This is a genomic window from Verrucomicrobiota bacterium, assembly GCA_027622555.1.
Taxonomy (GTDB): Bacteria; Verrucomicrobiota; Verrucomicrobiia; order Opitutales; family UBA2995; genus UBA2995.
In genome coordinates, this window is record JAQBYJ010000027.1 from 1 (window position 1) to 57,671 (window position 57,671).

At 47.1% G+C, this 57,671-nt stretch carries 50 protein-coding genes and 2 pseudogenes (1 of these 52 running past the window's edge); 34 read left to right on the forward strand and 18 right to left on the reverse strand.

Annotation, left to right across the window (positions count from 1 at the left end; all coding sequences use genetic code 11):
* Positions 1 to 595, forward strand: a 595-nt coding sequence (locus O3C43_09145) for a hypothetical protein (GenBank protein MDA1066655.1), incomplete at its 5' end; no start/stop codon positions are given.
* Between the two features lie 18 nt (positions 596 to 613).
* On the opposite strand, the gene O3C43_09150 is transcribed toward O3C43_09145, so the two are convergent.
* The 5 genes and pseudogenes from O3C43_09150 to O3C43_09170 form a co-directional block, all read right to left on the reverse strand.
* Positions 614 to 3,553 (reverse strand): GDSL-type esterase/lipase family protein, encoded by a 2,940-nt coding sequence (locus O3C43_09150; GenBank protein ID MDA1066656.1) that lies wholly within the window; start codon positions 3,551 to 3,553, stop codon positions 614 to 616.
* Between the two features lie 136 nt (positions 3,554 to 3,689).
* Positions 3,690 to 3,839: pseudogene (locus O3C43_09155) on the reverse strand (MFS transporter).
* A 55-nt stretch (positions 3,840 to 3,894) separates the two neighbouring features.
* Positions 3,895 to 5,241 (reverse strand): PQQ-binding-like beta-propeller repeat protein, encoded by a 1,347-nt coding sequence (locus O3C43_09160; protein ID MDA1066657.1) that lies wholly within the window; start codon positions 5,239 to 5,241, stop codon positions 3,895 to 3,897.
* Between the two features lie 145 nt (positions 5,242 to 5,386).
* Entirely contained in the window at positions 5,387 to 6,334 is a 948-nt protein-coding gene (locus O3C43_09165; GenBank protein ID MDA1066658.1) for a DUF4350 domain-containing protein, read from the reverse strand.
* A gap of 4 nt (positions 6,335 to 6,338) precedes the next feature.
* Positions 6,339 to 7,571 carry a sialidase family protein gene (locus O3C43_09170; protein MDA1066659.1) on the reverse strand — a complete coding sequence of 411 codons (1,233 nt, stop codon included), beginning with the start codon at positions 7,569 to 7,571 and terminating at the stop codon, positions 6,339 to 6,341.
* Between the two features lie 270 nt (positions 7,572 to 7,841).
* On the opposite strand from O3C43_09170, the gene O3C43_09175 reads away from it, so the two are divergent.
* From O3C43_09175 to O3C43_09190, 4 genes are all read left to right on the forward strand, one after another.
* Complete coding sequence (locus tag O3C43_09175; protein MDA1066660.1) at positions 7,842 to 9,587, forward strand: CehA/McbA family metallohydrolase; 1,746 nt, start codon at positions 7,842 to 7,844, stop codon at positions 9,585 to 9,587.
* A gap of 84 nt (positions 9,588 to 9,671) precedes the next feature.
* Positions 9,672 to 10,106 carry a VOC family protein gene (locus O3C43_09180; protein MDA1066661.1) on the forward strand — a complete coding sequence of 145 codons (435 nt, stop codon included), beginning with the start codon at positions 9,672 to 9,674 and terminating at the stop codon, positions 10,104 to 10,106.
* A 205-nt stretch (positions 10,107 to 10,311) separates the two neighbouring features.
* Positions 10,312 to 13,872 (forward strand): Ig-like domain-containing protein, encoded by a 3,561-nt coding sequence (locus O3C43_09185; protein ID MDA1066662.1) that lies wholly within the window; start codon positions 10,312 to 10,314, stop codon positions 13,870 to 13,872.
* A complete protein-coding gene (locus O3C43_09190; GenBank protein ID MDA1066663.1) occupies positions 13,869 to 16,490 on the forward strand; it encodes an Ig-like domain-containing protein in 2,622 nt (873 codons plus the stop codon). The genes O3C43_09185 and O3C43_09190 overlap by 4 nt, the downstream gene beginning before the upstream one ends.
* A 117-nt stretch (positions 16,491 to 16,607) precedes the next feature.
* Here O3C43_09190 and O3C43_09195 read toward each other — a convergent pair whose 3' ends face one another.
* Positions 16,608 to 17,945: a starvation-sensing protein RspA gene (locus O3C43_09195; GenBank protein ID MDA1066664.1), complete on the reverse strand. Its 1,338-nt coding sequence runs from the start codon at positions 17,943 to 17,945 to the stop codon at positions 16,608 to 16,610.
* A gap of 195 nt (positions 17,946 to 18,140) precedes the next feature.
* Here O3C43_09195 and idi point away from each other — a divergent pair, with 195 nt between their 5' ends.
* Positions 18,141 to 18,728, forward strand: coding sequence for an isopentenyl-diphosphate Delta-isomerase (idi, locus tag O3C43_09200; GenBank protein MDA1066665.1), 588 nt, complete (start codon positions 18,141 to 18,143; stop codon positions 18,726 to 18,728).
* 31 nt (positions 18,729 to 18,759) lie between these two features.
* Positions 18,760 to 19,299, forward strand: a complete 540-nt coding sequence (locus O3C43_09205; protein ID MDA1066666.1) for a dihydrofolate reductase family protein — start codon at positions 18,760 to 18,762, stop codon at positions 19,297 to 19,299.
* Here the strand turns inward: O3C43_09205 and O3C43_09210 are convergent.
* From O3C43_09210 to O3C43_09225, 4 genes are all read right to left on the reverse strand, one after another.
* A complete protein-coding gene (locus O3C43_09210) occupies positions 19,278 to 20,447 on the reverse strand; it encodes a serine hydrolase (protein ID MDA1066667.1) in 1,170 nt (389 codons plus the stop codon). The two genes, O3C43_09205 and O3C43_09210, sit on opposite strands and share 22 nt — an antisense overlap.
* A gap of 107 nt (positions 20,448 to 20,554) precedes the next feature.
* Positions 20,555 to 21,145 carry a PepSY-associated TM helix domain-containing protein gene (locus tag O3C43_09215; GenBank protein MDA1066668.1) on the reverse strand — a complete coding sequence of 197 codons (591 nt, stop codon included), beginning with the start codon at positions 21,143 to 21,145 and terminating at the stop codon, positions 20,555 to 20,557.
* Positions 21,146 to 21,165: 20 nt separating this feature from the next.
* Entirely contained in the window at positions 21,166 to 21,768 is a 603-nt protein-coding gene (locus O3C43_09220; protein MDA1066669.1) for a hypothetical protein, read from the reverse strand.
* A gap of 41 nt (positions 21,769 to 21,809) precedes the next feature.
* A complete protein-coding gene (locus tag O3C43_09225) occupies positions 21,810 to 22,247 on the reverse strand; it encodes a DUF5069 domain-containing protein (protein ID MDA1066670.1) in 438 nt (145 codons plus the stop codon).
* A gap of 358 nt (positions 22,248 to 22,605) precedes the next feature.
* On the opposite strand from O3C43_09225, the gene O3C43_09230 reads away from it, so the two are divergent.
* From O3C43_09230 to O3C43_09250, 5 genes are read left to right on the forward strand one after another with little or no spacing between them, the layout of a single operon-like run.
* The gene (locus O3C43_09230) at positions 22,606 to 23,511 is read left to right on the forward strand and encodes an alpha/beta hydrolase (GenBank protein MDA1066671.1); all 906 of its coding nucleotides are present in this window, start codon (positions 22,606 to 22,608) and stop codon (positions 23,509 to 23,511) included.
* Between the two features lie 46 nt (positions 23,512 to 23,557).
* Entirely contained in the window at positions 23,558 to 24,901 is a 1,344-nt protein-coding gene (gene pcaB, locus O3C43_09235; GenBank protein ID MDA1066672.1) for a 3-carboxy-cis,cis-muconate cycloisomerase, read from the forward strand.
* Between the two features lie 2 nt (positions 24,902 to 24,903).
* The gene (locus tag O3C43_09240) at positions 24,904 to 25,215 is read left to right on the forward strand and encodes a hypothetical protein (GenBank protein MDA1066673.1); all 312 of its coding nucleotides are present in this window, start codon (positions 24,904 to 24,906) and stop codon (positions 25,213 to 25,215) included.
* Positions 25,212 to 25,607: a 4-carboxymuconolactone decarboxylase gene (gene pcaC / locus O3C43_09245; protein ID MDA1066674.1), complete on the forward strand. Its 396-nt coding sequence runs from the start codon at positions 25,212 to 25,214 to the stop codon at positions 25,605 to 25,607. Before O3C43_09240 ends, pcaC begins: the two co-directional genes overlap by 4 nt.
* Before the next feature lie 38 nt (positions 25,608 to 25,645).
* Positions 25,646 to 26,992, forward strand: coding sequence for a 3-oxoacid CoA-transferase (locus O3C43_09250; protein MDA1066675.1), 1,347 nt, complete (start codon positions 25,646 to 25,648; stop codon positions 26,990 to 26,992).
* Positions 26,993 to 26,995: 3 nt separating this feature from the next.
* Here O3C43_09250 and pobA read toward each other — a convergent pair whose 3' ends face one another.
* From pobA to O3C43_09270, 4 genes are read right to left on the reverse strand one after another with little or no spacing between them, the layout of a single operon-like run.
* Positions 26,996 to 28,180, reverse strand: a complete 1,185-nt coding sequence (gene pobA, locus O3C43_09255) for a 4-hydroxybenzoate 3-monooxygenase (protein MDA1066676.1) — start codon at positions 28,178 to 28,180, stop codon at positions 26,996 to 26,998.
* A gap of 16 nt (positions 28,181 to 28,196) precedes the next feature.
* On the reverse strand, positions 28,197 to 28,778 hold the full coding sequence (pcaG, locus tag O3C43_09260; GenBank protein ID MDA1066677.1) for a protocatechuate 3,4-dioxygenase subunit alpha: 582 nt from the start codon (positions 28,776 to 28,778) through the stop codon (positions 28,197 to 28,199).
* Position 28,779: 1 nt separating this feature from the next.
* Positions 28,780 to 29,478 (reverse strand): protocatechuate 3,4-dioxygenase subunit beta, encoded by a 699-nt coding sequence (pcaH, locus tag O3C43_09265; protein MDA1066678.1) that lies wholly within the window; start codon positions 29,476 to 29,478, stop codon positions 28,780 to 28,782.
* 45 nt (positions 29,479 to 29,523) lie between these two features.
* Positions 29,524 to 29,994, reverse strand: a complete 471-nt coding sequence (locus O3C43_09270) for a MarR family transcriptional regulator (GenBank protein MDA1066679.1) — start codon at positions 29,992 to 29,994, stop codon at positions 29,524 to 29,526.
* Positions 29,995 to 30,250: 256 nt separating this feature from the next.
* On the opposite strand from O3C43_09270, the gene O3C43_09275 reads away from it, so the two are divergent.
* From O3C43_09275 to O3C43_09295, 5 genes are all read left to right on the forward strand, one after another.
* A complete protein-coding gene (locus tag O3C43_09275) occupies positions 30,251 to 32,797 on the forward strand; it encodes a sodium/solute symporter (GenBank protein ID MDA1066680.1) in 2,547 nt (848 codons plus the stop codon).
* 13 nt (positions 32,798 to 32,810) lie between these two features.
* Positions 32,811 to 33,080, forward strand: coding sequence for a hypothetical protein (locus tag O3C43_09280; GenBank protein ID MDA1066681.1), 270 nt, complete (start codon positions 32,811 to 32,813; stop codon positions 33,078 to 33,080).
* Positions 33,077 to 33,511 (forward strand): PIN domain-containing protein, encoded by a 435-nt coding sequence (locus O3C43_09285; protein MDA1066682.1) that lies wholly within the window; start codon positions 33,077 to 33,079, stop codon positions 33,509 to 33,511. Before O3C43_09280 ends, O3C43_09285 begins: the two co-directional genes overlap by 4 nt.
* 90 nt (positions 33,512 to 33,601) lie before the next feature.
* Positions 33,602 to 35,005, forward strand: coding sequence for a sulfatase (locus O3C43_09290; protein ID MDA1066683.1), 1,404 nt, complete (start codon positions 33,602 to 33,604; stop codon positions 35,003 to 35,005).
* 100 nt (positions 35,006 to 35,105) lie between these two features.
* Positions 35,106 to 36,008 (forward strand): ROK family protein, encoded by a 903-nt coding sequence (locus O3C43_09295; GenBank protein MDA1066684.1) that lies wholly within the window; start codon positions 35,106 to 35,108, stop codon positions 36,006 to 36,008.
* Positions 36,009 to 36,122: 114 nt separating this feature from the next.
* On the opposite strand, the gene O3C43_09300 is transcribed toward O3C43_09295, so the two are convergent.
* Together O3C43_09300 and O3C43_09305 are read right to left on the reverse strand one after the other, a co-directional pair.
* A complete protein-coding gene (locus O3C43_09300; protein MDA1066685.1) occupies positions 36,123 to 36,524 on the reverse strand; it encodes a type II toxin-antitoxin system VapC family toxin in 402 nt (133 codons plus the stop codon).
* Positions 36,521 to 36,787: a hypothetical protein gene (locus tag O3C43_09305; GenBank protein ID MDA1066686.1), complete on the reverse strand. Its 267-nt coding sequence runs from the start codon at positions 36,785 to 36,787 to the stop codon at positions 36,521 to 36,523. The genes O3C43_09300 and O3C43_09305 overlap by 4 nt, the downstream gene beginning before the upstream one ends.
* Positions 36,788 to 36,976: 189 nt before the next feature.
* On the opposite strand from O3C43_09305, the gene O3C43_09310 reads away from it, so the two are divergent.
* The 5 genes from O3C43_09310 to O3C43_09330 all read left to right on the forward strand — a co-directional run bounded on the left by O3C43_09310 (position 36,977) and on the right by O3C43_09330 (position 43,821).
* Positions 36,977 to 38,446 (forward strand): sulfatase, encoded by a 1,470-nt coding sequence (locus O3C43_09310; GenBank protein MDA1066687.1) that lies wholly within the window; start codon positions 36,977 to 36,979, stop codon positions 38,444 to 38,446.
* A 140-nt stretch (positions 38,447 to 38,586) separates the two neighbouring features.
* The gene (locus O3C43_09315) at positions 38,587 to 39,990 is read left to right on the forward strand and encodes a sulfatase (protein MDA1066688.1); all 1,404 of its coding nucleotides are present in this window, start codon (positions 38,587 to 38,589) and stop codon (positions 39,988 to 39,990) included.
* A gap of 107 nt (positions 39,991 to 40,097) precedes the next feature.
* Positions 40,098 to 41,216 (forward strand): sialidase family protein, encoded by a 1,119-nt coding sequence (locus O3C43_09320; GenBank protein ID MDA1066689.1) that lies wholly within the window; start codon positions 40,098 to 40,100, stop codon positions 41,214 to 41,216.
* Between the two features lie 77 nt (positions 41,217 to 41,293).
* On the forward strand, positions 41,294 to 42,766 hold the full coding sequence (locus O3C43_09325; protein ID MDA1066690.1) for a sulfatase: 1,473 nt from the start codon (positions 41,294 to 41,296) through the stop codon (positions 42,764 to 42,766).
* 77 nt (positions 42,767 to 42,843) lie between these two features.
* The gene (locus O3C43_09330; GenBank protein MDA1066691.1) at positions 42,844 to 43,821 is read left to right on the forward strand and encodes a Gfo/Idh/MocA family oxidoreductase; all 978 of its coding nucleotides are present in this window, start codon (positions 42,844 to 42,846) and stop codon (positions 43,819 to 43,821) included.
* Positions 43,822 to 43,866: 45 nt separating this feature from the next.
* Here the strand turns inward: O3C43_09330 and O3C43_09335 are convergent, their stop codons facing one another.
* Positions 43,867 to 44,376 (reverse strand): hypothetical protein, encoded by a 510-nt coding sequence (locus O3C43_09335; protein ID MDA1066692.1) that lies wholly within the window; start codon positions 44,374 to 44,376, stop codon positions 43,867 to 43,869.
* A gap of 217 nt (positions 44,377 to 44,593) precedes the next feature.
* Here O3C43_09335 and O3C43_09340 point away from each other — a divergent pair, with 217 nt between their 5' ends.
* The 5 genes from O3C43_09340 to O3C43_09360 all read left to right on the forward strand — a co-directional run bounded on the left by O3C43_09340 (position 44,594) and on the right by O3C43_09360 (position 49,070).
* Entirely contained in the window at positions 44,594 to 44,911 is a 318-nt protein-coding gene (locus O3C43_09340) for a hypothetical protein (GenBank protein MDA1066693.1), read from the forward strand.
* An 85-nt stretch (positions 44,912 to 44,996) separates the two neighbouring features.
* On the forward strand, positions 44,997 to 46,073 hold the full coding sequence (locus tag O3C43_09345) for a hypothetical protein (GenBank protein ID MDA1066694.1): 1,077 nt from the start codon (positions 44,997 to 44,999) through the stop codon (positions 46,071 to 46,073).
* A gap of 72 nt (positions 46,074 to 46,145) precedes the next feature.
* Positions 46,146 to 47,270 (forward strand): sugar phosphate isomerase/epimerase, encoded by a 1,125-nt coding sequence (locus tag O3C43_09350; GenBank protein MDA1066695.1) that lies wholly within the window; start codon positions 46,146 to 46,148, stop codon positions 47,268 to 47,270.
* 79 nt (positions 47,271 to 47,349) lie between these two features.
* A complete protein-coding gene (locus O3C43_09355; GenBank protein MDA1066696.1) occupies positions 47,350 to 48,111 on the forward strand; it encodes an SDR family NAD(P)-dependent oxidoreductase in 762 nt (253 codons plus the stop codon).
* Positions 48,112 to 48,176: 65 nt separating this feature from the next.
* A complete protein-coding gene (locus O3C43_09360) occupies positions 48,177 to 49,070 on the forward strand; it encodes an amidohydrolase family protein (protein MDA1066697.1) in 894 nt (297 codons plus the stop codon).
* A gap of 23 nt (positions 49,071 to 49,093) precedes the next feature.
* Here the strand turns inward: O3C43_09360 and O3C43_09365 are convergent, their stop codons facing one another.
* Positions 49,094 to 50,503, reverse strand: coding sequence for a sulfatase-like hydrolase/transferase (locus tag O3C43_09365; protein ID MDA1066698.1), 1,410 nt, complete (start codon positions 50,501 to 50,503; stop codon positions 49,094 to 49,096).
* Positions 50,504 to 50,748: 245 nt separating this feature from the next.
* Here O3C43_09365 and O3C43_09370 point away from each other — a divergent pair, with 245 nt between their 5' ends.
* The 7 genes and pseudogenes from O3C43_09370 to O3C43_09400 all read left to right on the forward strand — a co-directional run.
* On the forward strand, positions 50,749 to 51,198 hold the full coding sequence (locus O3C43_09370; protein ID MDA1066699.1) for an SgcJ/EcaC family oxidoreductase: 450 nt from the start codon (positions 50,749 to 50,751) through the stop codon (positions 51,196 to 51,198).
* A 21-nt stretch (positions 51,199 to 51,219) separates the two neighbouring features.
* Positions 51,220 to 53,121, forward strand: coding sequence for an asparagine synthase (glutamine-hydrolyzing) (gene asnB / locus O3C43_09375; GenBank protein ID MDA1066700.1), 1,902 nt, complete (start codon positions 51,220 to 51,222; stop codon positions 53,119 to 53,121).
* Positions 53,122 to 53,205: 84 nt separating this feature from the next.
* Complete coding sequence (locus O3C43_09380; protein ID MDA1066701.1) at positions 53,206 to 53,937, forward strand: ribonuclease activity regulator RraA; 732 nt, start codon at positions 53,206 to 53,208, stop codon at positions 53,935 to 53,937.
* A 144-nt stretch (positions 53,938 to 54,081) separates the two neighbouring features.
* Positions 54,082 to 54,402 (forward strand): annotated as a pseudogene (gene gpt, locus O3C43_09385) (xanthine phosphoribosyltransferase).
* Between the two features lie 1,334 nt (positions 54,403 to 55,736).
* Positions 55,737 to 56,249, forward strand: a complete 513-nt coding sequence (locus O3C43_09390; GenBank protein ID MDA1066702.1) for a sigma-70 family RNA polymerase sigma factor — start codon at positions 55,737 to 55,739, stop codon at positions 56,247 to 56,249.
* Positions 56,239 to 56,886: a hypothetical protein gene (locus O3C43_09395; protein MDA1066703.1), complete on the forward strand. Its 648-nt coding sequence runs from the start codon at positions 56,239 to 56,241 to the stop codon at positions 56,884 to 56,886. Before O3C43_09390 ends, O3C43_09395 begins: the two co-directional genes overlap by 11 nt.
* Positions 56,887 to 57,064: 178 nt before the next feature.
* Positions 57,065 to 57,671: the 5' portion of a ThuA domain-containing protein gene (locus O3C43_09400; GenBank protein MDA1066704.1), read on the forward strand. Its footprint extends 248 nt past the window's final position; only the first 607 of its 855 coding nucleotides appear in the window; it begins with the start codon at positions 57,065 to 57,067; the stop codon falls past the right edge of the window.

Here is a 57,671-nt window from a genome sequence, read left to right on the forward strand (position 1 = left end):
CATGACTCAAACATGGCGCAATCTCAGAAGCCTGTCTATACGAAACTTTATGTGTTACATGGTACTAGTGTCCCTTTTAAATAAATATTCATGCATGGGATGCCACATCATTGATGGGAAAGGGATTGGAATAACTGGTCCGGCGATAAACCGATTTGAACTAGGAAATCATCTATTGAAACGACTCGGATCGAAGGAGTATGCCGAACAATTAGACAAAGTGGATCAACTCACAATCGAACCGTTCATAAGCCAATCGCAGTCAAGAAACACTATTCGTAACGCCTCAGGAAAAGTAAAAGTCAGGCAATGGCTAATTCACCGTTTAAAGGAACCACGCTTTGATCAGAAAGAAAGTCTCATGCCCAATATGAGCATCACGGACAAGGATGCCGAAATCCTGGCGGATTGGTTATTACCAGACTTGTCCCATCGATTTTCCCATAAGCTCAAAGAAAACGTGAAAGAAATGTTACCTCGACCAGGTAAAAAATATTTTCTTATCTCCTTCGTTCTTGGATGCATCGCCGGAGCGATTTTGCTCACTCTTTTCTCACGAATATTCAGAAAACGAAAACTCAGGCGATCCGAATAAACAAGTAGAGGATCCAAACTATTTAGTAACAACCATGATGCCTCGCATGAGCAAATGGTGACCAGGAAAGGTACAAACAAACTCATAAGTTCCTCGTTTCTTGGGCGCGGAAAAAACGAGGGTTTCCTCCTCACCGTAATTAACCAACCCGCTGGCGATAATAATCCGGTCATCCTCAGGTACAAAGTTCCTGGCGAAACTTTCGGTACCCAAATCGAGTGCGGCAGTCGCAATAGCATCCGCGGATTCAGGCTCAACAAAAACGATATTATGAGGCATAAAATCAGGGTTGGAGAATGTTAGCTCGATCTTTTTCCCCGCTTTTACGCTAAATTCCGTAAAGTCGTATTGCATCTTTTCGACCACTGTTGCGATGCGGATTCTGAGTAATGAATCCGTCTCCGAAATAATACCGGATTTCTGCATAACCGCCTCTGGATTTTCAACGACGACCGCCTGCATACTTCCGGTCGGGCTCATATGGTACCAAAAGTGATAAACCGTCTTGGCCGCATTGCGAGCGTGTGCTTCGGGCGATTGGAGTAAGCTCGTCAGCAATGAATGATCGCGAACATCGTGGCGCTGGTGCAACCAAAGTGCCTCCAGCAAATGGTGAGCATCTTCCCCTTTGGTTGGATCAAATTTCTTCATCCATTGTTTGCAAGCTGCCACGACCGCTTCAGAATTGCGGGAACTGAGTTCTATGCGCGTGCGGTAGCGGATTCCATTGACGGGATGTTCAAGGTTTTGCATCAGTTGCTCCAAAGAGGCTCCCACAATATCAACCGGCTCCTGTAATGGACGGTCCTTGACAGTCATGCGGTAAATGCGACCCCGTTCATGGTCGCGATTGGGGTCGCGCACATTGTGCTGCATATGCCCGATTATAACGTTGTGCCAGTCCGCAATATAGAGCGCGCCATCAGCGCCAAACTCAATATCGGAAGGACGGAAATTTTTATCGGAACTAACAAGCAGGTCTTCCGCTTCGTTTCCCCAAACCTCGCCGTGGTTAAGCATCAAGGTAACTTCCTTAGCCTTGTCACGTTTTCCTTGAATCGTAGTAACCGTGGCACCGATACGATCCAGATTGTAGCGTTTGATCCCGAGAAATCCGATAGCATTGCATATTAAAAAATCGTTTTGCATATCCTCTGGAAAATGCGTGCTCGAAAGAATGCCACTTGCCGGAACGGGCCGAACAGTATTAGTCAATAGTTGCTGCATTTTGAAACCCTGCACGTCAGGAACAACCTGAAATGCCCGACCGCCCGTGCCATCCGTTGCATAATGGTAGCCCCAATAATCGAAACTGATGCCATGCGGATTTGGACGGTTGGGAGCATGGAAATTGACCGTGAATCGACGAGGATCAAAACGAAACATACCGGCCTCGCCAGTATACAACGCATTCCCGTAAGGGTTCTCAATATTGTTCACCAGGAAAATACCGCTCTGCCAATAGAGCCCCCCGTCCGGTCCAAAAACAAATGCATTCGCCGCGTGGTGAGTATCTGCAGAACCGATACCGTGCAGCATAACGATGCGGACATCCGCCACGTCGTCTCCATCGGTATCTTTCAGAAACAGAATATCCGGTTGCGAGGCAACGAGCACACCTCCGTTCCAAAATTCAAACCCGGTTGGATTCTGTACCTTCGCAAAAGTAATCGCCTTATCGGCGACTCCATCACCATCCTCGTCGGGAAATATGAGCAAAGCGTCGTCCATGGAGGTAAGTGGCTCCCACTTCGGATAATTTTTCCAAACGGCAGCCCAGAGTCTTCCTCTGGGATCGACCGCCATTTGCACAGGATTCACCAACTCTGGAAACATCTTTTCATCCGCAAAAAGATTCACTTCAAAACCATCAGGAACCGTAAGTTTCTCCAGGCCTTCTGCCCCGCTGAGGTATCCCAAAGAACCTTCTTTTGCGGCATTGGAACTTTTGCTCCCGCCACCCACGTTGGAGATAACGCTCACAGGAGAAGGGACGTTGCTATCGTCTACCTTAATATCATGACCTTTGGCTCGTGCCCAAATCTGCTTGTCCCGGTTTGCTGTCATTACATCAAACATGACCAATTCATTTTGAAGAACCTCACGATTAGTCTGATTGTTCACAAAGGTGAGGGTTGACCTTCCGCCCCAAACGTCGTTGCCATCGGTGGCACGATAGCGGTTAAACCAGTGATGGCTCTTATCCAGAACGGACTCACGCAGTGTTTCCAAATCCGCATTTGCATTTACGTTCTTTCCCGTCAGCTCCTTGACAATGACCTCCGCAACAAGCCGGTTACCCTCTTCGGTCAGATGGATTCCGTTAATGGTAAGCGCTTCATCGGTTTTCTTATACAATTCCTCAGAAGCTGAAAATAGATCGATATAAACCACATTCTTTAGTGTCGCGACTTTCTCGATGGATTTGGAATACAATGAGAGTCGACGGTTGTTCTCCTTCCCGTCAGGTAAATTACGATCTTCTAAATCCTCATGCGCAATGGGCGAAAACAACACCAGACGAGGTTCAGATCGGCCATTGGGCTTGAGATTGCGATACCGATCGATCGCTTCAGTGAGGTCCTTTTCAAACGCTGCCAGCCCATCGTTTCCAGCAAACGACTCATTGTATCCGAACAGGATGAACAGTACATCCGTTTCGCACAATTTAAGGTATTCTTCCTCCGGAGTAAATCCCTTGCTGCGAGGACGCTTTTTAATCGTATCGCCAGGAAAGGCCATATTACGAAACACGAGTTCATGGTCCGCAAACTCACTGTGAAGCAGTGTTTCCATCCACCCGTCGTGCTGCATGCGTTCAGCCAGGGAATTGCCGACAATACTTATATGGTCACCTTTCCCGAATTGAAAATTAGCACCTATCGCATTTCCAGATAGACCGACAACGGCGAGCAGGAGACCTAGCCTCACTATTTTTGGAACATAAGAATTCATCATAGTCATGAGTAATGGTTGAGCTTGATAGTTCAGTCAGTGTATTAGCTCTGCAAGGAAGATTGAAAATCAGTCCTGATTCAATTGAGAACTTTGGAAACTTTCCGGAAACTCAAAGTGGCTATAAGTCCCATGGCGGCAAATATGACAACATGGCAACAACCCCGATAACGGCAAAGGCCGAGCCTAGCTGCAGATTGGTTAACTCAAACACATCGAGAAAGGTGGGTCTAAAAATACGGGTTAGAACAAACGGTAGAATAAAAATGCATTCACCGGATATGACCAAGCCAACATCACGACAGACCGTTTGAAAGTAATGCCGGTCGTTTTTGACTCTTCCGTCATTCACCAATGGCAAGCAGGGAGTGCTGAGTTCTGAAATATAATGTTCCTTGTGCGATAGCGGGTGTCGCCAGGCAATTGTCACCCAGATCATTGATGGAGATTTCATCGTAAGCATCTCCCACCTTCAACACCCAGACTTTTCCAAATTCGCTGGTAACATAAATATGATTTCCATCAGACACGGGAGACGCGGTGAAGCCATTATCCTTTAGCCGCTCACTGAACAGAATCTCGCCGTCAATTGGATTAAAGCAGGTCAATGCTCCTCGATCATCGCAGCCATACAAATGGTCACCGATCAAAATAGGTGTCTGCATGTAATTGCCTCTACGATGATGTACCCAGGAAATGGCTTCGTTCGTGTCTTCGATGGTAGGTGGCGTGATATCTCCTTTCGCAGTTAGCTGGATTCCTCGCATGGGTCTAAAAACTCCATGAGCACTGGTGAAGTAGGCCATACCATCTCCAAGGATAGGAGTCGGGACCGGAATATCCCCTCCTCCATCCAATTTCCAAATCTCGTCGCCGGATTCAAAATCATACGCACCGGTATGGTGCCAGCCATTGACCAGGATTTGCATCCGTCCTTGGACTTCAACTACTGTCGGCGTGCTCCAAGTCGGCACATCACTTCGAGGCGTACGCCATACTTCCTCTCCCGATTCCAAATCGAATACCGCCAAAAAAGCCCCTTCCTGTACATCGCATTGAACAACCACTTTTCCGTCATGAATAACAGGAGAACTGGCAAATCCCCACTGGGCGGTTTTCACCTTAAAGTAACCGGCATCCATAGAGCCCAGGTCTTTTTTCCAAACCAGATCCCCGTCCATATCGAAACAGAAGAGTCCTTCGGAACCCAAATAAGCAACAATGTGTTCGCCATCCGTCGCGGGCGTGGAATTGCAGTGTGTTCCTTTGGTATGTCGTACACTTCTCGGAATACCTTCATGCCCCAACTTATCGAAAATGACCTGTCCCGTTTTCCGGTCGATTGCAAGCAAGCGCCATTGGTGTAATCCCTGATCTTCAGCCGCAGCAATATCTCCATACAATCCGATCTTCAACTCTGCTTCTCCAGGGCCCACCGCTGTAGTTACATAGATGCGTTCTCCCCAGATAATCGGCGCAGAATGAGCAAGCCCTGAAACCGGTGTTTGCCACAAAACATTCTGGCCGGATTCAACATTCCATTCAGTGGGCGTCGGTTTGCGCAAATCCAACCCATTGGCCTGATATCCCCGAAATTGTGGCCAATTGTTTTCCGACGTTTGTTGAGCATTTCCGCATCCCCAAAAAATAAGGATAACTAGAGGAAAAATAAAAAATAATAAGTGTTTCATCCTTTCAATCGATATCACTACAAATTCGAACGTTACGAGTGAAATTTAAGGTATATCGGCGCTTTCGGCGAAATCGCCCTACCCAAAACAGACAGGTAGGGACCGATCGCCGAGCGGTTCGAAGAACAAATGAAAAAGCAGAAAATCACTGTGGCATCCCTTCCAAGTCACTTAGCCAATGCATGATATTAAGCGCCATTTGAAAATTTTGTGGGGCATCTGGGGATGCCATGCCCATTGGCCGGCGTTGTGGTCCCGCCCGCTGTGCAGTGAACGAGGCGGCTTCACCAAATACTGCGATACGCCCCTCTCCGACTTTCATTATGGCCCCTTGCGACCAGCCTGATATATCTACCTCTTTGGTACCACTAACAAACTTCCAGGCTTCCTTCGGTTCTTTTGAAACTGATTTCTTGGGGAAAACAAGGACCTCAATGGCTTCCTCTGGAGCTTGAAAAGCAGAACCAGTAAAAGTAACCATCTTAGTTATGCGTTCACTTTTGCTTCTTCCTTGGGTAACAGCGCAATCTATCAATCCCGAACCCGGTTTGTATTCATCTGGCTTAGAACCAAGACTATTTCCCAGATAAGCAAATCCGTTGCTGAATTTAAACCCAAACGCTTCAGCCAACTTTCCAGCTCCGCCGGGAAAGGGCATGTGGTCGGCAATAAGAAACAACGACCCTCCTTCTTTCACCCATTTTTCAACCGCAGCAATTTCATCTTCCGTATAAGCCGACGGCGTGGGAAGCTTCCAGTTTCGGTCGTTACTTTGGTGAATGGGATTCGCGATTACAAGTATATCGAGATTCTTAAGCTCGGCATCTGAAAAAGCCTTTTTAACCCGAGCCACTCGATACCCGTCACGCATGATTAGATTCGCAAAGGGTGCGTACCGACCTGTTGCTGTGTGAAAATTGGTATGCGCTTCATCAATCCCCACCAGCGGACCCTTTCCTTTTTCATAAGCAGGGCTTTTTATTTCCGGATTGTAATTCAGATCCGGCACTTGTTGAGCAAAAGCGAGACCAGCGCCAAAAAGAATACTAACAAGCATAATTGCTGTCGGCCGGGAGAAACTAATTAGAGACACAACGCTATGGATTAAGGGTTTTAAAATTGGAGCTCAATTGAACTTCAGTGGAATGACTCACCTTGGCATCAAGCTCATTTAGCTTAAAACGCACACACATAATGTACGGTTCTTCATGTTCAGTCCAGTGACCATAGGTCACAATAACAAAAGTTCCATCGGGCAATACTTCGACTCCCGGATAGGTGGTGTCGTAGCCTTTCTTATTGTCCATAAGGCGAACCACGTACTGACCGGGTGTTCCGTTGACGAGATCGTCCCAGGTACCGACCCAACCGGCCCAGTCACCATTCGTCGGCATCTTTCCAGCTTCTTCCTGACTGTCCTGAAATTTAAAGCCCTTGGTGGGTGTTACGCCGCGGAAAGAAATAAAGAGCCGACCATCGGGACCATATTTCCCGGTGTGCCGATCCCCAGTCAGCGTGATCGGTAACTCCCGAGGTTCGGACCAGGTCTTGCCTTCGTCGTTGGAGAAGATGATGTGCGAGTTCTTTACCCGTCGATTCTCACGCAGCAAAACAGCTAATTGTTTGCTATCGGGCGACCGAATCACCCCAGGTTCACAAAGATGAATCTCGGCAGAGCTAAAAATAGTTTCCGGCTGCCCCCAGGTCAGGCCACCATCGGTGGAAGACGTTTTATACAAAGTCATAACTGCAGGGTCCTGCCGCTTGCTATTCTCGCGGATGAAACGACCATCGTCGTGGAACAGGCAGGTGTAGTGGCCGGGCTTATTCCTGATCGAAAAATAACAACCCATCGTTACGATGCCGCCGAAATCACCAATCGGGTTTAACTCCGACCAGTTTTCCCCATCATCCTCAGTCACCGCCATCCGAATCGGATACAACCCGGAAAACAGGATAATGCGTTTTTTGCCGGCCGCATCGGTCACTCGATGAAGCGTCGGAACTTCCCGAGAAGTAGCCCAGGACTCAGGGGTCGCCAAGCGCTCCGACCAAGTTAATCCACCATCGATCGAACGTTTATAAACAAGACCACCTTTACCATGCCCTTTGGGGTAAACGGTGAGAATCGTTCTACCATCGTCAAGCAGGCAAGTACTCGGATGCCCAAGATATTGTCCCTCTTCACGATCAACCAGTACCTGGCGATAATAGTCCGACGCCAGATCGATGAAGGGAATTTGGGGAGAAGAACCCGAGATTGTTCCCCAAATCGAAACGAAAAGAGTACAGATGAAGACAAACCGAAGATGTTGATTGGGGAAGAACACAGAGAAGGAATCTTACAGTACGAACGGATACAGGAAAGAGAAATCCGCGGGCCAAAAGGGCTATTGCGTCCCCGCAATGCCGTTTCACACTTTCCTAAAAATACACGGCGCAGCGGGACGCTGCTGCCCTACCTTTTCAAGATCGGTGCTGTCCCGTGGATTTGGAATCTGAACTGTAGGAGGGGCTTTACGCCCCGAGCCGTTGACGTTCCATCGCCTAAATGGTACCACTATTGCAAATCAACCGACAGTACTCCTACCTTGAACATCATGCCATCCGCTCGCCTAGCCATATTTTTAGTACTGCAAATTAGTTTCTCATTTTCTATCTGCACAGCACACCCCGGAGTCCACGGAACTCAGAGAATAGCTCCCAATAATCAAACCGTTCCGCTTGATGTTGGTACGGTACCCGTAATCCCCGAGGATCAACGGGTGATACTGAAAGCTCGGGTTGTAAATGCCCATTCCGGGGTGCCGGTTCCCCACCGGGTTCGCATCACAGATTCGCAAGACAGGTATTATCCGCCTATGGGCCACACGGAACTCGGCGAGCTTGAAGGACATGTAGACAATGCCACTCTGGAGCCAGATTTGGTAAATCGCGGCAACCGATCCTGGGCCATGATCGAAGATGGAACATTCACGGTTCACCTTCGTGCGATCGACGGCTACTCATTACGTTTCTTTCATGGATTTGAGTATGAACAGCCAACCATTGCACTGAATTTGAGCGGCCAGGCTGGCCAAACGATTGTCCGCACTTTCAAGCTCAAACAAGGTATCGACATGCAAGCTCGCGGTTGGATGAACGCCGATTCGCATGTGCACTCGCTTTCCCCGGAAGGAGCACTTCGGCAAATGGAAATCGAAGATGTGGATTACACCAATCTCATGTTTATTGGGCCAGAACATCCGCTTTATACTCGAGGATTGGTAACGGGAAAGCCGAACCCCGTTTCGACCAAGGATCGCATCGTCTATGTGTCCCAGGAAGTCCGCGACATGGAACAAGGGCACATGACCTTGATGGGGATGAAAGATCCAATCGAACCCGTCCTTGTTTATACCGGCACAGGAAAAACGGAACCTACTCCTCTACCGAATGAACCACTCAACTGGCAGGTCACGCAGCGCATGCACGATCAAGACGGCCTCGCCTTCCATGCCCACTTTTTATTCTGGCCAGGTCATGGATCCGCCGTTGGCGGGGCGCTCAACTTGCTCGACGGACTCGAGTGGACCAGCACAGACATCGTGAACAACAATCGACGTACTCGACAAGGGCTCGTCATTCCCGGTTACGAAACAAAACCTACCGGCACTGACTCAGGAAAATTGTATTACCGTATGCTTAACTGCGGGGTTCGCCTTCCTCTCATTGGAGGGACCGATAAAATGTCGGCCGCACGTCCTATTGGATCGGTTGCAAGAACCTACGCCAGCGTGGACGAATGGTCGCACGACGGATTAATGAATGCCATCCGCGAAGGGAACACCTTTGTAACCAACGGTCCCCTACTCTCGCTTTCAGCAAACCGAAAACCCATCGGCGGCGACCTGCAGTTTTCAGGTGATGGCCCTTTTACCGTCGAAGTGACAGGCAGCTGTTTTACTCAACGCCCCATCAACTACCTCCAAATCATTCAAGACGGAGAAGTGGTTTATGAAGTTCGCAACGAAGACTTTCAACAACGCACACGAATCGAATATCCACTTCGCTTTGAAAAATCCGGCTGGGTTGCTCTACGAGCCGGTCACGATACACCCGACCCCGAGGATTGGTGGGGCTATACCATGGCTGCCCATACCAGTCCGATTTATGTGACCGTGAATAGCCAACCACCAGCAAACAAAGACGACGCATCCTACCTGTTAGCCCGATTGGACACCACGCTCAGGTGGGCCGAAACGGAAGCTATTTGGTCCAATCCAGAGACCAGGAAAACGGCAATCGACTCCTTCCAAAAAGCCCGCTCCTTTTATAGGAAGGCCCAGGACCGGACAAATAATTGAAGCCAAGATAAATCTACCATAGGTACAGCCTATCAATTATTTTTCTTTTAACTTCTTACTTCTATATTCAAACTTTTTCTATCAATGGCACTCACTCCTTTCCACATCGCCGTTGCCGTGCGCGACATTGCTGAAACCCGTGACTTTTACGGAAACAAACTTGGATTCTCCGAAGGACGCAGCGCAGAGAACTGGGTAGACTTCAACATGTTCGGTCACCAGTTTGTTACACACCTGAATCCAGATCTTGGACCAGAAGGGAAAGTCCCGGCTCTCTACAATCCGGTCGACAATCATGGAGTACCGATTCCCCATTGTGGAGTCATCATGCAGTTCGACGATTGGGAGCGTTTCGCCAAGAAACTTGAAGGGGTAATAACTGAATACATCATCGAGCCCTACATTCGGTTCAAAGGATTGCCAGGTGAACAAGGTACCCTTTTCTTCGCCGATCCTTCTGGCAACGCGCTCGAGTTTAAAGGTTTCCGCGATATCGAGTCAGAGTTGTTTAAAGCCTGAAAACCATTCGCTTCCATGGAGGCGTCGCCGGATCCAAGAAAAAGAGAATGCGGATCTTTTAATAAAAGACAGTGACAGAATCAAAGGGTCGGTTTAACATGTGTATTCTCTGCGATAGATGTAGCAAAGAACCCCGAATTAAATGCATTATTCTGGCTCCCAGTTTTTCCTTCGAAATTTCCTCCTGATCGGTTACATCCTTTCAATGCCAATAGTAGCCCAGGATCAGGAATTCCGGGTCCAATCCATCGAGTTAAATGAAAACGGTGTCCTGGCATTGGAATTTCCTTCAGAGGCAGAATCCTATTACTTACTGAAGCGCGGCCAAACGGTCGACGTTCTGGATTCTGCGGTGGCGGCTCAACTCGGGATCAACGGTACGGGTTTCTTATCTGATAGTGAATTTGCGAGTCCCGGAAAGACGTTCTATGTGGTTCAAAAAATTCCGATCAGCGACCCTCTGGATACGGATGGAGACGGCATCGACGACGTGTTCGAGCTGGGATTTCCAAATTTCCTCAGTCCGGTGAATCCTTTCGATGCGCCTTTGGATTTTGATCAGGATACGGTCAGCAACCTCAAGGAATATCAGGATGGCACAAATCCCTCACTGCCACCCGCTCGTATTTTCGAAATGACCCCCACTGAGGGTGAAGAGATGGTCAATGTAACTCGAAATGCGGTATTGCGGTTCAACCAGGAAATGGATCCTGAATCCATTGATGAAAACTCCTTTTATTTGCAACAAAACCAGACGCGTATTGAGGGAACTGTCGAGGTAAGCAGCACCAAACGATTTGCTACTTTTTTTCCAAAAAACCCCTTCCCTTCATCCACCCAAATTAAAGTCATTGTGGATGGTAATCTGATCCATGGTCTCAGCGGCGATTCATTGGATGCAGATGGAAACGGAACTCCAGGCGGCATCAATCAAACCGTGTTCCGTACGCTCCCTTCAACACGTATTCCAGGAACGAATGTATGGGGATACGTTAAAGATTCCTTTACCGAAGAACCCATTAAAGGAGTAACCATCTTTGTGAACGCTTTTCCTGCTGCGTCAGCCACCACCGATAGTAACGGTCGATTCGAGTTGGTTGATATGCCCATCCCGGAATTCTTTGTCCACATCGTAGGAGGAACGGCCGACAATACGCCTAACGGATTCACTTATCCCAATGTAGGAAAATCTTTCCACAGCTTTCCGGGGCAATCGATTCAAATCTCCATGGACGGAGATCCGTTCGATATTTACCTGCCCCTCATGTCTCTGGGCGACGTTGAAACTCTGTCGGAAACTGAGACGACCGAAGTGGGTTTTGGTACTGAGGGCAAAAGTGTGCTCACCAACCTTTTCCCAGGGATCGATCCATCCATGTGGGACGGGGTCTGTGTGGAAATCGCCCCTGGCTCCGCCCGGGATGACATCGGTAACACCTTCACCCAGGCCTCCATCATTCCTGTACCGCCTGACAGGATACCAGCTCCCTTGCCTCAAGAGTTAGCAATGCCTCTAGTAATCTCTATACAGACATTTGGTGCAACCCGATTTGATGTTCCAGCTGCCGTGCGGTTTCCTAACTTACCCGACCCGTTGACCGGTGAAGTGCTGCTACCAGGTGCCAAAAGTGGACTGTGGAGTTTCAACCACGATGCAGGCCGCTGGGAGCTTCAAGGTAGCATGACAGTTTCCGAAGATGGTATGCACTTAATCAGTGATCCAGGAGTCGGCATTCTCGCGCCTGGCTGGCACGGCATCAACAATGGCAATTCGGGTGATGACGGAGGGGCGAGCGATGACGATGGTCCGTGTGAAACCGAAGAGAAACAAATGCAGCAAGCTGCCCTACAATGTATGAGAGGTGCCGCAATCAACCTCTTGAAGCTGAGTCCAGGTATTGGTTGCGCCGTCAGCGTTGCTACATCTGCGGCCGACTTTGCTGTGGGATGCGACATCGATCCTAGCGGGTGTAATGCCAAAGGTGCTACGAAGGCCGCCGTAGGAGCTGCCATCGGATGCATCCCAGGCATTGGACTAGTAAAAAACCTACTCAAGTCCAACGGCATTGCTGAAAATCTGGCCAAACTGGCAGTGTGCAAAAGCGGTGGGGCATCATCCGGTTTTCCTACAAATTTATCCGACCCCGGTTATCAACTTTTCGAGGATTCCTACATTCAGCTGTTTCAAGACCAAATCGATCTGATGGAAAGAACCCAAGACCTCAATATGGCCGTCACTGGTGATCTAGAATGGTGGGCAGTACCAGTTGAGGAGCTTGACACCCTGGAATCATGGATGGTGTCAATCGATGAGGCCATGTTCACGGAGAGCCCCGGTGGCGCTGTAATCACTGGCGCAGAAGCGACTGCGTTGAAAGCGCTACCTCGTCCATCCAATTTAACCGAAGCTCATTTAGACGCATTCATTGACCGCTTGAATCGATTTTCCACTGGAGGAATGACGGATCAAGAACAGTCAACATTAGTACAAGCTGCTACCTCTCTCCAAGACCTTACGGAACTGCTAGAAGCCAGTGGATGGGAAACCACCTATGATGGTTTTGTTCGTGGCATGGCTGCTCTCAGCGGAGAAATCAGTGTTCAAATATCACCGAACAGTGCTAATGGCGGACTGGGAACTCTTAGTACACACAACGGGGAGCACATGCCACAAATAAAAGCATCTCCGCTCTATTTCAAACTGACGGATGTGTATTCCGGCTTCACTCGGCGCGGACGATTGAATGGCCAAGGAAAATTTGATGGTGTAATACTTGCCGCCAATACTTTCTATGTCGTCGAATACGCGGATCCTGACACACTGGAAGTCGGCACGGCTGCCTTTGAATCACCAGAGGCCGGAAGCTCCGTAAAAATCCCAGCAGTGTTCCTGACCGAGTCGGACGAACCGGACTCCGACCTGGATGGCCTGCCGAACGACGTTGAAGAGACAGTCGGAACCGACCCACTCGATCCGGACACCGATGGAGACGGTATCAACGATGGAGAGGAATTGCAGCAAGGCCAGAACCCGCTTAACGGACTTTCCCTTCCGGTAGGAACGTTGGCTACCATCCCCTTATCCGACAATCCATTTGGAATCGATACCGATTCAGAGCATGCATACGTGGCGACGAATAGATCCGGTCTGGCGATCATCGATATCAGTGATCCGCTTCTACCAATTCTTGAAAGCGAATTGGATCTTCCCGGTGTTAATTTAAATGTTGCAATAAGCCCATCTGCTCAGGTTGCTGCAGTGACCGCCGATCGACACTTTCTATTCGACGAACCAGGGGCCATTCATTTTGTGGACATTTCGGATACCACAAATCCGAACCTTCTGAGAAGCCTGCATATTGAAGCACAATCCGTTATCCATGAGGATGGGATCTTTTATGTCTTGGTGGGAGCGCAAACCACAAACGAGATTCATATGTTCGATGCTTCTTCACTCGACCCAATCGGTCTTATTTCAACTGAAGGCAATATATCGGGAATGCTCACATACAAAAATATGATATTTGCGGCAGTGGACGATAACCTGGTAATATACGATTTGAACGACCCCACGTTCCCAACGATTTCTTCAACTCCATTTCCCGGGAACAAGGTCACGATCAGTGGCATCGGCTGGCAAATCCTCGCAGAAAATGATGTTTTGTATGTCGGAACGAATGACGGTTACGAAACAATGGATATCACAGACCCCGCGTTTCCACAATTGATTACAGCAGCCGCCGGCACCCACCCATTCAGGGCTTGATCTCGAATGGGTCAGGATTGCTGATAACTTTTTCTGGCGTTTCGACCCCGGGCGTAGATATTTTTAGATCGGATGATCCCACTATTGTCGACCAGCTGTTTACCTCCATCGTTGTTAGCGGACGTGCACAAAATCTCTCGCTACAAAACGGATTTGCATTTATCAGCGATCTGTTCGATGGATTTACAGTATATAACTATCTGGACCTCGACAGAAATGAAACACCGCCGGTTGTTTCACTGGATCTGACAAGTATGGATATCGATCCGGCGAAGGAAGGCATCCAAGCGGTGGAAGGAAGCCGAATATTCCTCGATGCAAGTATTTTCGATGACGAGCAAATCAGGGAGAGCGGATGGTTGATGAATGGCCAACTAATGGCAACCAATCAAACCGGACATACCGTGTTTCCTGCTTATTTGCCATCAATTGCATCTTCCGGAACAGAGATCGAAATTCAAGCCCGCGCAACCGATACGGGCGGAAATACGGGCTTGTCGAATATTGAGATCCTGGAACTTGTACCAGACATTACACCGCCGGAACTATTTTCGGCTTTGTCTCTAGAAGGAGGATACGGATTCAACTTAGCAGGTATCCCCCTTTGGTTTAAGGAGCCGATAGATTCCGCTTCGATCGACTTGGGTCAGATCATACTAAAGCATAAGGTGAGCGGGGAAATTGTCAGCATTCTGGATTTTTCATTAACCAATCCTCATTTGGTCGTCCTGTGGCAAGACGGTCTATTGGATTTTGACGACTACGAATTGACCATCCCAGCCAATGCCATCAAAGATATCAGAGGAAACCCATTAGGTGGTCCCCTCGATTTTCAATTCACTAGCTATCCTGTGGATCCTAATACGGCGGTTTGGACTTCCGATGAAGATGGAAGTTACAGCGATCCCTCCAATTGGATATTTGGACGATTGCCGCTATCGAGACAAAACGTTTTTATCGACCGACCAAATTCGAACCCGGTTGTCTTGTTCGACACTGGTCCTGAAGTTGGAAATCTCACGATCAACGAAACGTTTATTTTGAACCGCGAGATCGGCTCATTTTTAATAAACGGAAACTTGAATTCAACTGAGAGTGGTGAGTTGATCGATGGTGAATTTAGAATGTCAAAGGATGCAGTGTTCTCCGGACCTATCACCCTAAACGGAGGTGGTATTATTATGTCTGAAACAACGAAGTTTGAATCGGATCTAACTATCATCAGTGGATCTATCACTTTAGAAAAACAAAGCGCACAACTCATCATTAATGGGATCCTCACTCCCGGAGATCTCAATATAGAATGTCGTGGAGGAGCCATTATAGAAATTCCCTGGATCACCAGCCTGGGCGAAACGAACCCAGCGTTAAATCTAACAGCGAGCGGAAATGGTAGCAGACTCTCCCTTCCGAATTTGCATACAATAACAACGCCGGATCCTGATGGACCCTTTGGCAGCAGAATGATGAGGCTTGAAGCATCAAACGGCGGCGTTCTGGACCTTCCTCAACTTGAAAGCATCATGCCAGGACGCTTTAGATTACAGGTCAATGGAGAAGGTAGTGAATTACACATCCCTGGTATTTCCAGCCTTTCAGGTCCTGGAGAAGGAGACACGTCGGACATCAATGTAGAGAGATCTGCTAAATTGGTGGCAGGACCCATTACACAGCTGGATCATATGGAACTGACGATAGATGAAACAGGCCAAATTCCCATCACCGCCATTACTGAAATAACGAACGGCGAATTAGAAATACTTGGTTTCAAACCCGACCTGACAAATTTACAAACACTGGACAACTTAAGCTTACGGGCCAGGTCAGGGGGCGTAATCGAAATTCCCGGTTTAACCGCACTAACCTTGAGTAACAATGAGCTCGTAGCGATCAATGAAAACAGTCTGATTCGACTCCCTGACCTTTTGGAAATAACTGGCTCACAATCACTGATTGGAACTACATCCATCAGAAGCCAACAAGGAGGACGAATCGAATTGCCCTTACTCAGCATCCTTACCGGCAGGGTCAGAATCGATTCCACCGGAGAAAACAGCACGAGTTCTCTTCCAGCCTTAACCGAGTTGACCCACCTAGAAAATTCAAAAGCCGTCATCACAGCATCAAGTGGCGGAACGATCGAATTTACTAGTCCGAATCTCATCCGTGGCGACATCCGAACGACGCCAACTGGAACTATAACCGCCGAGACAATTACAGCGGCAAGCGAAACTTTTTTAAGTGGTCCTGGCACCCTAAGTGCAAACTTCGAAAATCAAGCCGTCATCCGTTCGAATAATGATTCTGGACCGCTCGTCATTGATGGGAATGTGATTCTGGAAGAAACCAGTCAGGTTGAAATCACCATCGGCCTGGGAGCGGAGGGAACCGGGACGGGTAAATTGGAAATGACGGGAGACGTCACTTTGGGAGGAACGCTCAAGATCACTCAATCAGGGCTCTATGATCCACAAATTGGAGACCAATTCGAAATCATTTCCTTCGATTCCAAAACATCTGACTTTCAACAAATCGATGGCCTCAACCTCAGAAATAATTTAGTCGGACAATTGGAAATCTCCGATCAATCTATCCTGTTAAAAGTCATAGCACCTTAACCAGGTCGTCAACCGCGCAAATTTCCGATAGAAAACCCGAAAGTAGCGTTCATGATCTTATGACCATGCCTACATTTTTCCTGAACACCGAAACCTGACACCTTTTATAACTAACGGCTACGGTCGAACAGCAGTCCCGTCCGGTCGGCGAATGATTGGGCGATACCAGGGTTCGTCGGGCAGTGGGTATTTGGCGGCGGCTTTTTCGTCGATGTCGATACCGAAGCCTGGGGCTTCGTTCACAAACATGTAACCATTTTCCATCGTTGGACATCCGGGAAAGACTTCCAGGGTTTCTGGCCTCCAATGGGTTTGCTCCTGGATCCCAAAGTTCCAAATGGCGAGATCGATATGGGCGTTACCGGCGTGTCCAACGGGAGATGTGTTTCCAGGACCATGCCAGGCGGTTCGCACATTAAACCATTCCGCCAGACGAGCTACTTTTAATGCGGGCGTAATTCCTCCAATCTGGGAAATATGAATACGCACAAAATCGATCAGACGATCGGTAATCAGCCCTACCCATTCGTGGGAATTATTGAACAACTCGCCCATGGCCAAAGCACAGGAAGTTTGTTCACGCAATATTTTGAAGTAACCAATGTCTTCAGGAGCAAACGGATCTTCGATGAAGAAGGGTCGATACTGTTCCAACTCCTTGACAAGGTTAATGGCTTCGATTGGAGGAATCATTTCGTGGATATCGTGCAAGAATTCAAGCTCATCTCCAAACTCGTTTCGGACAAATTCAAACATTTTGGGCAAGATTTTCATGTAGGGCCGAATCTCCATCACTTGATCCGTGGCAACGCCAAAACCACCTTTTCTAAAATCCGGCTCCCCCTTGGACAGATGGGTTGCTCCATAGCCTCCGAACTGTATGCGAATGTGCCGAAATCCTTTTTCTTTGTATTCCTGCACACTGTCCTTCAACTCGGCCAGATCTCGTCCAGAGGCGTGTCCATAAGTGTCAACTGCGAAGCGACATTTTCCTCCTAACAATTGATACACCGGGAGACCGGCCCGCTTGCCCTTAATGTCCCAAAGCGCCTGGTCCAAACCAGCAATAATAGTATTGAGGATTGGGCCGTTCCGCCAATAGGAGCTTAAATTAACGGTCTGCCAGATATCCTCTATATTGTCCGGATCTTTTCCTTTGAGTAACGGATCCAAATATTCCTCAACGGCGGTAGTCAGTGTCTTGTAACGGCGAATCCCTGTCGCACAACCGATACCGTATAATCCCGGTTCACTTGTCTCAACCTTGACGATGCCAAAACCGGTTCCATTGGGATAGGTATTAATCATTTTCACTTTCGTGATTTTGATCGGTGACATCGCCGGCGTGGGATCAGAGAAACTTTGGGCGCTTGCAGTACTGCTTCCCAAAGTTGAAGACAGTAAGCCAGCCGCTGAACCGCTGGTGAGAAGGGAGAGAGCTTGTCGTCTGTTCATAGGTATTTGAGGTAAAAATTTAAAACTTCCTATACTATGGCCGTGTTACTAAAACAAGTAAACTGAGATAACAACCCAAAGCGTTGCTGTGACAAAAGGAGTTTGATTATTTTTGGAGTTAAATGCTAAAGCATGACGGATTAGTGAATGGAGGTTAAATTTCAACTAAAGGACGTGCTTCAGAAATAATAATTTATGGATTCAATTTCACCTGCGCATCCAATCGAGAAAGTAGTCCTACTCGATTCCCTGGGAAAACCCTGTGGCACCATTGAAAAATCGAGGGTCCACACGATGAATACTCCGCTTCATAGCGCGTTCTCGGTTTTCCTCTTTGACCGCAAGGGTAATATGCTAACTCAACAACGCGCGTTAACCAAAAATACCTGGCCCGGAATCTGGTCAAATACTTGTTGCGGTCACCCCGCCCCGGACGAACTTCATACTCAAGCCGCGAATCGAAGATTAAAAGAGGAGCTTGGACTCGAAGGAGTAGATCTGACCCTGGCCTTACCGAATTTCAGATACCAGGCAATTCATCAAGGTGTGATGGAAAATGAAATTTGCCCGGTCTTTATCGGTTTTATTCAACCGGAAATAATTATAATCCCCAACCCTCTGGAGGTGGAAGCAGTAAAATGGGTATCATGGATCGATTTTTTTCAGGCCTGTGAAAATCCAATCAACACTCCATTCGAAGCATTTTCTCCCTGGTCGTTAATGGAAGGGAAACTACTACAAGCAACTCCATGGATTACTCAATTGCTGAAAAAGTCGGCATAGCAATAAGAGAATCGATCGCAAAAGAATTTTCATGCTTGAGATCATTTACCATGTCGCCTCTAGCCTGGATGGCTTCATTGCAGACAAGGATCTTCGAGTCGATTGGCTAAACGATTTTCATAGTTTCGATGACTCAGAAGTTTCAAAAGACTTCAATGCATTTCAAAAATCTTTCGACGCTATTATCCTGGGTGGTCACACCTATGACTTTGCTTTGGACTATGGTCAGTGGATGTCACCTAATACTCCAAGTTGGGTGTTCACAAGCCGGAACCTCAAAGTGCTACATCCCTCAATTCAATTGACTCAGGAAACTCCTGAATTGGTTTGTAAGAAAATGGACGGGAAAGGCATCAAACGAGCCTGGCTTATGGGCGGAGGAAAACTGGCAGCTTCCTTTTTCGACGCTGGTCTGATAAACATTTTACAAGTATCCATAGTACCCATTCTCCTGGGACAAGGAGTACCACTACTTTCCAAGACAGAGAAAGAACCGATACTTACCCTCACTGAGAATAAACAATACGTTAATGGAATTATTAGAGTAACCTACCAGGTCAGATTTCGATAGATTGCCTGTTCGAATCCGAGCAAGATCGCAATACATGCCGCATCTGCGTAGGGGTCCACCTGCATAAGAAGTACAGCCGCGATCTCGTTTTTAGGATCGATCCAGAAAAAGGTGTTTTGGATGCCGGACCAGCTTAAGCAGCCCTTCGGCCTCAAATCTGGCACCTCATCCACTGAGATTTGAAATCCGAGCCCGAACTTATCGTTTCTTCCTCCTGCAGGAAACGGGCGCGACCGGTAGTTCATCGCACCGGGATCTTGAGGAAGGTTAATTTCACCGATTTGGTTTTGGGCCATGAGGCCGAAGGTAGCAGGTTTTATCAGTTGTGAATCATCTCCGGCAGTCACTTGCAAAAGCATCTGAAGGAACCTGGCGTAGTCACCCGCCCTTGAGATCAGGCCATAATCGCCTCGAAGAATTACAGGAAGTTTTTCAGGGTTGGGCAGCTCTACTAAAGAAGCTTCTCTTCTTTCATGCGTAGTAACCAGCCGCTCGTATGCACAATCAGGAAGCTCATAAAATGTGTTCTCCATTCCGAGAGGCTCAAAGATCCTTTCTTTAAAAAATCCATCTAAGCTTTTCCCTGAAATGGATTCGATTACGCGGCCCAGGACATGCGTACTCGGACCGTAAAGAAATTCACTTCCAGGTTCGAACATCAAAGGCAGTTTGTGCTCACCTTTTCCGGTAAGCTCTTTTAACAGTTCAACTGTTTCACTTTTAAATCCATAGCCGAATCCAGACCGATGACTAAGCAGATGACGGATGGTTATCTCTTTCTCTGCCGGCTTTGTTAAGAAGCTGGAACCTGAATCATTGAAGCTATCGAAAATCGGCCGATTTCCGTATACCGGAACATACCGGGATACAGGATCGTCCAGCCTCAACAAGCCCTCTTCGAAAAGCATCATCACAGCCACCGAAGTGACCGCCTTCGTCATCGAAAAGATTCGAAAAAAGCTATCCGGATCCATATCGATGTCCTTTGCTACGTTCTGCTTTCCGAATCCTTTGTGATAGAGGATGTCCCTCTTGTTACTGACTAGCGCAACCAGTCCTGGCGGTTCACCGTCTTCGGTGACTATATTAAAAAAAACATCCAGCTCACGGATTCCGTTTTTTGAAAACTCAGGAAGATTTGCGTGCATAGAAATTTTGTTAACAAAAATAATTGTGGATTAATCCAAAACAGTTGGAGCGAGAAATAACCAGGGCCAGTAAGGCCATCGCATCCAAGACCGGGTAACCTTTGATTTCAGAAAGTAATTAACAACCCAAAGAAGGTGATGGTTCCGGCCCCAATCGCTACCCAACCCCAATTGCGGGTGTGTGAAATTTTCCACCAAAGATATAGCCCGGTTATTATCCAGATGAGAAATGCGATACAAACGATATCCACAATAAATCCCCAGATCCATTGCATGGGATCGCCTTGCCCATACCCATGCCTGAAGTGGAGACGAAGCATAGCCTCAAAAAAAGAACCTTCGCGTTGTTCTGCAATGAGCATTTGGTCGGAGAAGCGGTAGGTCACTCGAACAGGTTTTAAAAAACGTTGACTGGTAATGAGCACACGTTGCGGATTTCTATTAACGCCCCACTGAGCTGTAGAAATTCCTTCGTCCTTAAGTAACTCTTGAGCCCAGGAACGAAGTGCTTCCTGAGAATCTGGTATACTTGCCTGGTAATCCTTTTCCAACAACTGAGTCCAGGCATCGGGTGGCGGACGCAGCTCACGAAAGGTTGGACCATGATTTAACATGAAGGTAGAGAACGCGTAGATAAAGATCCAGGGGACCAAAAACATGCCCAGATAAAGGTGGGTCCGACGAAAAATGAGGTTCATGCTTTTCATGGTTTCGTCACCTACATGCCAAATATTAAAACACCAAACAGACCAAGACCACACAGAGCAGACACCGCGCCCCACATTCGCGAAGGCTTTATCGTCCACCACAACCAGACTCCAGAGGCGATCCAGAAAAGCATCGCCAAAGCGGTGACCTCAACTCCAAGTCCCCATAATTTCATCGATGCGTATTTTTGCTGAAACCCATGCCGAATGTGCATGCGCGTGAGCATGCTTGGCATATTAGCAACTTGTTTTTCAACCGTCACCCTTCCCTCCTTGGGATAATAAACCACCCGTTTCATCGCGTAGGTCGACTGCCGCATGATCGTAAACTCATCTCCTAGATTCCCACGAACAAAGTGTGAACCATCCATATCGAGATCCTGAAGGATTTGCTTGGATGCCTCCAGCGGAGTCACTTCGTCTCCAAAGGTAGACTTGTATTCAAATTCTGCTTCCAGTTCGTATACGTTTAAATCCCCACCATACCAATCTCGAATCGTTCCAAAGTGATTAAAAACGAGCGAGCTGAGCGTATACATCAAGATCCAAGGCGTTAAAAACAACGCCAGGTACATGTGAATCCTCCGCACATAGCGGGTGAAATTGGAGGCCATTAAATGAATTAGAAAGAAAAGACCCCGAGGACCTGAATCAACTAACCAGCAATCTCCTCTTTATGAAAGATGGCCCAATCGTCTAAATTGTTTAGATTCACAGCATCGCGGGCAGCGCAAGAATCGTCATTCAGGCCGGCACCGCCAAATATTTCAGCACGCGTTTCGTCGCTATGGATGTAGCCTTCAACTCCTGCATTGTGACCAGCGATGTTCGCGTCAGCTTTCATGTTTTCTTTCACCCACGCTTCGAATTGAACATAAGATGGTTTCTCAGAAGCAATATAAGCCAAAGTGGTTTCCTTATCCAGCCCAAGTGCATCCAAGGTCATTTGATCATATCCTGCACCACAGGCAGGATACTCGGCGTGCAATTTTCCGGCAGCGCCCAATGAGGCTTTTTGCCAAAAACGAGGAAGGTGAAGAACTCCGAGTGGACCGGCTACTCCGGAACTGATGGTTGGAACGATATTGCTCATTTATTAATTTTATTGAGATTCTTGATTGAGTATCTCCAAGAACAAAAACCCACCAAGTTCGGTAGGAATATTTATGTTTCGCCTGGGAGAAAATTAATTGATTCCTAATATATACTGAAATCTGAAGGCACCAAGAAAAATATTGGACAATCTCAGAGAAAATACACGTTTTCATTATTTTGTACATCAAAGGTGAGCCAGCGTTGACCTCAGACCTTAAGGAATTAAGAACAGACCCTTAAATCAGTCTCACGCATAATTTTTGATTCTTAGGACCAAAGACCAAAAGCTCACATCGGCCGTCTAACAAGCGAGCTCTGGCTTGACAATTAGTAACACGCGTTACCTTTTTATTCTCATGAAGACACCATCATTTGCCCTAGTGCTTTTAGTTGTTCTCCATATTTCATTAGCTGGCCAACGAAACAACGGTCCGGTCCTTCCAGAAGGCACCCAAATTGATAAGGACATAGTATACGAAAGCGTGGGCGACCGGGAGCTACCGCTCGACCTTTACCGGCCAGCTGGATCAACCGGGCCATTGCCATTAGTTATTTGGATCCATGGAGGCGGATGGAGAAATGGAAGCAAAAATGGAATCCAGGCTTGCAGTACTGTTTTAAAACACGGTTACGCATTGGCCTCAGTAGAATATCGTCTTAGTGGAGAGGCCATATTTCCTGCAGCCATTGAAGACTGCAAAGCCGCTGTAAGCTACCTCAGGCTCAACGCAAAAAAATATGGATTGGATCCAGATCGATTTGGCGTTTGGGGATCTTCCGCTGGAGGCCATCTTGTAGCGCTTCTCGGAGTCACTAACGATGTGAGCGATTTCGATACTCACTCGGTTACGAAAAAGGCCTCTCCAAAAGTTCAAGCGGTTTGCAACTGGTTTGGTCCTACCGACTTTTTACGAATGAACGATTTTGAAGGACGGATGAATCATAACGCTGCGGATAGTCCAGAATCTCTGTTTATAGGAGCATCCATACAAGATCATCCCGAAAAAACTCAAAAAGCGAATCCGATAACCTATGTGTCTCCAACCGATCCACCCATGCTTTTGATGCATGGAAGTAAAGATGGATTGGTTGTCTATAATCAGAGCGAGCTTTTATATGCCGCGCTTCAAAAGGCTGGAGTCAAGTCGAGCCTCTACAAGGTCGTCAATGGCGACCATGGGTTTCGAGGATCGGACGAAAGTATGGAATCCCTGATTCAGCGTTCTATAGATTTCTTTGATAAAGAATTGAAAGGACTCTAAATCCAACCGCTGACGAGAGAAATTTTTAGTTAGTAACCAGTCCATAATGTCGCAGTCCAATAAATATAAATACTCGTCCGAACATGTGACTGAAATTTTCTCACCCCAGAATAAAGTCAGGGCGATGCTGAATTTCGAAGCGGCATTGGCCAAAGCTGAAGCGACTGCAGGCGTAATTCCTGAAGATGCAGCAGCAATCATTAGCAAATCCTGTGAGGAAGCGGTTTTCGACGCCGCAGACCTTGAAGCCAGAGGATCCCGCGCTGGAACCATGGTGATTCCCTTGGTTAAAGATTTAATTTCACACGTTCACGATAAATCACCAGAGGCGGCACGCTTTGTTCACTTCGGATCTACCAGTCAGGATGTTTTGGATACCGCTTTGGTCTTAAACCTCAAGGAAGCCATTTTCTATATAAACGCAGATCTTGAGCGTATGGAAAAGGCGTTCGCAAAACTGGCCCGAGAACATGCGGGAACACTACTTCTTGGCCGAACCTTACTTCAACCGGGATCACCCATTAGCTTTGGACTGAAGGCAGCCGGTTGGGCCTCAGCAGTACGACGTGGTCGGGAGCGCATAAACCAATCTGGAGAAAACGCTTTGGTTCTACAATTTGGTGGGGCAGTAGGAACGTTGTCCACCCTTCACTCAAATGGATTGAAAGTCGGTAAAGCCTTATCAGCCGAATTAGGACTTCCTCTGCCCGACGCACCCTGGCACACGCACCGCGACCGTCTTGTCGGGTTTGCTTCCGCTTTAGCCATTCTTGTGGGGACCTTGGGGAAAATTGCCCGCGATATTTCACTCCATATGCAACGAGAAATTGGAGAACTTTCCGAGCCCATTGAAGAGGGACGAGGTGGATCATCTGCCATGCCGCATAAACGAAACCCGGTAGGATGTATGCATGTGCTGTCTGCAGCAAATCGAGTCCCGGGATTATTGTCGTCCCTATTATCGGGCATGGTTCAGGAGCATGAACGCAGTATCGGAAACTGGTCGGCCGAATGGTCCACGTATCCGGATCTTATAAAGGAAGTGGCAAAAGCAAGCTCAGCGATATTGGAAGTCTCCGAAGGTTTGGAGGTAAATACCAAACAAATGCGGAAGAACCTGGATGAAACCCTGGAGATCGTTTTTTCCGAAGCACTCGCGGCAGCCCTCATTCCACACTTGGGTCGAAAAGAAGCGCAGCGACTGGTCGCGAATCTGTTGGATGAGGTAATCACTTCGAATAAACCATTATCACTCGTTGCTTCTGCAAATCCTTTCGTCTCCCAGGCAATTAACTCGAAAGACTTGAAAAACGTATTTGATCCTAACAACGCTCTCGGTTCGACCAATGATTGGATCGAAAGACTTTTAGCTGGAGAAGCTAAGGATTAATCATGCCCTGTGCTACAGTATGCGATGGGACAAAATTCTACTACGAGCTGGAGGGCAACCCTTCGAATCCTGTTTTGATGTTTTCGAATTCTCTAGGGACAACCCTCAACATGTGGGACAGACAATCGTCGACATTCCCAACTACTTTTCAGCTGCATCGCTATGACAGTCGTGGTCATGGAAAGTTAATAGTCAGCAAAATCTTGACCGCCGAATACGTGGAAATTGCCAATGCAGCTCATTTGTCGAATATCGAGCAGCCGGAACAGTTCAATGCTGCTCTCTCTGATTTCTTGGAAAGGAATACCCTATGAATAATGATGAAAATAAAACCGAGGCTTACATAAAAGGTGAAGCAATTCGCCGAAACGTTTTGGGTGATGAGCACGTCGACCGTGCTATCACAGGAACGAAGGAATTCAAAGGAGCATTCCAGGAATTCATCACCCGCTATGCCTGGGGCGAGATCTGGGATAGACCCGGGCTCGATAAAAAAACTCGCAGCCTTCTCACCCTTTCGATGCTGATCGCCTTAGGTCATGATTCGGAGTTTGAAATGCATATTCGAGCGGCGATTAACAACGGAGTAACCGTGGAGGAAATCAAAGAACTCCTTATGCATTCCGCCCTTTATTGCGGTCTACCTGCGGCCAATCATGGGTTCAAATTAGCCGAAGGAATTCTAAAAGAATTGGGGAAGCTTTAACCCTAGGTCTGACCTGAAAGAGTAACTTGTTACAGTAAATGAAAACAGTACCTATAATAACGGCCGAACATGCCGCTTCACTTGTTCACGACGGTGACACACTTCTTGGAGGAGGATTCGGAATGACCGGAAACCCAGTCCGTCTTCTGCATGCACTTGCACGGACTGAGGTTAAAGACCTGACATTCGTTGCCAACAATGTTGGTGAAATCAATCTCGGAGGCGGTAGGCTACTTCGTAATGGTCAGCTCCGTAAAATGGTTGGGTCCTATTTCACCAGCAATCATGAGGCGACAAAAGCCATTCAGACCGGCGAGGTAGACCATGAACTTCTCCCACAAGGGACTTTGGCTGAAGCGATTCGCGCAGGTGGCGCCGGGCTAGGTGGATTTTTTACACCCACTTCGGCAGGAACCCTGCTCGCCGAAGGCTGTGAGACAAAAGTAATAGACGGAGTTGAACAGGTTTTGGTGAAGAGTATTCGTGGAAATGTAGCTTTCATACGTGCCTGGAAAGCTGATACTGCAGGAAACCTGGTCTATCGGATGACCGAACAAAATTTCAATAAAGCCATGGCTACCGCTGCGGATATAGTGATCGCCGAGGTTCAGGAAATCGTACCGGTCGGAGAAATCGTACCAGAATCTATTCATACGCCTGGCTGTTTTGTAGACTATCTCGTCGAGTCAAAATTGTCCCTCGAGGACTTGGGAAGTTCTTCCCACGTAAGTTCGGATAGGAAAATTGAATCCTGGAGATTGAACATGGCAAAACGAGCCTATCAGGAATTGAAAAGAGGCGATGTGGTGAATCTTGGCATAGGCATTCCAACGTTGGTCTCAGATTATATTTCAGAAGAGGATGGTATCCTGCTCCACAGCGAAAATGGCATGCTAGGCGTCGGCCCCACTCCGACAGATGGAGGCGGAGCGATGCACTATCCAGTTAACGCTGGAAAAGTACCGGTCACTCCTTTGAAGGGTTGTAGCTATTTCGATAGTGCCGATTCGTTTGCCATGATTCGTGGAGGCCACGTTGATGTAGCGATCATTGGTGGTCTCGAAGTCGATGAATCAGGAAACCTGGCCAATTGGGCCGTCCCGGGGAAACCGGTACTGGGCGTTGGTGGCGCCATGGATCTAGCATCTGGAGCTAAACGCCTGATTGTTACCTTAAAGCATACCGGAAAAAACGGGGAATCAAAGGTGGTGCCTCAATGCACCTTGCCCCTTACGGCGAAACATGCTGTTTCAATGATCATTACCGACCTGGCTGTTTTCAACTTTGAGAATGATGTTTTGACCTTGATTGAAATGATGCCAGGAGCCTCGTTAGAAGATGTTAGAAATAACACAGAGGCAAAATTTATTGAAAAGCTTTCCTGAAACTCAGAACGGAAGCCCAACGTAATTTTCAGTCAGACTTGCCATGGCAGCTTGCGAGTTTACCAGGTAACCCAGCTCAGCAAGCTGAAGTTTTTGCGAGAAACCACCCGTTTCATGATCAGGAAAGCGATGTGTAAGGTGAGTGAACCACCAGGAAAAACGAATGGCTTTCCAAACGCGGTCGAGTGCTTTGTCCGAATAACAATCCAGCCCAGTCGTTTGCCCGGTTTTGTAGTACTCAATTAACCCGTCAGAAAGGTAATGAACGTCCGAAGCAGCCAGATTAAGTCCTTTCGCTCCCGTGGGAGGCACGATGTGAGCGGCATCACCCGCAATGAAAAGTGATTTATAACGCATCGGCTCCGCCACAAAACTTCTCAAGGGAGCTATGCTTTTTTCAATCGAAGGGCCCGTATCAATGTGCTTCCCCACTCTATTTCCAAACCGGTGAATTAAGGTTGCCCAAAACCGGTCATCCGACCAGGCATCCAATTTCTCATTCAAATCACACTGAATATAATACCGGCTTCTCGTTTTCGAACGCTGACTAGCCAAGGCAAAGCCATCCGGGTGATTGTTATAAATGAGTTCGTCCGATACGGGCTTCACATCGGCAAGAACTCCCAGCCAACCAAAAGGATACGCCCTTTCATAGATTTCAAGGAATGATTCAGGAAAGTGTTTTCTGGATACGCCATGATAACCGTCACAGCCTACAACAAAATCACAATCAATCTTGTAGGATTTTTCGTCGTGCGTGTAGCTTAGGGAGGGAGCCCCAGACTCAATTCCCTCTATCTGAACGTCTTTTGCTCTATACACCGGTTCCTGCCCGCGTTCGGCATGTGCATCCATAAGGTCTTTGGTAATCTCGGTCTGCCCATAAACCGTTACACTTTTGCCGGTTGACTGAGCATTAAAATCAATACGGTGAAGGGTGTCATTAAATAGAAGTCCAATTCCCGTATGGATGAGTGCTTCCTTATGTAGCCTTTTTGCCACCTTCGCCGCCTCCAGCATGTTGACGGTTCCCTGTTCCAATATGCCTGCCCGGATGCGCCCTTCCACGTGGGCACGGGAGTATTTTTCCAGGATGATGGATTCGATGCCATTGACATGCAGGATCTGAGAAAGCAGAAGTCCCGCTGGCCCTGACCCGATTATCCCCACCTGCGTCTTGTGCGTCATAAAACTGCGGATACAACTAAAACTCTAAAAACACAGTCGCCTGATCGCCCTGCATATGAATATCAAATTGGTAGACCACATCCTGCTCATCCTGAACTTTTTGAGCAATGAGTGTATTGCGACGGTTAGCGGGAATCAGTCGAAGCAAGGGATCCTGTTCATTTGCTTCGACTTCATCCGAAAAGTACAGACGCGTATAAACATGATGCATCAATCCTCTGGAGAAAATGGTGAGAGCTATGTGAGGCGCTTGTTGCTCATCTACTTTTCCAGGTTTAACCGTCCGAATTATATATCGGTTTTCCTCATCAGTACCGGTACCAAATCGCCCAAAACCAGAAAATTTATCTGCGCAAATTGTCCGGGAGTATTTTCCTTCCCCATCCGCTTGCCAGCTCTCAACGATTACGTTTTTCATCAGATCGCCTGATCCACTAAAGACTTTTCCAACAATAGTGATGGGTTCTCCAGCTTCGTAATCGCGAGCCACATTACCAGATGCCAATTCCCGGAAATCGTAACCATATTGTTCTGGAGCAAGTCCATAGGAGAAAAATGGACCCACAGTTTGGGAAGGTGTTTGTTTGAACGAGCTCATATCAATCCTCAAACGGAGTAGCGTTGGGTCCTCGCAAAATAATATCCCATCGGTAACCGAGCGCGAATCCTTCCTCAGTTAGGTCCAGGGAAAAATCAGCGATCATGCGTTTGCGTGCTTCATCGGGTGGTCCTTTGTAAATCGGATCATAGGCAAGCAACGGGTCGCCTTCAAAATACATCTGAGTAACCAGGCGCGTCATGATGTTGGGACCAAAAATCGAAAAATGAATATGTTGAGGTCGCCAGGCATTGGGATGGTTACCCCAAGGGTATGCACCGGGTCGTATGGTGGTGAATTTATACCAGCCATCTTTGTCGGTGAGCGTTCTTCCCGCTCCGAGGAAGTTAGGATCCAAGGGTGCACCATGCTGATCCTGTTTATCAATGTATCTTCCAGTTGAGTTTGCTTGCCAAATCTCAACCATAGTCATCGGCAAAGGAGAACCATTTTCATCTAACACTCTTCCAGAAACGATGATACGCTCGCCGATTGGGTCTCCCGTCTTTATAGCATTTTTCGTTAAGTCATTGTCGAATTCTCGCAACACAGACCCATCAAACCGGGGCCCGCTTGTCTCAGTTATAGTCTGCGGAACAATGACCGGTTCCTCGGTAGGAGCTCGTGTCGTACCCGACTTGTAGGGTGGATAATAATTCGGAGAATGACTTTCCTTGTCCTTGGATTTGTATGGCTGCATTTCCGGGTTAATCAGTTTCTTAATTTCTGTTGAGCGGGTTAGAGTTCAGATTAATTCATCGTCCAAAGACTGAAGCAAAATCTTAAGGTGGCCGCGAAATTCGGATAACTGTTCGGAGGTGAATCGACTGGATATTCGCTCCTCCAAGTTTAGTGCCAATTGGCGATATTCTTTTTCCACTTCTTTCGCCAAAGGAGATAAATGCACGCGATTTGCCCGGGCGTCGTTTTTGTCGGTGGTTATCTTAACCAGGCCATGTTTTTCAACTCCACGAACAAGACGGGTGATAGTCATTTTCGATAGGAGAAGTTTTCCCGCCAGCTCCGTCTTTGTTTGGCCATCCTTTTCATACAGGGCAAACATCAGGTTACCCATGCCAGGTTTGATGTGATCACTCAGACTCGATTCTGAAAGGGATTTTTTTAAAAGAGCGCGAAATACAATCGTCGCTCTACTGAGATAGAACCCAAGTGATTCGGTCCCTACCGGGGCATTTATAATTTTATTCGCTGGCATTGAAACTTGAAAATAAAAGTAACATACGTTACTAATTGTCAAATACAAACACCTAACTCCTATTAAACAATTCGAAGGAAAATTAGACTAAACCCAGAGACACATGCGCCAGGATTCCTTTCTATTGACTCTACCAAATCCAATGGATTAATTAATAGCCTCATTGAGAAGTAATGTGCAGTATAAATAGTTAGCTTAGTCATATCAAACTGACCTCAAACCATCCCAAATCTTTCGCGCTTCTTTAAATCATTTAATGACTTCTGTTCTACCCCGGATCGTTTCGCTTCTTTCAATTGCAGCTTCCACATTCTTCTTTGAATCAAACACAGGGGCAGCCGAGAGCGCTTATCTGGAATGGACCCATTTCTCCAACCTTCCACCTGTGGGTGTGCAACCCGATGCGTTAGGAGTTGCCGGTCCGTATGTAGGAGTTCACAACGATGCTCTTATCGTCGCAGGTGGTGCCAATTTCCCGAAACCCTACTGGGGCGAAGACAAAATCTGGCACGATGACATCTGGGTTCTTGAGAGAACAGGTGAATGGACACTCGGCGGAAAACTACCCCGACTACTTGGCTACGGAGCCTCCGTATCGACCGAATGGGGAGTACTTTGTTTGGGTGGCAACGACGCGGATCGAACCTTCAACGACACCATTCTACTTAAATGGAATACTTTGACTAAACAAATTGAACAGGAATCGCTTCCCAGCCTCCCAAAAACCATAGCCTTTACTGCAGCGACTAAACTTGGCACCAAAGTCTACCTTGCCGGCGGGATCGAAACCAATGCCTTGTCGTCTGCCATGAATAACTTTTGGGTGCTCGACCTGGAAGACCTAAGTGCAGGCTGGGTGGAGTTGCCCTCATGGCCTGGCCTGGAACGAGGGTTCAATGTGATGGTTAACCAACACAATGGTAAGGAAAACCAGATTTTCGTCTTCAGTGGCAGACGCGAAGGAACCGACGGAGTCCTTCAATTCCTAACCGACGCATACGCATACAGCCCCAGTAACAACACTTGGAAACGCTTAGCCGATTCACCCGTTTGCTTTATGGCAGGCACAGCGATCCCCGCCGGTGAAAACCACATTCTTGTTCTCGGTGGTGCAGACGGATCACTATTCCACCAGGCGGATGAGTTAAAAGATAAACACCCCGGTTTTCCAAAGCAGATATGGGGTTACAACGCTTTGACAGATACCTGGCAGAAGACAGGAGAAATGCCATTGAACCATGTGACTACTCAGGTGGCCAAATGGGGAAAGCATTATTTCATCGCTTCGGGCGAGGTGCGCCCGCGTGTTCGAACACCTATCATCTGGAAGGTGTCAACCTTGCCAAGCTCATCCTCCTTCGGCACTCTAAATTGGATAACTCTACTCACCTACTTGGGAGCTTTACTGGTCGTCGGTTTTGTCTGCGCACGAAACACTCATACAACAGATGACTTCTATCTGGGAGGTCGCTCGATTCCCTGGTGGGCAGCAGGTATGAGTATTTTTGGTACGACCCTAAGCGCCATAACCTACCTCTCGCTACCTGCTCGCGTCTATGGAACCAGTTGGGCGGCCATCTTGTTGAACGCGGGAATTCTGATTGTAGCGCCATTGATCGTTTACGCTTACATTCCACGTCTGCGAAGAATCAATGCGGTCACGGCCTACCAATTTCTTGAGGACCGGTTTGACGTGGGCCTGCGACTCTTCGGAAGTGCGTCATTTATTATTTTCCAGCTATTCCGCATGGGAATTGTTGTATTCTTGCCGGCGTTGGCACTGGCAGCAGTAACAGGTTTCAACCTCACGCTTTGTATTCTGATGATGGGAATTATTGCCACCGTTTATACGGCCTTCGGAGGAATCAAAGCCGTTATCTGGACGGACGTAATACAAGTGATTGTGTTAATCGGTGGTGCCCTTCTCGCCTTGGGCATCATCGCATCAAACCTGGACGGAGGTTTCTCCACTTTGGTTTCTGTGGGCAAAGACGCCGGTAAATTTGAGATGCCACCCATCGAATGGTCCTGGGCCACTGACTCATTTATGGTTCTCATTCTTGGAGCTATATTTTCCAATGCCTTGGTGCCTTACACCTCCGATCAAGCAGTTGTGCAACGTTACTTGACAACCAGCTCGGAGAAGGAAGCACAAAAAGCGGTTTGGACTAACGCACTGCTAGCCATTCCGGCCACGTTGATTTTCGCAGTAATGGGAATCGCCCTGTTTGTTTTCTACAAATCCAATCCGGAGTTGCTGGGGCCTCTTCAAAAAAACGACCAGATCCTTCCCTGGTTTGTTGCTCATCAGATGCCTGCAGGATTAGCAGGACTTGTCATTGCCGGTGTCTTCGCTGCCGCCATGTCGAGCTTGGATAGTAGTATGCATTCCATCTGCACCGCTGTATCCAACGATTTCGTTTTAAGATTCAAATCCGACTGGAGCGAAAAAGACCAACTTAGCTTTGCTCGAAAGCTGGTAAGTGGTCTCGGAATTTTGGGTACTGCCTTTGCCATTATCCTTTCGACCATGGAGGTCGGTCACATCTTTGATCTTCTGATCGGCTTATTGGGTTTAATCGGCAGCCCACTTGCAGGTCTTTTCCTTCTTGGCCTGTTTGTCAAACGGGCAGGAAGCATGCATGCCTGGATTGGAGTAAGCAGTAGCGTAATCGCCTTGGCCTACGCAAAATATTTTACCAATCTAAATGGCCTTCTCTATGGTCTGGTCGGAATCGGAGTCTGCGTTGGTGTAGGTTTGCTTTCATCACTATTAATTTCGAAACAAGCCGCGGAAACTTGAAAATTGACATCTGATGCACTTTAAAATTGCATCAGATACTATGAGAACAACCTTGGATATTGATAAACCCATTTTGAATGAACTGAAACGCTTAGGTAAAAAGCAAAAGAAAACGGTTGGGAAACTTGTCAGCGAACTACTTGCCACTTCTTTAAAGGATTTGGAGAAGATGCAGACTATCCAGTCAAAGGCTGCATTTAACTGGAACTCCAAATCAATGGGAGCCCAGGTAGATATAGAGGATAAGGAAGCTCTTCACGCCGCAATGGATAAAGCCCCATGAGCTACTCTATCGACGCCAATATTCTAATCTATGCGTCCAATCAGGAGTCAGATTTTCACAACAAAGCCAAAGCCTTTATGTCAGCTTGCATCGAAAATTCGGAGCCAATCTATCTCTGCTGGCCTACCGTGTTCGCCTATCTTAGAATAAGCACTCATCCCCATATTTTCACATTTCCACTCACTCCTAAAGAAGCTATCCAAAATATTGAAACCCTAAAGTCCTTACCCCAAGTTCGCCTTATCAACGAAGGCGATCATTTTTGGGAACATTATTCAGAAGCATGCAAAGGGCAAATTGTTCGCGGCAACCTCGTTCCTGATGCTCATGTTGCAGCTCTATTGCGCGAAAATGGCATCCGTCGCCTCTTTTCCCGTGACCGCGACTTCTTTAAATTTACTTTTCTTGATGTCAGAGACCCGTTTGCCTGAATCCAGGAATTGATAGAGACCTCAATCAGGATCAAGACCAAGACAATGAAGTTTTTCATTTTAGTATTTCTAAATTTAGCCTTTTGCATCATGCCTTTGTCGGCAGCAGAAAAAGTGGATGGAACGTCACGTTCCCCCAACGTCCTCTTCATCGCCATTGACGACATGAACGATTTGACGACGCTGTTCGACAAATCCAATCCCATAAAAACCCCGAACCTCAAGCGGCTTGCCGATCAAGGGACCTTCTTTGCCAGAGCCTATTGTAACTCTCCGGCCTGCAATCCTTCTCGTGCATCGGTTCTCAGCGGAGTCCGGCCGTCTACCAGTGGTGTCTATAACAACAGCAGCAATTGGAACAAAGCGATGCCGGAGATCACCATTCTCCCCCAGCATTTTAAGGATCATGGCTATCGCACCTATGCGTCAGGAAAGATCTTTCATCACCACGGCACTGCCTTTTTTCGTTACGAAGCATTTGATGAATATCTTGAGTTTCCGACCAGCCAGCCGGATCGCCCGATGCCTCCAAACGGCAACTTGAACGGGATTGATCAATGGACTCGTCCGAATGGTGGAAAAGGAAAAGTAAGTCGCAATTTCGATTGGGGAGTATACCCGGATGATCCAGAATTTCACATCGACAATCGAACGGTCGATTGGGCCATTGATAAAATAGGGAAAGCCGAAGGTCCGTTCTTTATCGCTACCGGAATTTTTCGTCCACACATGCCGTTCTTTGCACCTCAAGAATGGTATGATGCTTACTCGATGAAGGATTTGGAATTGCCTGCCATTAATCAAAACGATCTCGAAGACGTACCCGAAGAAGCTCGGCAAATGCTCCACCCTCCCTCTCGGAGTTTCATGAGCACCTTTAAAGCAGAAAAGGCTAGCGACCCGGAAATCTTCGAGAAAGCGGTTCGTGGTTATCAAGCGTCAGCGAGTTTCGCCGATTACAATGTAGGCCGATTGATGGAAGCCTTAAATGAAAGCGGTAAGGCGGACAACACCATCATTGTTCTCTGGTCCGACCACGGGTTTCATTTAGGCGAAAAAGAACACTGGGAGAAGTTCGTTCTCTACGAAAAGGCGACACACATTCCCTTCATCATAGTAGCACCCGGATTCAAGAAAGGACAGGTCAGCTATCGTCCAGTTACTTTAATTGACCTTTACCCTACCCTGACCGAACTCTGCGGACTACCGACACCGGAGCACCTCGAAGGCGAGAGCCTGATTCCTCTATTAAAAAACCCGAAAGCCAAAAAGGATCCCGCGATAATTACCTACGGACAAGACAACCATGCCATACGTGACGACCGGTACCGGTATATCCGGTACGCCGGCGGCGATGAAGAACTCTACGACACGGAAAACGATCCGCACGAATGGACCAACCTGGCCACTCAAAAGAGTAGTCGCAAAATCATGGACGAGCTGGCCAAGTGGCTACCTGACCACAACTCGGCTCCCATCGAAGCGGCCAAGTAATAATTCCGATGATTATTAAATCAATTTCCTGTTCGCCAACAAAACAACTTCTGAAGTTACACTTCCAATCTTCACAAAATAACATAGGACAACTGTTTGTATGAACTGGAGTATTGGAATCGATGTCGGCGGCACTGCCATCAAAGCCGTAGCAGTAGATGAAGAAGGTACCATTCTCAATAGGATTTCACTTCCTACAAATGATGGGGCAGATTCAGTAGCTGAGTGGACGGAAAATGCCCGTCAAACAATTCGTGACTTCGAAAAGGAAATAGCTTCGCCCGCACTTTCAATTGGCATTTCTGCTCCAGGTCTCGCTGCGGCTGACGACCGGAGTATTGCATATCTGCCAGGGAAAATGGAAGACATTCAAGGATTCGACTGGACGGATGCTCTGGACAGAAAGTCGCTTGTTCCTGTTCTCAACGACGCTCACGCCGCCTTGCTCGGAGAAGCCTGGATAGGAGCCGCTAAAGGCAGACAAAACGTGGTTCTCCTAACCCTTGGAACGGGAGTTGGTGGAGCGATCACTTCAAGTGGCAGGCTTTTAAAAGGAGTTATTGGTCGAGCCGGTCACCTCGGACATATGAGTCTTGATATCGATGGTCCAATCAGCAATTGCGGTACGCCGGGAGCAATTGAGGTGATGATTGGTAATTACACCATTAAGGAACGATCCAAAGGCAGGTTCTCATCAACCCGTGAGCTTGTGGATGCACACGAGGCGAACGATCCTGTTGCTACAGAAATCTGGCTTCGATCCATTCGTGCACTTGGTTGTGCCATTGCCTCTTATATTAACATAATCGATCCAGAAGTTGTCGTCCTCACAGGAGGAATTTCGATTGTCGGAAAAACCCTCATGGATCCCCTGAAATCTGTTCTCGATGAAGTAGAGTGGCGACCGGGCGGACACCAAGTCCCGATAGTTTTTGGAAAACTGGACATGTGGGCCGGAGCGGTAGGCGCAGCTTACGCGGCTTTAAATCCGGATGCATTCTAAATAGTGAGAGTTTCGTTCTTCGCTGTGCCTGATTTAAAGTTGATCCAAAGTACCACCAAATGCGCAAAAATCGTCTTTGGAACAATAGACAATTCCACCTCATGAATCAGGCAGTTAACCTGATTCCAAATTTTTATACGTCTCAACTTGTAATCCCTGAATTCGTTTAAAATGCTGATCATTGCGGGTCACCAATTGGAAATTACCCACTAGCGCAGTCGCGGCTATCAAGATATCGAAGTCGCCTATCAGCTTTCCTTGCAACCGGAGTTGCCTGCGAATTCTGGAGGCCTCTTTAGCTACAATAGGACTCACCGATAACCACTGAAATGATCGAAGAAACTTCTCCCCATCTTCAATCGCTTCAAATCCCTCAAGAAATTCCGTTAGGGAAATTACTGACAACGCAAAATTGTCCTGAGAGTGCTCTTTTAAGTAACTGCTCGCTCCGAGTGTTTTCCCTCCATGAAACTCTCGCTGAAGGTCGATTAGAAAACAGGTGTCCAGCAGTTTCATTCGTCCCATTTGGAGGGTGACGTGCGCTGTTGGATCGAGTCTTCCTTTTCCGCTTTGTCCCAATAATCAAGTGTCGCTTTTGCAACAGGTTTGCGTTTGGCACCATAAATCGACTTCAATTCTCGAAGTATACTCTCGCCAGTATTCTCCCCACCATCAAAACGGGCACGCCGAACCACCGCAGAAAATGATTCCTTTCCACGCTTGGCTCGTTTGAGCTTTTCATAGGCATCCAATTCCAAACTGATCGTCTTAATAGCCATGCATGAGTAGATGCATGAAAATGAAACAATTGTCAAGACGTTGAAATTCTGAAAATTGGTAGAATCCCGGTCGCTCACGCGTTTCAAAGCTCTCACCTTTAGAAAGAAAACTCACATATCAAAATTACGGACTTTCCTCCGTGTATTCAGAGGTGTAGGTATCAATAAGTTCAAAAACAGACACTCGAAATGGCAAATGACACAACCCGGGTAGCAATAAAGATCGTCCTTGCGCTTCTTTGTTTAAACCAAATCGCATTCACCAATACTCAACCCAACATTCTCCTCATCGTGTCCGAGGACAATGGACAAGAGCTTGGCTGTTACGGCGAACCCTATGTGCAAACACCGAATCTTGATCAACTCGCAAGCGAAGGGGTCTTGTTTAAGAACGCCTATGTAGCTCAGGCGGGTTGCAGCCAATCGCGCGCTTCTTTTTTAACAGGATTGTATCCTCATCAGAACGGACAGATCGGTTTGGCCACCTGGAAGTTTCGGATGTATGACGAGAATACGCCGAACATAGTTCGAAGTCTGAAAGCCGCCGGTTACCGGACCGGCATCATAGGCAAGTTGCATGTCAATCCTGAGCCTGCCTTCCCATTCGATTTTAAAGCAATTCCTTCCGCAAATTTTAATCGAAAGGATCAGGATAATTACGCCACCGAAGCAAAACGTTTTATGACCGCGGATGAGGAACCGTTTTTTCTGAGCGTTAATTACCCGGACGCACACCGTCCATTTATCACCCAAGTAGATGGACTTCCGAAAAAGCCTTTGACGGGCAAGGACGTAAAGCCCCTCGCCTACTTTGGCATCGATAACGCAGAACTGAGACAACAGACAGCCGACTATTACAACTGCATGAGTCGCTTGGATTCCTTGATCGGAAATCTGTTATCGAAACTTCAAGAAACAGGGAAAACCGACAATACCATCATCGCCTATATCGGGGACCACGGCGCAGACATGCTTCGCGGGAAACGTACTTCCTACGAAGGTGGCACGCGTGTCCCATTTATCATGAAATGGCCAGAACATGCGAAGGCAAATCTCGTCTCCACTGAACTGGTTTCCCTCATCGACCTGGCACCCACTTTACTGGAAGCAGCAGGCGCAGAACCGATTCCAAATTTACCCGGTCGATCCCTTTTACCTTTGCTCAAAGGCGAATCCAAGGACTGGCGTCAGTATTTGTTTACTGAGTTTCACATTCATTCGGCCCACAACTATTACCCTCAACGGACGGTACAGGATGATCGTTACAAACTCATCGTGAACCTGATGCCCGGTGTGAAGAACCCGGGTTACGAGTTTACAAACAATCGGTTTTTTGAAAACTTGAACGACACTATTCGTTCGGCAGAAGAACCTATAAAAAGCGCCTACCTCAATATGGAAAGGCCGGTTCGATTCGAACTCTACGATCTGAAAGAAGATCCCTACGAGTTCACCAATCTGGCCGCAAATCCCGCGGTCTCAGGCCATTTGGCTCGTTTGCAAAAAACACTCCAATCTTGGCGCATGGAAACAGATGACCCAATGCTCAATCACAATAATGTTCTTCGTCTGAAAGCCGAGGTGGATGCCTGCTTCGTAAACGGCGAACCCGACAAAACAAAACTAACCTTAACTTACCCCGATTACTTTTTTGAATGAACGCAATTGGTAGGGACGGATCGCCGAGCCGTCCGGAATCCCCAAACATACGGCCCGCTCGGCGATCGGGCCCTACCCCAAGGCAAAGAATTGTTGTCTGTATTTTAATACTTCTACCTGCAACCTTCGGCCTTCTTCCTTTGTCCGCGAGTTCAGCACCCAACGTCCTCTTCATCGGCATAGACGATCTTCGTCCCGACCTCGGGTGCTACGGAGATGAATTTGCCATCACACCCAACTTTGATCGCCTGGCTGCCCAGGGCACGGTGTTTAACCGAGCCTATTGCCAACTAGCTGTGTGTGGACCTTCAAGGTTGTCACTGCTTTCGGGCCGACGGCCGGACACTATTCAGGTCTGGGACCTCAATTCTCATTTCCGCGAAACCATTCCGGACTTGATAACCTTGCCCCAGCATTTTAAAAACAAAGGTTACTATACTCGTTCGATCGGAAAGATTTATCACGGAAGTGGAGCACCTGCCAAAGATACTCCGTCCTGGTCGGAGGATCCGCTTTACGACGACACAAGAAAACACGAATGGCGTTATGCGTCTGCGGAGAATCGGGCGGTCGACACACTTAAGCGCGAAGCAACTGAAGGCGAGGATGTACCCGAAAATACCTTCGTTGATGGACTGGTTTGCGACGCGGCGGAAGAAGCACTCGCTACCCTAAAAGATAAACAGCAACCGTTCTTTCTTGGGGTCGGGTTCAGGAAACCCCACCTACCCTTTGTGGCACCCAAGAAATACTGGGATTTATACAAGCGATCAGAGATCCCAGGACGAGTAACTCAAACTCATCCGAAAGGTGCCCCCGAATTTGCCACACGAACTTGGAACGAAATAGAAGGATATACAGACATTCCAAAAGACCTTAATGCTATTTCCGCCGATAAGATTCAAGAACTTCGCCATGGCTACTACGCCTGTATCAGCTATATTGATGTTTTGATCGGGCGCTTGCTCGACCGATTGGATGAACTGGATTTGACAGATAACACGGTCATTTGCCTTTGGGGCGACCATGGGTTTCATTTAGGCGAACAAGGTCTCTGGACGAAGGCCAACAACTATGAATTAGCAGCCCGAGTTCCCTTGATCATTTCTATTCCTGGGCAAAAAGAAAAAGGCGTAACTTCCAATGCCTTTGTCGAACTGGTGGATATTTACCCTACACTATCTGATTTGTGTGGTCTTGACCTTTCTTCAGAGCTCGAAGGACTAAGCATGAAACCCCTTTTAGATCAACCCGACCTTCCCTGGAAATCCGCAACTTTCAATCAATACCCGAGAGATTACACCGCCATAAAACACAAACGCCACGGCGATGTCATGGGCTATGCCGTTCGTACAGACCGCTACCGCTATGTTCAATGGAAAGATTGGAAGAGCGGCGAGATTCTTGAGGAAGAACTTTATGATCAGCAAACTGACCCGAATGAAATGATAAACATTGCGAAGGACATCAAACAAGCAGCCACTCTATTTCAACATCAACGAATTTTGGAAGCGGGCTGGAAAGGTGCGTTACCACTCAAATAACTGAATATTTTGAAACCACAAGAAGCGCAAAATGCACAAATTGCTGATTCAACGTAATAAGTAAGTTTTGCGTTTTCTGTGCTTTCTGTGATTCCTAAAAACTAAAAATGAATATTCTTCTCAAAACTATTATTGTCCCATTCTTTTTCTTAGCTGGATCAGTTTCAGCCTACGCGTTCGACGAATACATGATCTTCAAGTCCGGCGACGAAGGTTATTCCAACTACCGTATCCCCTCCCTGATTACAACGAAGGATGGATCCCTATTAGCCTTCTGCGAAGCTCGCAAAGATAATCGTGGCGATAGCGGAAACATTGATCTGATTGCCAAGCGCTCGACAGACCATGGGAAGACCTGGTCCGCTCCGATCGTGGTTTGGGATGCCGGAGACGAGACAGCGGGTAATCCCTGTCCCGTCGTTGACCAAAGAACCGGGCGCATTATAAATATCCTATGCTGGAACCTGGCGAGTGATCACGGAAGCGATTTGCACGCAGGCACCAGTAAAAACACTCGTCGCGTTTTCCAAACACACTCCGACGACGATGGCATCACTTGGTCAGAACCAAAGGAAATAACTGCCAATGTTAAAGATCCATCTTGGTGGTGGTACGCAACTGGCCCCGGTATAGGTATTCAGTTGGAGAACGGACCACACAAGGGTCGCTTAGTCATTCCCGCTAATCATACAGCCCCCGGTTACTATGGAGCACATACCCTGTACAGTGATGACGGCGGAGACACTTGGTCTATAAGCAACATCATCAAACCAACGGTTAATGAAAGTCAGGTCGTCGAACTATCAGATGGCCGATTGATGATGAATATGAGATCACAAGGTTTTCCAGAAACAGCTCGCCCAAGAAATGGTTATCGATCCATCGCTTTTAGCACCAATGCTGGTGAGTCCTGGACAAAGCCCAGATTTGACAAAACCCTCGGCGATCCACGCTGTCAGGGAAGTATCATTCGCTTCGACGAAGAGACGCTACTTTTCTCTAACCCAAATCCACCCATCAAAGCAGAGAGAGGTGAACGCATTCGTATGACGGTTCGTGCCAGTAACGATGATGGAAAAACCTGGCCACACGAATTACTCGTTTATGAAGGTCCTTCCGCCTACTCGTCGCTTGTCAGGATGGCAGACGGACAGGTCGGGCTACTCTATGAAAAGGACAAAGATATCGTGTTTGCGACTTTCGCATTGGATAAAATAGTCAGGTAAACTGGTAGGGACGGATCGCCGAGCCGTCCGAAACGAAACCACAGAACGGTCCGCTCGGCGATCGGACCCTACCCCATATGAAAGGATTTCAGAACAATTTCATTCTTCTTTTCTCTCTGATTTCTCCGCTCTTTGTTTCAGCCACAGATAAAATGGATGGAACGTCACGTTCCCCCAACGTGCTCTTCATTTCAGTTGACGACATGAACGACTGGGTAGGTTGCCTCGGCTCTGACCGCGTTCCAACGCCCAACATCGATGCACTTGCCGCTCGGGGCTTGCTGTTCACCAACGCGCACGCCGCAAGTCCGGTCTGTGCGCCAAGCAGAGCTGCAATCCTCACCGGGAAACGAGCCTCGACTACCGGCCTATACAACAACGGCCACTGGTGGCGTCCCGCCTATCCGGATCTGGTGACGCTTCCTCAGTATTTTAAAAGCCACGGCTACACATCCGCAGGCGGAGGAAAAGTTCATCACCACACGGATGGTTTTAATCCACCCGACCAATGGGATGAATATTTTAATCTCATTCGGGACCAGGATCTGATTGTCGATTACTTTAAAAAACGTGGAGAGGATCGCCGCTTTCTGACAACCATGCCCCGACACCCAAACAACTCACTCGACTGGGGACCAATGGAAGTGGATGACATGGAGATGGGCGACGGTCAAACCGTGAAATGGGCGAGCGAATTCCTGTCCCTAAAACACCAAAAACCCTTTTTCCTCGCGGTTGGTCTGTTTCAACCACATCTCCCTTTTTACGCTCCCAAAAAGTATTTCGATCAGTTGCCCAAAGATAAAGTGGAAGTACCCATTAATAAAGAGGGCGACCTCGACGACATTCCGGAAGGAGGCCAAAAGATGGCTGAGTATCGTCGCGGCGGTCTTCGAATGATCGAAGAACACGACGATCTACAACACACGGTGCAATCCTACCTGGCAGGTATTGCTCATGCGGATGCATTGATAGGAAACCTTATGGCAGCCTTTGACAGGAGCGATTACCGGGACAACACCATCGTCGTTTTCTGGTCGGATCACGGATACGCGTTTGGAGAAAAAGATCATCTCGCAAAAAGCACGCTTTGGGAAAGATCAACCCATGTGCCATTCATCATGATTGTTCCGGATGTCACTCAAGCTGGCTCAAAAACCGAAACACCAGTCGACCTCACTTGCCTCTACCCCACCCTCACAAGCCTATGCGGTTTGCCTGTTCCAAAAGATTTAGACGGTATCGATATAACGCCTGTGCTCAAAGATCCGCAAATCGCTTGGACGCACCCGGCGATCTCTGATTTTTTAAAAGGAAATACAACCATCCGAACAAAAGACTGGCGTTACATCCGTTACGCCGAGGGACGTGAAGGCGAAGAACTCTACGACCGCATAAGCGACCCCAACGAATGGACCAACCTGATCGCTTCACATAGAGAGCTGACTAAAAACTTTACATCCTGGTTGCCGAACAGTTATGCGGAGGAAGTGCCGTCAAAAGGAGCTTACCATTTCGACCAGGTAAATTACTCCTGGACCCGGAAATAGTTTTCTAATGGCTGTTAGGTCCTAAACCAAATTCGAAAGATAATCATTTTAATTAAAAACTGCCTAACTCCAAACAGATGCCCATTACCAAAATCGCGTTCATCGGAGCAGGAGACATCTCCCTCCTCCATGCTGAAGCCATCGATAAATGTGCGTCAGCAGAGCTGGCCGGTATTTGGTCGATCGATTCCGAATTGAACGCTGATAAAGCGAAGCGATTCGGCTGTACAGTTTATGAATCGGTCGAAGCACTGGTTGCCGACAAGAGCGTAGATGCCGTTTTTATTCTGACGAACCTGGAAAGCCACACCCAATATGCAACGCTCGCTATGGAGGCGGGAAAACACGTGTTGATAGAAAAACCCGTGGCACCAACCATTAGTGAGCTGGAAAAGCTCAAAGCCTGTGCGGAAGAGAATCACCTCATTCTGTGCCCAGGCCATAATTACATTCATGAGCCATCGCTTCATCGAACAAAGGAACTGCTCGATTCTGGAAAAATAGGGAAGTTGGTAGCCATTTACATTCACTATCACATTCATCATCCGGAAATCGTTGCCTGCCGTTATCCAGGTGTGATTCGACACATCCTCACTCATCACAGTTATATTCTTTTATTTCTTGGGGGTGAAATGCATGCCCCCGAATCGGTATCAGCCATGAAATCGATCGTGCATTACAACGAATTCAAAGGCGAGGACCTGGCCCTGGTAAACCTCCGACTGAAGTCAGGAGCGTTGGCTCATTTCTGTGCCGATTTCGCAGCCGATGATAACTCGAGCGAACCGTGGACATTTTCAGTAAAGGTAATCGGCACAGATGGGGCAACGAGCTTTAGCTATCGTGACTGGGTTGAAAATAAACCAGGTGTGGTCCACTCTCATACCTACTCCGTATACGAATGGCACATCCGCGAAGAAGTTCGGCATTTCGTAGAAGAATGCGTTCAAAAAGGTTCGAAACCTTTATCGACCATATACGATGCAATCACAGCTCAAAAGATAATCGAAGGCTGTGAAGCTTCGATCACCGAGCGACGGGAAGTTTCGATTTGAGGCCATAAACTTTAAATTGGCACTCTCAAATAAGGCACGAAATCTTCAACTTTCGTTGGCCTCATACTTTGAGACAAAATCCATAATTCGCAATCCGGTATCAATCGTCAGTTTGATTGTCCCGGATTGTTTACCGTCTTCACCTGGAAAAACTTCACAGATAATGATCCGTGACATGTCTTTTTCCTTGCAGTAGCCATGCCCTTTCAAAGTGCCACCTTTAGCCATCAATTCCGAAAACGAACTAAAGCAGGGTAAAGTAATTTGACCCATTTCATTCTTAGCTTCAGCAATGAATCTAAGCGGCGCAGGCACTGCGCTAGCATCAACATTTACACGGTAAGTGCCCTGAAAGGAGCCTTCGGTTAAAGTAAGTTCACCAATATCCAAATTAACTCGAGTTGAAATGGATCCCAGAAGTACCTTGTTTTCAATCTTTGTAAAAGTTGAGGCTATGATAACCGATGGCTCTTTATCAGAAACATTCTCAAGTTCAGCTTGAGCGAGTCCTTGCGACAGAAGGAGAGTAAGTAGGAACTGAAGTAAGTATTTCACAGGTTTTCATGATCAGCAATCCTGGATCAGAAAACTGAGGGCGATAAACATCAGTACTTGGGTTCGAAAAAGCAAGCTCTAGTCTCTCAGATGTAGATTTCCGGAAATCCTGCATGGACCGGGGATTCGATCACAAAAGAACGATCCATCTCTACCCGGGGTACTACTGAATATGGATATTGACGAATTTAAATATCCCGGATCAGCTATCCAAATTATGAAAAAATCATCACTTATCGTTGCGGTTACAGCCTTTATATTAACTGCCTCGGTTGGCTTTTCAGCCACCAAAGCTCAAGAAAAGCAGTTCGCCACAGGCGACCAGAACAGAGACAAGATCCTTTCAAAAGAAGAGTGGGTTTCAATCAAGCTCGTAAACGGGAAAAAAACTGCTGAGAAAAATAAAAAGGAATTCGACGAAGCAAAATTTAGCAAGCAAGCGACAAAATCGTTCTCCAAGGCCGACACGGATAGTAACGGAGAATTGAGTGCGGACGAGTTCTTCGCTTCCTTTCCTGTCAGGAAAAAGAAATAAGCTCATTGATTAAAAGTATTTCCAAGGCTCAGATCCAAGATCTGGGCCTTTTTTTTTACCATTCAATCAAAAATCAAAAGCGATAATGCCTACACTTCCCGCATCAGCGTCACCTTGTTTGATCCGCATCTCGAAAAACTTCGAGCACCTTGCAGATGAAATTATCGTTGACCTGGGAGCGAAGCTGACAAAGCGACTCGGAGAAGAATACTTTCTGATTCAGATTCCTGAAAATAAACCCTCATCGGTCGAGAACGCTGCGAGCTATATTCGATGGAAATTACCCATTCATCACGCGTGGCCTTGCAATCCGGAGAAGATGGATGGATTTATCGAAAAGGCCGCACAATCCTTGTCGAAAAAGTTCGGCGATCGGGATTTTCAAGGCGTTTATATAGGGCGACTGAATCCCAGTTCAGCAAGCAACTACTACAAATCTTTGGCAACTAACCTTCGAGGTCGGACACTATCGCTGTTAGCCAACGAGCAGGCAGGAATAAGTGATCCGGAGGATCAGGACCCGGTTCGTGCCAGCCTGTTTTGTTTGCTTGGTAAAGAAGGACTCTATTGCGGGATGATTAGTCCTCGGGACGCCAACGGATTCTATCCAGGTGGAACCAAATTTATAAGCCAGAGAACACCGCATACGATTAGCCGGGCAGGAGCCAAGATTGCCGAAGCATTGCATTACCTCAAACTGCATCAGGAGCTTCCGGAGAAAGGATGCCGTTGGCTGGAATTAGGAGCTTGTCCAGGAGGCATGACTTCGGAGTTACTTGAGCGAGGGTATCGAGTGACCGCAGTCGATCGCGCACCGCTTGATCCTAGACTCGACGGCCGGGACAGTCTAAGTTTTATCAAAAAAGATGTGGCAAAATATCAACCTCTTGGCCGGGTGAATTTCGATGCCATACTTTGTGATATGAATGGCGAGGTGCAGAAAGCCTTGGATCAGGTAATTCGCTTATCCAAGCGCCTTCGGGCGAAAGGCCTGGTCGTCTTTACTTTGAAAACTCCCGGGGCCACGAGTTATGGCGAAACAAACGATTTGTTTCGCTCGACTATCGCAAGTGCAAATTCCGCGGGTTTAAAATTAGTCGCCAGCACCCACCTCACCTACAACAGGCATGAATTCACCCTGTTTTTTGAACGTGAAGCCTAAGGCCGAATCATTTATTTAAAAACGAAGGTTTTTTGCTTTCCTGTGTGAATGGAGTTCGGTTTGCTAAAAACCATGTCAAATCTACCCCAATTCCCAGATCGCCGTCAGTTTCTTAAAACCATCGCAGCTAGTGGAATAGCCGCTGCAGCCAGTCCGTTGACCGGATTTGCAGCCCACCACAAAAACGCCGGAGTCAAGCTTGGTTACGACAACTTTGCGGTTCGGGCAATGAATTGGATGGTCGAAGATCATCTGAAATATTCAGAGAAGCTGGGAATCGATTCCTTATTCATGTCGGACCTCGATCACTTTAAGAGCCTCGATATGCCATACCTTCGCGATGTCCGGAAGAAAGCCGCAGACAAAGGACTCGATATCCATGTCGGCACCTGGAGCATTTGCCCGACCTCAACCACCTTCAAAGACAAATGGGGAACTGCGGAAGAACATTTGCGTCTTTCGATTCGCGTCGCCGAGGCAACCGGTTCCCCCGTTATCCGTGTTATTCTTGGAAACAGGGACGACCGTATGACGAAAGGTGGAATTATGGCACGCATCAAAGACACCGCCAAAGTTTGCCGTGCCTGTCGTACCCAAGCCCTGGATGCGGGAATAAAAATTGCCATCGAAAATCACGCCGGCGATATGCAGGCGGGCGAAGTGGTAACATTGATAGAGGAAGCTGGCGGCTCCGATTACATGGGTGCCAATCTAGATGCGGGTAACGCTTCCTGGACACTGGAAGATCCACTTGAAAACCTGGAAATTATGGGACCTTATGCGGTAACAACCAGTCTGCGAGATTCTGCCATTTGGACATCGGAGAAAGGTACCACCGTTCAATGGACAGCAATGGGAAAAGGAGATGTGGATTGGGTAGCTTACTTTAAACGCTTCAAAGAACTCTGCCCGAATGTACCTGTTCACATTGAAACTATCTCTGGTTTCAACAGAGAGATTCCATTTCTGGAAGATGACTTTATGGGAATGTTTCCCGACATGAAAGCAACCACCCTGGCCCGCTATCTCAAATGGGCAGGGAAAGGAACATACCGCGATCCCTGGAAAGCACCCGAAGGCCCCAATGCCGATAGAGCCGATCACAATATAGATAAAGCAACCCAGGATTTCCAAAAGGCCGAAATCGAGGAGAGCATTCGCTACTGCAAGTCCATCGGTCTGGGATTGAAGTCGTAATCCGGGCTATACCTCCTTCATTCGGAGAGAGTCTCTTTCAATAACCACAAAGGATTAAATCCTAACTCAGATAATATTTATGTCCCTGGCAGTAATCACAGGAGGAGCAACAGGGATTGGAGCAGCGGCCGTACGAAGGTTTGCCGATGAAGGGTATGATGTTGCGATCTTGGATATTAATAAAGAGGCGAGCATCGAACTCACTAAAGAGTCACATCCTGGAAAGGTCGCATTTTTCAAGACCGATGTAAGTAATAGAAAATCGATTGACGAAGCGGTAGATCAGGCGGTCAAACAATTCGGCACACCATCCGTACTTTTTGCCAACGCAGGGATTCAAAGACTTTCAAGTCTTTTTGATCTTAAAGAAGAAGATGTGGATGCCATCATAAACATAAATTTGAAAGGAGCTCTTTACACGGTGGCAGCGGTGGCCAAACCCATGAAGGATGCTCGCGTAGGAAGTATTATTCTTATGGCATCTGACCAGGTGTTTGCTGGTAAAGAAGGCTCAATTGTTTATGGAGCTACAAAAGGTGGAGTTGCACAACTGGCCAAGTCGCTGTCCGTCGAGCTTAGTCCACTGGGTATTCGCGTGAATGCCGTCTGCCCGGCAACGGTGAAGACACCCATGACGGATAAGATATTTACGGATTTAGGTGAAACGCGCTTTGGTGGCGATACTGCTGCCGCGTGGAAGGCCGAAGCAGACACCATTCCGCTTGGTCGCATAGCTGCGCCGGAGGAGATCGCAAATGTAGTTTACTTTTTGAGTCAGCCAGATTCGTCGTTTATGACCGGTGCCCTCATTCCAGTTGATGGAGGATACACCGCGCAGTAACGGCAGTTAGTTTTTACTTATGGAGCAGTCGTCCAGTATTTCAATAATCCTAACACTAACACGAAATGAAGATAATTGATGCACACCATCACTTTTGGAGTGTAAAAAGCGGCAACTACACTTGGCTGGAAAATCGAGATCAGGAAATGTTGTGGGGGGTTCCGCCTGACCTACCAAGGGAATATCTTCCAGCGAATTTAATCACGGACACCGAACAACTCGAGCTTGTGAAATCTGTACACGTTCAGTGTGGATACGATCCTGCCCACTCAGCGAATGAATCGAAGTGGCTTCAGAGTTTGGCGGATACGCCTGGTTCACAAGGATATCCACATGCAATTGTCGGCTTTGCAGATTTTTCATCCCCGGACATAGATGAAATATTATCTCAGCACTGCGCATACGAAAACGTCCGCGGAATCCGACAAATCCTAAATAGACATAAGAACGCAAATTGGAATATGGCGGAGCATGATTATTTGAAGGATGACACCTGGCGTAAGAACTTCAGTCTGCTTCGAAAATATAATCTATCGTTCGACCTGCAAATCTACTATCAGCAGGTGGATGACGCAATATCACTCACTCAAGACAACCCGGATATTTTATTCATTTTGAACCATGCCGGAATGCCAGCCGATAGAGATACTGAAAACATCAATGGGTGGTACTCGGCACTTCAACGATTGGCAGCATGCACCAATGTTGTCGCAAAAATTTCCGGACTTGGCATGTGTGATAAGCATTGGACCGTCGATAGCATCCGTCCGTTTGTGCTCAAGGTCATCGAATCTTTTGGGGCAGACCGTTGCATGTTTGCCAGTAACTTTCCGGTCGATATACTCTTCAGTGACTACCAAACAGTTTGGAATGCCTACGATCAGGTTACGGCTGAATTTTCGAATGAGGAACGTGATAAGCTTTTCCATGACAATGCGGAAAAGTACTATCGGATATGATCCGACTACTAAAAGGTTTATAGTTAATCACCTTCCTCAAACAGGTTCTGGATTCCTGGATAGACCGGGCGTTGCTTGGTTCTCACATCTCCTTTGCCCTCTTCAACCGGAGGAATTAGTTCCAATAGACTCTGCAATTTTTCTTTTGCTGTAACAACTGCTGGTTTAGTCGAATTTGAAATATCGGTTTCCTCAAAAAGATCCTCGGTCACATGAATGAGTCGGCCGTCTCGATAGAGCTTGTAGTCTCTGGTGCGCACATACTGCCCCGGCATAGGTCCCCAGTATGGCTGGTAATGATTTAGCTGCCACTCCCTGATCTTTCCTTTTTTTCCATTGAGCTGAGGAAAGAAACTTATCCCGTCAATGGGATCGTCGACTCCCAACTCAACTCCAGCTGCATCGGCCAGGGTCGCATAAAAATCCGTAAACTCGATCAGGTCTTTGCTTACGCTACCCTTGGGCGTGTGCCCTTTCCAATAGGCAATAAAAGGAACGTGCGTACCAAAGTCAGTCGTACCGCCCTTGCCTCCCTTAAACTCCAAATTGTTCCATCTGGAAGTGATACCAGTGCTAGTTCCGTTATCGCCCGTAAATAAAATCATAGTGTCTTCGGCAAGTCCGAGCTTTTCCACCTTCGCTACGATTTTCCCAACCAGTTTATCCATGTAATTTACCATGGCCACGAAGTTCTTCTTTTTCACCTCGGGCTCCTTAGGGTTTTTCATGGCATCTTCCAACGACATGTCCCCAATAGAATCCGGTGTTGGGATAAAAATGTCATGAACCAGCACCATAGGGTAATACACAAAAAACGGATCGTCTTTGTTTCGTTCCATGAAATCGCAGATAAAATCAGTAAACAGGTCGGGTGCATATTTCCCGTGATTGGTTTCGCTGGTTATAGTCACCCCATTGTGCTCGAGAGGTGCATTCCAATAACGCTCCCCTCCTCCGTCATTTTTCGATTTTCCGGTGGTCACTTGCCAAAGCAGTGACTCGTCGAATCCGGCTTTGATGGGTCGCATCTTATCAAGAGAATTAGGTGCTCCATGATAGAGACCGTTCAACTGCCACTTACCGGCAATCGCCGTTTTATAACCCGCTTCCTGCATCATATGTCCGAAGGTTTTTTCTTTAGGATTTAGATAACCGAAATGGGTGTAATTCCTGAAGTTGTATTGCCCCGTCATCAACTTCACCCGGGAAGTTGTACAAATAGGCGTCGAGTAACAGTGGTCAAACTGAAGACCCACACTGGCTAGCTTGTCGAGATGGGGCGTTTTGTAATCCACCGCGCCATAACTTCCGAAACACTCCCAACTTGCATCGTCCGCCATAATCAAAACGACATTGGGCTTTCGATCTGCTCCATTCAGCCAAACGCTGATCAGCATTCCACACACACAGATAACGCGTTTACAAATGTTCATAGGAACCACATTGACACACCCGATTGCCTGGAGCCAATGAAAATGTGTACTGTTACCGAGGAGCCAATCTAAACCCGATAAATCTTCGGTTTTATTTTGCATACAGCCCAAGCATTACTCACTTTGAGCATCCACAAAACAGCGCAAAACCATTTACCCGATCATTGGTAATTCAGTTAGTTCTGAAAAGTGCGGTTAATGAAAGTAGATAGCCATTTTTTCAAACACTCACATTCAATTGAATCATGAAAACCATAGTACTCATTTCTTTGCTCAATCTTACTTTGGCTTCACTTCTGGTAGCCGAAAAGACAAAGGCCATTCAAAAGCAGGAAAATCAGATCCATACGCTTATTGACCAGTACAGTCAGGCGCGAGAAACGAAGGACGGAGAACTGCTGAAAAACATTTTAGTCGACGACATTGATCAACTGGTATCCTCGGGCACATGGAGACGAGGCTTTGATGAAGCACTCGCTGGAATGATGCAAAGTTCAACCAGCAGACCAGGAAGCAGAACGCTTACGATAGAACACATACGCTTTCTCGATAAGAAAAATGCTATCGCGGATGCAAGGTATGAAATAACAAACGAGGACGGTAGTATGAGAAAAATGTGGAGCACATTTATCGTAAAGCTGGAAGACAAACACTGGAAAATAGCAGCTATCAGAAACATGCTGCCTGCTCAATAAGGGTTAGACTATTAACGAATCATGTGCGGCGTTGTTGGATATTGGAATAAGAACGGAGAAGAAGCAGACGAAAATATTCTCAAAAAAATGTCGCACCGGCTCACCCATCGTGGGCCAGATGATAGTGGAACCTTCAAAAAGGGTTCTCTCGGCCTAGGTCATACGCGTTTGACTATTCTCGATTTGTCAAAGAACGGACATCAACCATTTGTGACGAGCGATGGTAATGCCGTCCTCTCTTATAACGGTGAAATCTACAATTTCCGTGAACTGAGACATCAGCTTAAAAAAGAGAACGTCACTTTTAAGAGCACCACAGACACCGAGGTCCTGCTATATGCACTGTACCATTGGGGACCTGAAAAAGCGGTTCTAAAACTGGATGGGATGTTTGCTTTTGCCTATTTTGATTTCAGGGATAATAGCCTCTGGTTGGTCAGAGACAGAGCAGGAATAAAGTCACTCTATTGGGTCGAAAAAGGAAATTTAAATGTATTCGCATCGGAGATGAAGGCTCTTTTCGATCATCCAGAAATTGTCTGCCGACCAGATATGCATGCATTATCAACTCAGGTACTGATGGGACGGCTCGATGGTGATTGGACGCCTTTTGAAAATATTAAGTCCGTACTCCCCGGAACTATAATTAAAATTACCCGGAGTCAAAATCGCGTCATCACCTACTTCGATATACTCCGAGATGTAAACGTCGACCGAATCCTGGACTCTGCCAGTACTCCGTTTGAAGATAAGCTACGTTCGTTCGAACAAATATTTGAGCAGAGTGTTCAGAGTCATCTCGTTTCCGACGCACCTCTGGCAACCATGTGTAGCGGTGGATTGGATTCAAGTTTGATAGCAGCTATTGGAAAGGAGTTGAAACCCGACATGGAAGGCTATGTTGCCGATGTGGAAAACGCCCCTTTCCCGGAGGTTCAAAGAGCCGAGACCGTTTGCAAGCATATCGGTATGCATTTGAACAAGATTAAGGTTAGCCAGGAAACTTTCCTGCGATCCTGGCCTAAAGCTGTCTACCACAATGATCAGCCCAATTATTATCCACAGAATATTATCTACAAATCTGTCTGTAGCGCGGCTCATAAAGATGGATTCAAAGTTTTACTTGCTGGAGATGGGTCTGATGAACTTTTTGGAGGTTATGATTGGCATGTATCAGCCTACCACATGTGGAAAAAACGACGAATACATTCTAAGTTTATTCCGAATAACCGATTGTTTAAAAAACTCGGCGATTATCTCCGTCTACTAGCTCCGATCGACCTTGCCCTATTAGCCGAAAAACCATTCACACCTTTGTCCAGAACGAACATTAAAGAGAGCTTCAGCTCACAAGCCAGGATGTCTGTAATCGACGGACTCCAGAGAAGTGTACGAGCTGAGAATCTGTTTAAGAAACTCGAAAAAGTCGCGCCCGTAGAGGACAGGGCATTCTTGGCGAGAGGCTTGGATGACTTTTACATCCACCTCAGAACATTACTTCGTTCAAATGATAAAATGGCAATGTCGGTTTCCGTCGAAGCAAGGGTACCCTTTTTATCAAACCAATTAATCGATTTTGCGTTTCATCTAAATCCTCAGTCGAAATTTAATCAAAACAAGACAAAGTATATCGTTAAAAAGGCTGCTGAAAAAAAGCTCCCTCATGCGATCGTCCATGCCAAAAAAGTAGGGTTTGGATTTTCGGCTGCCATGTGGGGAAAAGGTGTTGATTTCTTGCGCGGAGGGATGGTCCCGGAACTGTTTAAGTGGGGAGAAAAAGAAGCAGAAAACATTTATGAAGATCTGAGATCAGACAGAAGTATTATTTTTTCATTACTAAGCATAGAGCTGTGGGCTCAATTATTCCTAAACCATCAATCCCCAGAAGACCTGTCAGAAATTCTCCTTGCGAAACTCCGGTGAGAAGTGGAACTGTTCCTGGCATTACAAATCCACGTTTTGATTTTTAATTCAGTAAAATAAAGAAGTTCACAAAGTAACAATCCGATGCCCACACCATCCGCCCCAATCCTTTCAGAAGAAACACGTCGCCGACTTCTTTCTGCAAGTACTCCCACCATAGCAACCCTGCTGTATAAACACGGTTTTAAGAACGCCTATATCCAAGGTGTCTCCTGTCTTAATACAAAAGCGACAAAACTCGTGGGACCAGCCTTTACGCTGCGCTATATAGCCGCTCGCGAAGATACTGATCAACTGAGTGCATTTCGCGAACCTGATCACCCTCAACGTGTCGCAGTTGAGACCTGTCCAGAAGGGCATGTTCTCATAATGGATTGCCGACAAGATGCATCGGCCGCATCAGCTGGTTCGATACTACTCACCCGTCTGGAAGTCCGAGGTGCTGCCGGATGCGTTAGCGATGGAGGGATACGCGATGCCTATGGGGCATCTCAGCTACAGATGCCCGTTTATGCAGCCAAACCTTCTGCGCCAACTAATCTCACTAAACACCACGCCGTAGACTTGAACGTACCAATCAGTTGCGGAGGTGTTCCCGTTTACCCGGGGGACGTTCTCGTTGGAGACACAGATGGGGTCATGGTAATTCCCCACCATTTCGTAGACCAGATTGCTGCCGAGGCGGAACCCATGGAAGAATTTGAGGAGTTTGTGTTGGAAGAAGTCCGTCGAGGCGTTCCCATAATTGGACTGTATCCTGCCACCGATCCAGATACACTCAAACGATTCGAGGCCTGGAAAACTGGCCGCAGTTAGCGGTTCAATTTTACCGGGGACAGCCAATCAATAAGGTGTTATTTATTTACATCATTCCTCCACCCTCGTTACAAATTTTGAAACTCCAATACATCCCCGTTTTCAATCACCACATCCAAAACTCCATAATTAGAAAGAAACACAATGGCTGAATTCCGGAAAGACTATCCTGTATCGTGGGAAGAGCTACACCGCGATGCCCGTGCACTGGCCTGGCGTTTGATGAATCAAAAATGGGAAGGCGTAATCGCAATAACCTGAGGAGGATTAATCCCGGCCGCCATTGTGGCACGAGAACTTGAACTACGTTTGGTCGAAACCATTTGCGTCGCCAGTTACGACCATCAAACACAGGGAGAAGCGAAAGTAATCAAGGGTCTCGATATCGATAGCAAAGGCTGGCTTGTCATCGACGACCTTGTGGACACAGGGCAGACGGCGAAAGCGGTTCGTAAAATGCTACCCGATACCCAAGCCCTACATTGGGTCTGCCACAACAATCTGGGACTGCGACAACATCGGAACTTCTCCGAAAAAGAGTTGGAAGCTTCAACGACCCTTGCTTTTTCCGGAGACTCTTTCACTGAAAATCTGAGAATTCCTGCCGTCTATTCTTTCACTGAACCCCTCGACTATCTCCTAAATATTAAATCCAACAGTCCCTATACTACTCTAAACTATGGGGTCGATGGTTACGGAACGGATCAGTCGTATATCTACTATCAAGAAGCAGCTGCAAAAACCCGGCTAGACCATGTCTTCTACCTTTTTACGGCCAACGACTTTCGTAACATCTTTGAAAACAAACTCTTTACTCTGGAAGACAAAAAACAGCTTAAGCAAAATCCGCCTCAGGAAAGCTCATGGATCATTCGTTTTATCTCAAAGCTTCACCTTACTTATTTGGCAATAGAGACTGTCGATCATTTTTTCTATAATTCGACCGACCTCAATAAACGGATACACCTCCAGACATTTATTAATCATAGCAAGACTTACCACTCAGAAGAGGCGGATGCAATTGAAGCAGCTTTGAGAGCGAATTCAGAATCAGCTCAATTGCAAAAAAAATATCGCCCTGTTCAACAGTATCCTAAAACGCCGGAAGATCGATGTCCAAAAAGCTGGTGGAGAATTTCACATAATCATTTTACCGCGTACAATAGAAGACAATGCATCAGAGTTAACCGATTTAGGTACCAACAATGTCATCAACCTGTACGAGCGCTTCGCCACCAAAATGGCGGACAACAACTATGCGAAATTCATTTTTGAGGAGGATCCTCATTGGAATGAAACCGGGAATGCCTGGGCAGCCCGCGAGATCTTCGAATATCTGAACGAGTATACGAATCATCAATCATCCATGAGTCAGGTGAACTGCGAGCAAGGACTTTACCATTATTACAGGCCTTGGGTTCGTCACTGACATTATCTGAATGGAAATCGGCAGATCTTCGACAAACGGCGATACCCGAAACCATCCTTCAAAAATATTCTTCTATTGAAATCGCCCTTGAAGAGTAAGCGTCCAATCGACAGGACAACCATCCAAAGCCGAAATTTTTGAAAAAGAAAATTGACGCTTCCATTTTCCAAAAACGTTACAACGGCCCCACGTTTTCAGTACCACCATTAAACCCTGCGATAAGACGGTTTAGGACGATCATAGTCTTATTCCCTGCAAGTAATCCTTGTATCCATGAGCCGTTGGCTGAAAATTAAATGAACTATTTCTTGTCTATGTGTAAGAAAACCTTCGTTCCAACTCACAAGTGGGGTTAAGAATGATTCAAAAGATGAAGGAAACGGACCAGCAACAACTATTCGATGAATGGCTGAGAGATTATCGAGGGCTGTTTTTCAAAGTAGTGCGAGCCTATGCCTTCAATTCACACGACCAGGAGGATTTGTTTCAGGAAATCACCACTCAAGTTTGGAATTCAGTTCCAAAATACCGCGGTGAATCCAAGGCATCCACCTGGATCTACCGGGTAGCACTCTACTCTGCAATCGCTTGGTCGAAAAAAGAACGGAAACACCGGGACCATCATCAAGTAATGGGAGAACAAGAGCATACCTTGAAGGAAGTTTCTGTGGTTAGAAATCAACGACTCGACTGGCTGTATGAGCAAATAAGTCAGCTGGATGAGATCGACCGTTCCCTGACCCTGATGATGCTGGACGGGTACAGTTATAAGGAGATCTCATCCACTTTGGGGATAAGCGAAAGCAACGTAGGTGTGAAATTGAATCGTATCAAAAAAAGTTTAACTGAAAAATCGAACGAGGAAACCAACCATGGAATTTGAAGATATGAAAATAATCTGGGACTCACAGAACGAAGCACCTCTTTACGCCCTAAACGAGGAAGGACTGCATAACATCCTCAGGACCAAAACCCGTAAGTTCAAACGTGTGATCTGGTGGCAAGAATGGTTATCGTACGGCAGCACCCTTTTCGTATTAGCTGTAATCGTATTTTTTCTTACCTTCGGTTTCCTTTCACACCTTGGACTAGTCAACGAAATACCCAATGTTGGATTATGGGATGCATTAGCCCTTCTGTGTGCCGCTGCCTGTTGGGTGAAGTTTGCATTTAACATTTACTCCGGAAAGAAACAGCAGCTTGAACGAGAACAAAAATATTCAAGCAGCCTTTTGGACGATCTGGACCGCGATATTGATCAGGCCAACTATCAGATCGATAAGCGAAAACATATGATAAAAGTGTTTATGCCACCCTACGTAGGAGCCTTACTCTTCTTGCTCGTTATGTTCAGAGTAAGCGGTGATTCAGAATGGCTTATCGTGCCTGCTATCGGAGTAATGATCGTGGCAATGGCCTTCGAAATCTGGACACAGAAACGTTTAATCAGACGCAAGATTCAACCGCACAAGCAGGAATTGGAAATCCTTCGCAACAAGCTGACAAATCCGGAGAATTAAGAACTGGGCGAGTTGTTTATAGATCTCAGAATTAGTTCACAGATCGCTTCTTCTGCCCGGTGCTTAAGCTTGAAAAAAGAGAGGAGCAGGTGCTGAACTTTGCAGAAAGTGAAAAGTCAGTCATCCAAATTTACGACTTGTTCAAGTCCTCAAACTAGCACGTAATAACCCCATCGATATGAAAAAACATACTTCTACCCTATTCGTCTCAGCGATTTCCTTGATCACAGTTCTAGTCCTTGCTGCCGCTCCTTTGCAGGCTCAGAAAAAGGAGGTTAAACCTCTAAAAGTTCTTTTGATTACGGGCGGATGCTGCCACGCCTATGCCACCCAGCAACACATCCTCAAAAAGGGCATCGAAGCCCGTGCCCATGCGATTGTAGATCAGGTTCACACCGACGATTCAACCAACACCCCTCCGTTAGCCATCTACGGAAATCCAAACTATGCCAAGGGTTACGATGTGGTTATTCATGACGAGTGCGCTGCGGGAATGAACGATGTGGCTACCTTGAAAAATATCCTCGCTCCCCATCAAAATGGTATTCCCGGAGTAAATCTCCATTGCGCGATGCACAGTTACCGTGTTGGAGACCATAAAGTCCCGTCAACAGCTGGAACGGATGACAGTCTCTGGTTCGATTACCTGGGTATTCAATCCAGCGGACATGGCCCGAAAGAACCAATCATCATCGATTTCACAAACTCAAAAAATGTGATCACCAAGGACATGAGTGGTTGGGCAACCGGGCCTGAGGAGCTTTACAACAATGTGCAAGTTTTCC

Bases quoted from the DNA above. Each gene is read 5' to 3' on its own strand.
- O3C43_09250 (MDA1066675.1), top strand. From the start codon at position 25,646: ATGAAAACAGTACCTATAATAACGGCCGAACATGCCGCTTCACTTGTT.
- pcaH (MDA1066678.1), bottom strand. From the start codon at position 29,478: ATGCAGCCATACAAATCCAAGGACAAGGAAAGTCATTCTCCGAATTAT.
- O3C43_09225 (MDA1066670.1), bottom strand. From the start codon at position 22,247: ATGAGCAATATCGTTCCAACCATCAGTTCCGGAGTAGCCGGTCCACTC.
- O3C43_09310 (MDA1066687.1), top strand. From the start codon at position 36,977: ATGGCAAATGACACAACCCGGGTAGCAATAAAGATCGTCCTTGCGCTT.
- O3C43_09160 (MDA1066657.1), bottom strand. From the start codon at position 5,241: ATGAAACACTTATTATTTTTTATTTTTCCTCTAGTTATCCTTATTTTT.
- asnB (MDA1066700.1), top strand. From the start codon at position 51,220: ATGTGCGGCGTTGTTGGATATTGGAATAAGAACGGAGAAGAAGCAGAC.
- O3C43_09285 (MDA1066682.1), top strand. From the start codon at position 33,077: ATGAGCTACTCTATCGACGCCAATATTCTAATCTATGCGTCCAATCAG.
- O3C43_09390 (MDA1066702.1), top strand. From the start codon at position 55,737: ATGAAGGAAACGGACCAGCAACAACTATTCGATGAATGGCTGAGAGAT.
- O3C43_09350 (MDA1066695.1), top strand. From the start codon at position 46,146: ATGTCAAATCTACCCCAATTCCCAGATCGCCGTCAGTTTCTTAAAACC.
- O3C43_09295 (MDA1066684.1), top strand. From the start codon at position 35,106: ATGAACTGGAGTATTGGAATCGATGTCGGCGGCACTGCCATCAAAGCC.
- O3C43_09150 (MDA1066656.1), bottom strand. From the start codon at position 3,553: ATGATGAATTCTTATGTTCCAAAAATAGTGAGGCTAGGTCTCCTGCTC.
- O3C43_09325 (MDA1066690.1), top strand. From the start codon at position 41,294: ATGAAAGGATTTCAGAACAATTTCATTCTTCTTTTCTCTCTGATTTCT.
- O3C43_09360 (MDA1066697.1), top strand. From the start codon at position 48,177: ATGAAGATAATTGATGCACACCATCACTTTTGGAGTGTAAAAAGCGGC.
- O3C43_09220 (MDA1066669.1), bottom strand. From the start codon at position 21,768: ATGGCCTCCAATTTCACCCGCTATGTGCGGAGGATTCACATGTACCTG.
- O3C43_09395 (MDA1066703.1), top strand. From the start codon at position 56,239: ATGGAATTTGAAGATATGAAAATAATCTGGGACTCACAGAACGAAGCA.
- O3C43_09280 (MDA1066681.1), top strand. From the start codon at position 32,811: ATGCACTTTAAAATTGCATCAGATACTATGAGAACAACCTTGGATATT.
- O3C43_09210 (MDA1066667.1), bottom strand. From the start codon at position 20,447: ATGCACGCAAATCTTCCTGAGTTTTCAAAAAACGGAATCCGTGAGCTG.
- O3C43_09180 (MDA1066661.1), top strand. From the start codon at position 9,672: ATGGCACTCACTCCTTTCCACATCGCCGTTGCCGTGCGCGACATTGCT.
- idi (MDA1066665.1), top strand. From the start codon at position 18,141: ATGGATTCAATTTCACCTGCGCATCCAATCGAGAAAGTAGTCCTACTC.
- pobA (MDA1066676.1), bottom strand. From the start codon at position 28,180: ATGACGCACAAGACGCAGGTGGGGATAATCGGGTCAGGGCCAGCGGGA.
- O3C43_09380 (MDA1066701.1), top strand. From the start codon at position 53,206: ATGCCCACACCATCCGCCCCAATCCTTTCAGAAGAAACACGTCGCCGA.
- O3C43_09270 (MDA1066679.1), bottom strand. From the start codon at position 29,994: ATGCCAGCGAATAAAATTATAAATGCCCCGGTAGGGACCGAATCACTT.
- O3C43_09370 (MDA1066699.1), top strand. From the start codon at position 50,749: ATGAAAACCATAGTACTCATTTCTTTGCTCAATCTTACTTTGGCTTCA.
- pcaC (MDA1066674.1), top strand. From the start codon at position 25,212: ATGAATAATGATGAAAATAAAACCGAGGCTTACATAAAAGGTGAAGCA.
- pcaB (MDA1066672.1), top strand. From the start codon at position 23,558: ATGTCGCAGTCCAATAAATATAAATACTCGTCCGAACATGTGACTGAA.
- O3C43_09330 (MDA1066691.1), top strand. From the start codon at position 42,844: ATGCCCATTACCAAAATCGCGTTCATCGGAGCAGGAGACATCTCCCTC.
- O3C43_09355 (MDA1066696.1), top strand. From the start codon at position 47,350: ATGTCCCTGGCAGTAATCACAGGAGGAGCAACAGGGATTGGAGCAGCG.
- O3C43_09290 (MDA1066683.1), top strand. From the start codon at position 33,602: ATGCCTTTGTCGGCAGCAGAAAAAGTGGATGGAACGTCACGTTCCCCC.
- O3C43_09365 (MDA1066698.1), bottom strand. From the start codon at position 50,503: ATGAACATTTGTAAACGCGTTATCTGTGTGTGTGGAATGCTGATCAGC.
- O3C43_09175 (MDA1066660.1), top strand. From the start codon at position 7,842: ATGCCATCCGCTCGCCTAGCCATATTTTTAGTACTGCAAATTAGTTTC.
- O3C43_09300 (MDA1066685.1), bottom strand. From the start codon at position 36,524: ATGAAACTGCTGGACACCTGTTTTCTAATCGACCTTCAGCGAGAGTTT.
- O3C43_09320 (MDA1066689.1), top strand. From the start codon at position 40,098: ATGAATATTCTTCTCAAAACTATTATTGTCCCATTCTTTTTCTTAGCT.
- O3C43_09230 (MDA1066671.1), top strand. From the start codon at position 22,606: ATGAAGACACCATCATTTGCCCTAGTGCTTTTAGTTGTTCTCCATATT.
- pcaG (MDA1066677.1), bottom strand. From the start codon at position 28,778: ATGAGCTCGTTCAAACAAACACCTTCCCAAACTGTGGGTCCATTTTTC.
- O3C43_09340 (MDA1066693.1), top strand. From the start codon at position 44,594: ATGAAAAAATCATCACTTATCGTTGCGGTTACAGCCTTTATATTAACT.
- O3C43_09205 (MDA1066666.1), top strand. From the start codon at position 18,760: ATGCTTGAGATCATTTACCATGTCGCCTCTAGCCTGGATGGCTTCATT.
- O3C43_09215 (MDA1066668.1), bottom strand. From the start codon at position 21,145: ATGAACCTCATTTTTCGTCGGACCCACCTTTATCTGGGCATGTTTTTG.
- O3C43_09240 (MDA1066673.1), top strand. From the start codon at position 24,904: ATGCCCTGTGCTACAGTATGCGATGGGACAAAATTCTACTACGAGCTG.
- O3C43_09275 (MDA1066680.1), top strand. From the start codon at position 30,251: ATGACTTCTGTTCTACCCCGGATCGTTTCGCTTCTTTCAATTGCAGCT.
- O3C43_09345 (MDA1066694.1), top strand. From the start codon at position 44,997: ATGCCTACACTTCCCGCATCAGCGTCACCTTGTTTGATCCGCATCTCG.
- O3C43_09195 (MDA1066664.1), bottom strand. From the start codon at position 17,945: ATGAACAGACGACAAGCTCTCTCCCTTCTCACCAGCGGTTCAGCGGCT.
- O3C43_09185 (MDA1066662.1), top strand. From the start codon at position 10,312: ATGCCAATAGTAGCCCAGGATCAGGAATTCCGGGTCCAATCCATCGAG.
- O3C43_09305 (MDA1066686.1), bottom strand. From the start codon at position 36,787: ATGGCTATTAAGACGATCAGTTTGGAATTGGATGCCTATGAAAAGCTC.